The organism is Candidatus Saccharibacteria bacterium oral taxon 488 (assembly GCA_010202845.1).
Classification (GTDB): Bacteria; Patescibacteriota; Saccharimonadia; order Saccharimonadales; family Saccharimonadaceae; genus Nanosynbacter.
On the sequence record CP047921.1, the window covers coordinates 230687 to 287769 of the forward strand.

General features: G+C 52.6%; 59 protein-coding genes (2 of these 59 running past the window's edge). 45 read left to right on the forward strand and 14 right to left on the reverse strand.

Annotated features, from left to right (window positions below; translation table 11 throughout):
* Positions 1-383: the 5' portion of a hypothetical protein gene (locus GWK78_01150; GenBank protein ID QHU93641.1), read on the reverse strand. 247 nt of this gene lie to the left of the window's left edge; 383 of the gene's 630 nt are visible here — the first part of the coding sequence; the start codon lies at positions 381-383; its stop codon lies beyond the left edge, outside the window.
* Positions 384-418: 35 nt separating this feature from the next.
* Between GWK78_01150 and GWK78_01155 the strand changes: the two genes are divergently transcribed.
* On the forward strand, positions 419-1498 hold the full coding sequence (locus tag GWK78_01155) for a peptide chain release factor 2 (protein QHU93642.1): 1080 nt from the start codon (positions 419-421) through the stop codon (positions 1496-1498).
* On the opposite strand, the gene GWK78_01160 is transcribed toward GWK78_01155, so the two are convergent.
* Positions 1474-2304: a hypothetical protein gene (locus tag GWK78_01160; GenBank protein QHU93643.1), complete on the reverse strand. Its 831-nt coding sequence runs from the start codon at positions 2302-2304 to the stop codon at positions 1474-1476. The genes GWK78_01155 and GWK78_01160 overlap by 25 nt on opposite strands.
* Before the next feature lie 62 nt (positions 2305-2366).
* Here GWK78_01160 and ftsE point away from each other — a divergent pair, with 62 nt between their 5' ends.
* From ftsE to GWK78_01185, 5 genes are all read left to right on the forward strand, one after another.
* Entirely contained in the window at positions 2367-3056 is a 690-nt protein-coding gene (gene ftsE, locus GWK78_01165; GenBank protein QHU94255.1) for a cell division ATP-binding protein FtsE, read from the forward strand.
* On the forward strand, positions 3053-4054 hold the full coding sequence (locus GWK78_01170) for an FtsX-like permease family protein (protein ID QHU93644.1): 1002 nt from the start codon (positions 3053-3055) through the stop codon (positions 4052-4054). The genes ftsE and GWK78_01170 overlap by 4 nt, the downstream gene beginning before the upstream one ends.
* Before the next feature lie 82 nt (positions 4055-4136).
* The gene (locus GWK78_01175; GenBank protein QHU93645.1) at positions 4137-5270 is read left to right on the forward strand and encodes a CHAP domain-containing protein; all 1134 of its coding nucleotides are present in this window, start codon (positions 4137-4139) and stop codon (positions 5268-5270) included.
* Positions 5271-5329: 59 nt separating this feature from the next.
* Entirely contained in the window at positions 5330-6508 is a 1179-nt protein-coding gene (locus GWK78_01180) for a PDZ domain-containing protein (GenBank protein ID QHU93646.1), read from the forward strand.
* A gap of 23 nt (positions 6509-6531) precedes the next feature.
* Positions 6532-6912 (forward strand): response regulator, encoded by a 381-nt coding sequence (locus GWK78_01185; GenBank protein QHU93647.1) that lies wholly within the window; start codon positions 6532-6534, stop codon positions 6910-6912.
* A 122-nt stretch (positions 6913-7034) separates the two neighbouring features.
* Here GWK78_01185 and GWK78_01190 read toward each other — a convergent pair whose 3' ends face one another.
* Entirely contained in the window at positions 7035-7307 is a 273-nt protein-coding gene (locus GWK78_01190) for a 50S ribosomal protein L27 (protein ID QHU93648.1), read from the reverse strand.
* A 107-nt stretch (positions 7308-7414) separates the two neighbouring features.
* On the opposite strand from GWK78_01190, the gene GWK78_01195 reads away from it, so the two are divergent.
* Positions 7415-8098, forward strand: a complete 684-nt coding sequence (locus tag GWK78_01195) for a hypothetical protein (GenBank protein ID QHU93649.1) — start codon at positions 7415-7417, stop codon at positions 8096-8098.
* Here the strand turns inward: GWK78_01195 and GWK78_01200 are convergent.
* Positions 8076-9395 (reverse strand): methyltransferase domain-containing protein, encoded by a 1320-nt coding sequence (locus tag GWK78_01200; GenBank protein ID QHU93650.1) that lies wholly within the window; start codon positions 9393-9395, stop codon positions 8076-8078. The genes GWK78_01195 and GWK78_01200 overlap by 23 nt on opposite strands.
* Before the next feature lie 40 nt (positions 9396-9435).
* Between GWK78_01200 and GWK78_01205 the strand changes: the two genes are divergently transcribed.
* The 8 genes from GWK78_01205 (at position 9436) to recO (ending at position 14834) form a co-directional block, all read left to right on the forward strand.
* A complete protein-coding gene (locus GWK78_01205; GenBank protein ID QHU93651.1) occupies positions 9436-10524 on the forward strand; it encodes a flippase-like domain-containing protein in 1089 nt (362 codons plus the stop codon).
* A complete protein-coding gene (gene xseA, locus GWK78_01210; GenBank protein QHU93652.1) occupies positions 10499-11596 on the forward strand; it encodes an exodeoxyribonuclease VII large subunit in 1098 nt (365 codons plus the stop codon). Before GWK78_01205 ends, xseA begins: the two co-directional genes overlap by 26 nt.
* Complete coding sequence (locus GWK78_01215) at positions 11583-11792, forward strand: hypothetical protein (GenBank protein QHU93653.1); 210 nt, start codon at positions 11583-11585, stop codon at positions 11790-11792. Before xseA ends, GWK78_01215 begins: the two co-directional genes overlap by 14 nt.
* Positions 11789-12313 carry a hypothetical protein gene (locus GWK78_01220; GenBank protein ID QHU93654.1) on the forward strand — a complete coding sequence of 175 codons (525 nt, stop codon included), beginning with the start codon at positions 11789-11791 and terminating at the stop codon, positions 12311-12313. The genes GWK78_01215 and GWK78_01220 overlap by 4 nt, the downstream gene beginning before the upstream one ends.
* A 15-nt stretch (positions 12314-12328) precedes the next feature.
* Complete coding sequence (locus GWK78_01225; GenBank protein ID QHU93655.1) at positions 12329-12997, forward strand: hypothetical protein; 669 nt, start codon at positions 12329-12331, stop codon at positions 12995-12997.
* 84 nt (positions 12998-13081) lie between these two features.
* Positions 13082-13795 carry a hypothetical protein gene (locus GWK78_01230; protein QHU93656.1) on the forward strand — a complete coding sequence of 238 codons (714 nt, stop codon included), beginning with the start codon at positions 13082-13084 and terminating at the stop codon, positions 13793-13795.
* On the forward strand, positions 13792-14160 hold the full coding sequence (locus tag GWK78_01235) for a response regulator (GenBank protein QHU93657.1): 369 nt from the start codon (positions 13792-13794) through the stop codon (positions 14158-14160). The genes GWK78_01230 and GWK78_01235 overlap by 4 nt, the downstream gene beginning before the upstream one ends.
* A complete protein-coding gene (gene recO / locus GWK78_01240) occupies positions 14157-14834 on the forward strand; it encodes a DNA repair protein RecO (protein ID QHU93658.1) in 678 nt (225 codons plus the stop codon). Before GWK78_01235 ends, recO begins: the two co-directional genes overlap by 4 nt.
* Here the strand turns inward: recO and GWK78_01245 are convergent.
* On the reverse strand, positions 14812-15666 hold the full coding sequence (locus tag GWK78_01245) for a hypothetical protein (protein ID QHU93659.1): 855 nt from the start codon (positions 15664-15666) through the stop codon (positions 14812-14814). The two genes, recO and GWK78_01245, sit on opposite strands and share 23 nt — an antisense overlap.
* Before the next feature lie 79 nt (positions 15667-15745).
* On the opposite strand from GWK78_01245, the gene GWK78_01250 reads away from it, so the two are divergent.
* The 27 genes from GWK78_01250 to GWK78_01380 all read left to right on the forward strand — a co-directional run bounded on the left by GWK78_01250 (position 15746) and on the right by GWK78_01380 (position 42076).
* Positions 15746-17368, forward strand: coding sequence for a glycine--tRNA ligase (locus tag GWK78_01250; protein QHU93660.1), 1623 nt, complete (start codon positions 15746-15748; stop codon positions 17366-17368).
* Positions 17369-17412: 44 nt separating this feature from the next.
* A complete protein-coding gene (locus GWK78_01255; GenBank protein QHU93661.1) occupies positions 17413-18030 on the forward strand; it encodes a hypothetical protein in 618 nt (205 codons plus the stop codon).
* A 39-nt stretch (positions 18031-18069) separates the two neighbouring features.
* The gene (locus tag GWK78_01260; protein ID QHU93662.1) at positions 18070-18186 is read left to right on the forward strand and encodes a hypothetical protein; all 117 of its coding nucleotides are present in this window, start codon (positions 18070-18072) and stop codon (positions 18184-18186) included.
* Positions 18187-18358: 172 nt separating this feature from the next.
* Entirely contained in the window at positions 18359-18970 is a 612-nt protein-coding gene (locus GWK78_01265) for an NYN domain-containing protein (protein ID QHU93663.1), read from the forward strand.
* 53 nt (positions 18971-19023) lie between these two features.
* Positions 19024-19713 carry a hypothetical protein gene (locus GWK78_01270; GenBank protein ID QHU93664.1) on the forward strand — a complete coding sequence of 230 codons (690 nt, stop codon included), beginning with the start codon at positions 19024-19026 and terminating at the stop codon, positions 19711-19713.
* A gap of 8 nt (positions 19714-19721) precedes the next feature.
* Positions 19722-20207, forward strand: coding sequence for an NUDIX domain-containing protein (locus GWK78_01275; protein ID QHU93665.1), 486 nt, complete (start codon positions 19722-19724; stop codon positions 20205-20207).
* A 58-nt stretch (positions 20208-20265) separates the two neighbouring features.
* Positions 20266-20493 (forward strand): AbrB/MazE/SpoVT family DNA-binding domain-containing protein, encoded by a 228-nt coding sequence (locus GWK78_01280; GenBank protein ID QHU93666.1) that lies wholly within the window; start codon positions 20266-20268, stop codon positions 20491-20493.
* On the forward strand, positions 20490-20885 hold the full coding sequence (locus GWK78_01285; protein ID QHU93667.1) for a type II toxin-antitoxin system death-on-curing family toxin: 396 nt from the start codon (positions 20490-20492) through the stop codon (positions 20883-20885). Before GWK78_01280 ends, GWK78_01285 begins: the two co-directional genes overlap by 4 nt.
* Before the next feature lie 80 nt (positions 20886-20965).
* On the forward strand, positions 20966-21550 hold the full coding sequence (locus tag GWK78_01290) for a histidine phosphatase family protein (protein QHU93668.1): 585 nt from the start codon (positions 20966-20968) through the stop codon (positions 21548-21550).
* A gap of 41 nt (positions 21551-21591) precedes the next feature.
* Positions 21592-22257: an SDR family NAD(P)-dependent oxidoreductase gene (locus GWK78_01295; GenBank protein QHU93669.1), complete on the forward strand. Its 666-nt coding sequence runs from the start codon at positions 21592-21594 to the stop codon at positions 22255-22257.
* 26 nt (positions 22258-22283) lie between these two features.
* Positions 22284-23297, forward strand: coding sequence for a uridine diphosphate-N-acetylglucosamine-binding protein YvcK (gene yvcK, locus GWK78_01300; GenBank protein QHU93670.1), 1014 nt, complete (start codon positions 22284-22286; stop codon positions 23295-23297).
* The gene (locus tag GWK78_01305; GenBank protein ID QHU93671.1) at positions 23294-23908 is read left to right on the forward strand and encodes a hypothetical protein; all 615 of its coding nucleotides are present in this window, start codon (positions 23294-23296) and stop codon (positions 23906-23908) included. Before yvcK ends, GWK78_01305 begins: the two co-directional genes overlap by 4 nt.
* Positions 23889-25049, forward strand: a complete 1161-nt coding sequence (locus GWK78_01310; GenBank protein ID QHU93672.1) for a diaminopimelate decarboxylase — start codon at positions 23889-23891, stop codon at positions 25047-25049. The genes GWK78_01305 and GWK78_01310 overlap by 20 nt, the downstream gene beginning before the upstream one ends.
* 47 nt (positions 25050-25096) lie before the next feature.
* On the forward strand, positions 25097-26761 hold the full coding sequence (locus tag GWK78_01315) for a hypothetical protein (protein ID QHU93673.1): 1665 nt from the start codon (positions 25097-25099) through the stop codon (positions 26759-26761).
* Positions 26762-26788: 27 nt separating this feature from the next.
* The gene (locus tag GWK78_01320) at positions 26789-27208 is read left to right on the forward strand and encodes a ribonuclease HI (protein QHU93674.1); all 420 of its coding nucleotides are present in this window, start codon (positions 26789-26791) and stop codon (positions 27206-27208) included.
* Between the two features lie 45 nt (positions 27209-27253).
* Positions 27254-28231 carry a DUF4868 domain-containing protein gene (locus GWK78_01325; GenBank protein ID QHU93675.1) on the forward strand — a complete coding sequence of 326 codons (978 nt, stop codon included), beginning with the start codon at positions 27254-27256 and terminating at the stop codon, positions 28229-28231.
* Between the two features lie 2 nt (positions 28232-28233).
* Positions 28234-29745: an AAA family ATPase gene (locus GWK78_01330; protein QHU93676.1), complete on the forward strand. Its 1512-nt coding sequence runs from the start codon at positions 28234-28236 to the stop codon at positions 29743-29745.
* Between the two features lie 45 nt (positions 29746-29790).
* Entirely contained in the window at positions 29791-31050 is a 1260-nt protein-coding gene (locus GWK78_01335) for a family 1 glycosylhydrolase (protein ID QHU93677.1), read from the forward strand.
* Positions 31051-31240: 190 nt separating this feature from the next.
* Positions 31241-31693 (forward strand): hypothetical protein, encoded by a 453-nt coding sequence (locus GWK78_01340; GenBank protein ID QHU93678.1) that lies wholly within the window; start codon positions 31241-31243, stop codon positions 31691-31693.
* 416 nt (positions 31694-32109) lie between these two features.
* Positions 32110-33027: a 16S rRNA (cytosine(1402)-N(4))-methyltransferase RsmH gene (gene rsmH, locus GWK78_01345; GenBank protein ID QHU94256.1), complete on the forward strand. Its 918-nt coding sequence runs from the start codon at positions 32110-32112 to the stop codon at positions 33025-33027.
* A gap of 253 nt (positions 33028-33280) precedes the next feature.
* A complete protein-coding gene (locus GWK78_01350; GenBank protein QHU93679.1) occupies positions 33281-33631 on the forward strand; it encodes a hypothetical protein in 351 nt (116 codons plus the stop codon).
* Between the two features lie 33 nt (positions 33632-33664).
* Positions 33665-35413, forward strand: coding sequence for a hypothetical protein (locus GWK78_01355; GenBank protein ID QHU93680.1), 1749 nt, complete (start codon positions 33665-33667; stop codon positions 35411-35413).
* A gap of 2 nt (positions 35414-35415) precedes the next feature.
* The gene (gene mraY, locus GWK78_01360) at positions 35416-36453 is read left to right on the forward strand and encodes a phospho-N-acetylmuramoyl-pentapeptide-transferase (protein QHU93681.1); all 1038 of its coding nucleotides are present in this window, start codon (positions 35416-35418) and stop codon (positions 36451-36453) included.
* Positions 36446-37729: an FtsW/RodA/SpoVE family cell cycle protein gene (locus GWK78_01365; protein ID QHU93682.1), complete on the forward strand. Its 1284-nt coding sequence runs from the start codon at positions 36446-36448 to the stop codon at positions 37727-37729. Before mraY ends, GWK78_01365 begins: the two co-directional genes overlap by 8 nt.
* On the forward strand, positions 37662-38825 hold the full coding sequence (locus tag GWK78_01370) for a hypothetical protein (protein QHU93683.1): 1164 nt from the start codon (positions 37662-37664) through the stop codon (positions 38823-38825). The genes GWK78_01365 and GWK78_01370 overlap by 68 nt, the downstream gene beginning before the upstream one ends.
* On the forward strand, positions 38822-39739 hold the full coding sequence (locus GWK78_01375; GenBank protein QHU93684.1) for a hypothetical protein: 918 nt from the start codon (positions 38822-38824) through the stop codon (positions 39737-39739). Before GWK78_01370 ends, GWK78_01375 begins: the two co-directional genes overlap by 4 nt.
* 1416 nt (positions 39740-41155) lie before the next feature.
* The gene (locus GWK78_01380) at positions 41156-42076 is read left to right on the forward strand and encodes a hypothetical protein (protein QHU93685.1); all 921 of its coding nucleotides are present in this window, start codon (positions 41156-41158) and stop codon (positions 42074-42076) included.
* A gap of 54 nt (positions 42077-42130) precedes the next feature.
* On the opposite strand, the gene GWK78_01385 is transcribed toward GWK78_01380, so the two are convergent.
* The 6 genes from GWK78_01385 to dprA all read right to left on the reverse strand — a co-directional run bounded on the left by GWK78_01385 (position 42131) and on the right by dprA (position 51342).
* Positions 42131-42763: a hypothetical protein gene (locus GWK78_01385; GenBank protein QHU93686.1), complete on the reverse strand. Its 633-nt coding sequence runs from the start codon at positions 42761-42763 to the stop codon at positions 42131-42133.
* A 296-nt stretch (positions 42764-43059) separates the two neighbouring features.
* On the reverse strand, positions 43060-45738 hold the full coding sequence (locus GWK78_01390; protein ID QHU93687.1) for a type IV secretion system DNA-binding domain-containing protein: 2679 nt from the start codon (positions 45736-45738) through the stop codon (positions 43060-43062).
* Between the two features lie 39 nt (positions 45739-45777).
* Positions 45778-46833 (reverse strand): hypothetical protein, encoded by a 1056-nt coding sequence (locus GWK78_01395; GenBank protein ID QHU93688.1) that lies wholly within the window; start codon positions 46831-46833, stop codon positions 45778-45780.
* Between the two features lie 240 nt (positions 46834-47073).
* Complete coding sequence (gene topA, locus GWK78_01400) at positions 47074-49668, reverse strand: type I DNA topoisomerase (GenBank protein ID QHU93689.1); 2595 nt, start codon at positions 49666-49668, stop codon at positions 47074-47076.
* Positions 49669-49734: 66 nt separating this feature from the next.
* Positions 49735-50412, reverse strand: coding sequence for a hypothetical protein (locus tag GWK78_01405; protein ID QHU93690.1), 678 nt, complete (start codon positions 50410-50412; stop codon positions 49735-49737).
* 57 nt (positions 50413-50469) lie between these two features.
* Complete coding sequence (gene dprA, locus GWK78_01410; protein QHU93691.1) at positions 50470-51342, reverse strand: DNA-protecting protein DprA; 873 nt, start codon at positions 51340-51342, stop codon at positions 50470-50472.
* Between the two features lie 517 nt (positions 51343-51859).
* On the opposite strand from dprA, the gene GWK78_01415 reads away from it, so the two are divergent.
* On the forward strand, positions 51860-52843 hold the full coding sequence (locus GWK78_01415; protein QHU93692.1) for a hypothetical protein: 984 nt from the start codon (positions 51860-51862) through the stop codon (positions 52841-52843).
* A gap of 64 nt (positions 52844-52907) precedes the next feature.
* On the opposite strand, the gene GWK78_01420 is transcribed toward GWK78_01415, so the two are convergent.
* Positions 52908-53357 carry a hypothetical protein gene (locus GWK78_01420; protein QHU93693.1) on the reverse strand — a complete coding sequence of 150 codons (450 nt, stop codon included), beginning with the start codon at positions 53355-53357 and terminating at the stop codon, positions 52908-52910.
* A gap of 67 nt (positions 53358-53424) precedes the next feature.
* Between GWK78_01420 and GWK78_01425 the strand changes: the two genes are divergently transcribed.
* Positions 53425-54195, forward strand: coding sequence for a methyltransferase domain-containing protein (locus tag GWK78_01425; protein QHU93694.1), 771 nt, complete (start codon positions 53425-53427; stop codon positions 54193-54195).
* A gap of 52 nt (positions 54196-54247) precedes the next feature.
* On the opposite strand, the gene GWK78_01430 is transcribed toward GWK78_01425, so the two are convergent.
* Both GWK78_01430 and GWK78_01435 read right to left on the reverse strand, forming a co-directional pair.
* Complete coding sequence (locus tag GWK78_01430; protein ID QHU93695.1) at positions 54248-55021, reverse strand: TIGR03943 family protein; 774 nt, start codon at positions 55019-55021, stop codon at positions 54248-54250.
* The gene (locus GWK78_01435) at positions 55011-56054 is read right to left on the reverse strand and encodes a permease (GenBank protein QHU93696.1); all 1044 of its coding nucleotides are present in this window, start codon (positions 56052-56054) and stop codon (positions 55011-55013) included. The genes GWK78_01430 and GWK78_01435 overlap by 11 nt, the downstream gene beginning before the upstream one ends.
* 49 nt (positions 56055-56103) lie before the next feature.
* Here GWK78_01435 and GWK78_01440 point away from each other — a divergent pair, with 49 nt between their 5' ends.
* Positions 56104-57083, forward strand: the 5' portion of a protein-coding gene (locus GWK78_01440) for a DUF475 domain-containing protein (protein ID QHU93697.1). Its footprint extends 142 nt past the window's final position; only the first 980 of its 1122 coding nucleotides appear in the window; its start codon is at positions 56104-56106; its stop codon lies off the right edge, out of view.

Sequence of the window (57083 nt, forward strand, 5' to 3'; positions counted from 1 at the left end):
TATTCACTGATAAGCGCACGCAGACGCTGGCTGTGTTTGGTGGCGTTTGTCGCCAGCATGGTAATATGATGTGATTTGGTCAAGATGACGGCCGATTTGATCATCGGTTCAAAGCCCATAAAGCATACGTCTGTGTAACGTTGCCGCAGCGAGCCAATCGCGTTGGTCGTGGCGGTATTGCATGCTATAACAATAATGTCGCATGATAGCAGCGGCTGAATGGCAGCATCGGTTAGCGTGATAATCTCTTCCGGTAAACGATTGCCGTACGGTGCGTGCTCGCGGTCGATCGCCGTGATGTACGAATGCTGCGGCAGTAATTTTTTCAGCCTCTTTGCTACTAATTTGCCGCCAGTTCCCGTATCAAATATGCCGATCTTCATACAAAAAGTATAGCAAAATTGTTACAATGGTATCCATGCAACCGCTAAAAAAACGTATCCAAACCCTGCAATCAGAAGTAGAACAGGCCAAGGCGGCGCTGGATTTTGCGGCACTGGAGCAGGAGCTGGCGGCGCTGGACGAGCGACTCAATCAGCCGGAGATTTGGCATAATCCGGACGAGGCGCAGGTGCTGGCGAAAAAGGCGGCTAGCTTGCGCCAGACAGTCGAGCCGTGGCAGACGCTCAGCGTGCAACTCATGGATATCGCTGAGTTGATGGAGCTGGGCGATGATGATCTGCTGCCGGAGTTTGAGGCGCAGGTGGCAGCGCTGGAGCAGGAGTTTACTCAGCGCAAGACTGATCTACTGTTCAGCGGCCCGTACGACAACCGCGAGGCGGTAGTGCGAATTTCGGCGGGCGTAGGCGGGCTGGATGCGCAGGATTTTGCGGCGATGTTGGAGCGGATGTATCTACGCTGGGCGGAGAAGTCGGGGATGAAAGCCGACACGCTGGAGCGCTCGACCAATGATGATGCGGGGATAAAGACGGCGGTGTTGGAAATTTCTGGGCCGTTTGCCTATGGAAAACTGCGCTCAGAAAATGGCGTGCATCGGCTGGTGCGCCTCAGTCCGTTTAACGCTGATAATTTGCGCCAGACTAGCTTTGCACTGGTGGAGGTGCTGCCAAAGATCGATACGCCGGATGAAATTTCGATTGACCCGAATGATCTGAGGATTGATGTGTATCGCTCGGGCGGCAAGGGTGGTCAGGGCGTGAACACCACTGACTCGGCGGTGCGGGTGACGCACGTGCCGACGGGAATCACGGTGGCGATTCAGAACGAGCGTTCGCAGATTCAGAACAAAGAAACAGCGCTGAAGATTTTGCGATCCAAGTTGCTGGCGATGAAGCTGGAGCAACACGCCGAAACGCTGTCTGATCTCAGGGCCGGCGAGTCAGCCAACTGGGGCAGCCAGATCAGAAATTACGTCCTGCATCCGTACACGCTGGTCAAGGACACCCGCACCAAGCACGAGAACCGCAACGCCCAGGGCGTGCTGGACGGGGATGTTGATGAGTTTATGACGGCTTATTTGCGTGAATCGCGCGGCTGACGGAAGACAGCAATGGTGATCATCACGGCAAAGGCGATAAGGCTGATGACCATGACGGACAGGAAATGTACGCCAAATGGCCAAGTAGTTTGCCTGACGAGGACGTCGATCGGATATTTTCGGTTGGTGTCATCGCCGATGATGTAATAGAGCCACGCGCATGTACCCACCAGAAAGCACACCATGGCGAGGCCGTACCATACCAATGCTGACGTGTGGCGTGCGAGCCACTTGTTACTATCGGTAATTGCCTTGTTCTGCCAGCGGTTGGTATTGATAAGTGCATAAAGCGGCAAGGCGAGACAGCCGGTAGCCAGAAGCAGTCCAGTCGCAGTGTACATGATATATACGAAGATACCGCTGTGTTGTGCCATGTCTTGTAGTAGCGTGACGTGGGGTGTGAGGAATAGGCATATAAGCGTGGCGCCAAGCGATATGACCATAAGTAGCGCCAATAGTCGCAAACCAATCTCCAGTATCCTGTAGGTGCGCCGGGCAGGTTGCGCTGACTCATCAGGTGATTGCCCCACGAGCTGTCGTAGCCCACGTCCGAGGTAATATATACCCCAGACGATGCTAATAAATAGGAGTAGACCGCCAGTCAGGAAGAGCGGCCAGCGTAGCGCGTTAGCGGTTTTTCGAGGTGCTGCGCAGCATGACCAGGTGTCTTGCGGTCGCGCCGCATCAAACGTATCTGGCAGGAATGGCACGCTGAGATTACTGATAATCATTAACCCGACTCCGATGATACTGAGGGCGATAAACATGATGCTGAGGCGATTGAGCAATGTGGTTGAAGGTTTCATATATCTAGTGTAGCATGGTTCGTCGCGCTAATTCGCACTATCATAAAAAATCTGCTATACTAGTGGAAATGATTTTGTTAGATAGGGTTACCAAAACATATGGCAAGGACAACAAGCCGGCCTTGAATCGGGTGAGTGTTCATGTCAAGCCTGGCGAGTTTGTGATTTTGGTTGGGACATCAGGCGCGGGGAAGTCGACGCTGCTCAAGCTGCTGACCCGCGAGGAAAAGCCGACTGGCGGCAAGATTGTCGTCGGTGGGATTGATTACGACACGCTCAAGGACAAGCATATCCCGCTGCTCAGGCGCAAAATCGGTGTGGTGTTTCAGGATTTCAAGCTGTTGCCGAATCGGACGGTGTTTGAGAACGTGGCCTTCGCGCTGGAGATTGCCGGTATGACCAATCGTGAGATCAAATCAACGGTGCCAAAGGTGATCGAGCTAGTGGGCCTAAAAGGCAAGGAAAAGAATTTCCCGAACCAGCTGTCTGGCGGTGAGCGCCAGCGGGTGGCAATTGCCCGGGCGGTGGTACGCCAGCCAAAGATTTTGATCGCTGACGAGCCGACCGGTAACCTCGATCCCAAGCATAGCTGGGATATTGTGCGCTTGCTGGAAAAGATTAACAAATACGGCACCACGGTGCTACTGACGACGCACAATGTCGATATTGTGAACAAGCTCAAGCGCCGGGTGATCACCATTGATCACGGTAAAATCACCTCTGATCAAGCCAAGGGGAGTTACAAACAATGACCGATATTTCACGTAAAGCCGCCGCCAAGGCGCGCGTCGATCCCAAAGTCCTTAAGCGCACGCGGCAGCGTCGCCGTCGGGTGCTGACGTTCTGGCGAATGTGCCGGTATGGTATCAATAATTTTAGCCGTAACACCTGGCTGACGATTGCAGCGACTGCGGTGATGGCGGTGACGCTGCTGATCATCGCCCTCACTATAGCCGCCCGCCAAGTACTGGTTGACTCGGTCGATACAATTTCACGCAAGGCGGATATGTCAATTTTCCTCAAAGGCTCAACTGAGCAAAAGGTGATTGATGAGTTGATATCGCGCCTGAGTAAGCTCCACAATGTCGAAAAGGTAACGTATATTTCAGCAGAGCAGGCGCGGCAAGAACAGATTGAGCAGCACAAGAATGACCCGGCGTTTCTTGAGGCGATCAAAGAATCAAGCAATGAAATGCCGGCGTCGCTGCGGGCCTCGCTCAAGGATTTAAATGATCAGCGACCACTGATTGAGTTTACCAAGCATGATGAACTGTACAAAAAGCATAAAGACCCGACCAAGGAGCCGTCGTTCATCGGTGATCGGCGTGATGCGATCAATGCCATCGGTGATTGGGTACGATTTGCCAGTATCGCTGGCTCGATCGCTACGGTGGTGTTTGTGGTGATTTCGTCGCTGGTGGTGTTTAACACCATCAGAATGGCAATTTTTAACCGCAAAGACGAGATCCAGATGATGAAACTGATCGGCGCTGATCGCGGGTTTATTCGCGGGCCATTTATCGTCGAGGCGGTTATGTATGGATTTATCGCGGCGCTGGTGGCCTCAGGAGTTGGGTATCTGTTGTTGTTCTCGGCACACGACAAGCTGGCGGTGCGGCTGCCGATGGATAACTTGATGAATATTGGCACCACGTATGCCGGGCTAGTAGTGCTGGCGATGATTATGATCGGTGCGGTGATTGGCATTGTCTCGTCATTGATCGCGACGCGCAAATACTTAAAATTATAAGTTATTTTGTCGCTAACCCCTGAATATTTACTGAGCCAAGGCGCTTGACGTCCATATGTCGCTTGTGCTAAAATAAAAAGCAATGAAGATACGGTCCACCACACCAGTTTCGACATCACGAGCCACACGGGCAGCTCTCGTGGCGGTTAGTGCTGTTGTTTTGGGCGCTGGCGTGTTCCAGCTCGGCCCACACGTATTCGCGCGTGACTATGAAGCGGAAATTAACGCTCTCAACCAACAGGCGCAACAGGCGCAGAACGAGGCCAATCGTCTCGGGACGATGGCAGCGACGCTGGAGGAGGAGCTGGGGCGCATTAACGCGCAGATTGATTCAATCCGAACAGAAATTGCCAAGAGTCAGCAAAAGCACGACGCATTGGTTGCGGAAATTGCTAAGAACAAGCTAGCGATTGAAAAAAACCGCAAGGTCATGGGCAAAATCTTGTCAGATATTTACCTCGATGATCAGATTTCGCCGCTTGAGATGCTGGCTAGCTCCAAGTCGATCGGTGATTATGTCGATAAGCAGGAGCAACGTAGTAGCTTGCGATCGTCGCTGAACGATAAGATCAAGGAAATTAAGGCGCTGCAGGCTAAACTGGAAGAGAATAAAAAGTCAGTTGAGAATGTGCTCAAAGACCAGAAGGCTCAGCAGACACAACTAGCGTCCAAGCAGGCAGAGCAGGCCAAGCTGGTTAACGATACCAAGAATGACCAGAATGCCTATGCAGCCTTGGCAACGCAGCGGAATAACCAAGCAGCGAAACTGCGCGAAGAGCAGGCGGCGGCTAACCGGCGAGCGCTTGGCGGGGTGTCAATCCCGGGTGGTATCCCGGGTGGTGGCGGCTATCCAGGCGTCTGGGCGAATGCACCACTGGATGCTTACGTCGATCCATGGGGCCTATATACGCGCGAATGCGTGAGCTATGTGGCCTGGAAGATCCACAGTACCGGTCGGTTTGTGCCACACTTTGGTGGGGCTGGTAACGCTAATCAGTGGCCATCAACAGCGGCGCGATACGGCATCCAGAGCGGTTCGACACCAAAGGCTGGCGCAGCAGCGGTTATGAATGTTGGCTATTATGGACACGTGATGTACGTCGAGTCGGTTAATGGTGACGGCACAATTACGGTCAGCGACTATAACTTGGCGTGGGACGGTCTGTACCGAAAGTATACGCGTTTAGCCTCGGGCCTAACCTACGTGTATTTTTAATAGCACGATGAGTCAATAAAACCCTCGCATCAGCGGGGGTTTTTGTGTACAATAGATATATGACAGAGCAACGGAGGGTAGGAAGGCGGGCTCGCTTGTTTTTGGGCGGGCTGCTGATTGCGATTGTGAGTTTTGCGGCCGGGACGCGGTCGGATCTGATTATGGCGCAGGTCGGGTCGCTGTTTGGCCTCAGGACGGCGACGGGGTCGCTGGATTTATCAACAGTGCAGCGCGTGTACCGTGAGCTAAAGGCTCATTATGACGGTACGTTGGATGAGCAAGCACTTACACGTGGGGCGGCGCGCGGTATGGTGGCGGCGACGGGCGATCCACACACGGCGTATATGGATCCGGATGAAGCCAAGGAGTTTGAAAAGAGCTTGTCGGGCAATATTGGTGGCGGTATCGGGGCGGAAATTGCCAAGCGGCATAACGTGCCGACGATCATCCGGCCGCTCAAAAATAGCCCAGCTGAAAAGGTGGGCATCAAAGCCGGCGATGTCATCGTCAAGGTTAATGACACGGTGGTGACTGATATGCCGGTTGATCAAGTGGTGCAGCGCATTCGCGGCGATGTTGGCACGACGGTCAAGTTGGTATTGTCGCGTGGTGGCGAACGTAAAGACGTGACAGTGACGCGCGAGAAAGTCGTCGCGCCGGCTGCCGAGTGGAAGATTGATGGTGAGATCGGTATTTTGACAGTGAGCCGTTTCAATGATGACACCGGCAAGCAAGCGCGCCAGGCCGCTGAGGAGTTTCGCTCAGCAGGTGTCAAGAAAGTTATCCTCGACCTCAGGGGAAATCCTGGTGGCACGGTGGCGGCCGCGCAGGCGTTAGCAGGGCTGTGGCTGAATAATCAGGTGGTGATGACCCAACGGCGTGGCGAGCAGGTTATCTCGACGGAGAAATCGACCGGCCAGCCGCTTCTCGGTGATATCAAGACGGTTGTGTTGATTAACGGTGGTAGCGCCAGCGCCAGCGAGATCGTAGCGGGGGCGCTCAAGGATTATGGCAAGGCAACGCTGGTCGGCGAAAAAACCTATGGCAAGGGCAGTGTGCAGCGGCCGATTGATCTGGCGGACGGCTCGGTTCTAAAAGTGACCGAGGCGCACTGGTATACGCCGCATGGCAAGAATATTGACAAGTCGGGTATCGAGCCGGATGTCAAGGTCGAGATGACGACTGGGGCGGCGGATAATGGGCATGACCCACAGTTAGAAAAAGCAAAGAGTGTCTAGACTCAAAAAAGGAGGGCAAGGATATGCAACACAGGAAAAAAATACTATTAGTTGAAGACGATACGGCACTGGCGGCAGTCTATCGGTCACGGCTTGAGCTGGAGGGCTTTGAGATTCGTGAGGTGCATAATGGCGAGGACGCACTGTCGGCAACGGTGGCGTTTCGGCCGGACTTGATCGTACTGGATGCTATGATGCCGAAAATTAGCGGCTTTGACGTACTCGACATCCTGCGCAATACGCCGGAGACGACCAATGTGCGGGTAATCATGCTAACGGCGCTGAGTCAGCAAAAGGACCGAGAGCGGGCAGAGGCGCTCGGAGTAGACGAATATCTCGTCAAGTCACAGGTGGTGATCGGCGACGTGGTAGCGCGAGTAAAGCATCATTTGGGCGTGTCGTAGCTGCCTGGAGAAACTAGCCGCTCAAATACTACTAGCGTAGCGGGATAGGCAGCTAAATGAACGGGTGTAATCAAATGGGTGCAATCTGGACGCCGGGATAGCAGGTCATAGAATAGTGCTGACTAGCCGACGCAAACCTGAGTTCGTCGCTCGGTTTTGCCAGTGAACCTGGTTTTCTTGACTCGCTTAAAGGTGACGACACCAGACTTAGCAGCGTGGATTGTGTAGTTGCGGCTCATGTATGCGCCGTCGCCAGCGACCTTGGTAGCGCCTGTTTGGCGGACGAGTACTTCGCCGGCGTTAACTTTTTGGCCGCCGAAACGCTTGACGCCGAGGCGTTGGCCAGGGTTGTTGTGGATGTTTTTACTTGAGCCACCAGCTTTGACTTTTGACATTGAAACTCCTTAAATTTTCTAAACCTAATCCGTACCAGTATAAGTGACGGCTGATAAAAAGTCAAGGGGCTTTACTTGATTAGGCGGGTGTTATATAACTAGGGGCTATGAACGAGCAGAATATGACGACAATGGAAGCTATTTTCAACAGACGAGTGGATAGAAGAACGGTACTACTGGGTGTCTTGGGTACTGTTGGCGCAGTGGCATTCGGTGGTGCTGTGTACGAATCTCAAGAGAAGCCTCGTGACGGAGAGGCACTCCAAGCATTGCACGCGGTACAGACGGCAGCGGCAGAGGTTGCTGAGCGCGGCGTCAATGGCCAGACAACCTCAGAAGAGACGATCGCAGCGATGATGCAGCGTGAGAGTGGTGCAATGGTAAAGATTGAGGTGGCGCTTTCCGAGCCGCTGGCGCACTATGCTGCGGGCGAGGGGCCGTATGCGTCAATTGGGGCAAATATGGTGGACGGACTATTGAGCCAGATCGGGCGGGAGGTGTTTGCCGATACCGATCAACAGATGACGACGGAAATGGCGAAGCAGGCGCGGCCGGCATTGGCATTTTTGATCATGGCGTTGAATCAGCGGCGGATCGGTCTGGGCGCTAGGGATTTACTAGCAATGTGTCAGCAGTATCATCCGGAGGCGATCACTCCTTCTGCGGCCGAGCAAGCAGCAGAGGCGCGTCAAGCGCAGCTTGATCTTTTGGAAAAGGAGTTGGTGGGTCGTTTGGGACAGCTCGCAGACTATGATCCGGCGTTACGGCTTAACCGTCCGGTGCTCGGGTAGTCCGCAGGATCAGTAATTCGCGGGCGACGACCTGGTCGGGGCGGCGATAGATGAGCGGGATGTGGTTGAGTTGGTGATAGCCAAGTTTTTGGAGATTTTTTATTAGCGGTAAATGAGTGGCCCGGCCGGACGCGTCGTACCACGCTGGCACGGCGATGCATAGCGGCGTGTTTGGGGCTAGCTGCGGACGGATATTAGTGAGGAAGCCGGTGATAATGTGATTACAGTTGCCGGCAACTTCTGCTAGTTTTTGAGGTGCGGGCGGCGCGGAAAAGGGCTGCCCGAGGTAGGTTTCGCAGACGACGGCAGCGAGGTGTGCGCCGTTTAGCCAGCGGTGCGTGGTGGCGTCGGCTTGATGGATATCAATGACGTTGCCAGGCGCGGTGAACGTTGATTGCAGCCACGATAGATTCTCGGCGGTGTAGTCAACCATTTTCTGGCTGAGGTCGGTGCCGACGACGTCGTAACCAGCGAGCAGCGCTTCTTGCAGGACGGTGCCGGTGCCGCAGAAGGGGTCGAGGATTGTCACGGCAGCTCGGCTTCCAGCCGTCTCCTCCACGTCGAATGCATCCGGCAACGCCGTCCGCAGAACCATCGACTTATCGGAGAGGCTGGAATCCGAGCTTGTCACAGAATTGTCGTGTGGTCTTTGACGGGTCAGCGATCCAGCACCCAGCGCTAAATTCAGCATAATCTGCGCCAATTTGGGCGGCAGCATGCCAACGAAGGCGTCGCGCTTGGGGCGATGGCGGTCGCGGCGGGTATAGGCGGTGATATTCTGGACGCCGCGGCTCTCGGCAATGATCAGGCGGCCGCCGGTCGTTTTAACAAGCAGCAGCTCGACTTTATATGGCGAACCACCGAGCTTATTATTGTGTGCGGTGGCAGTGGAGAGAGCGGGCTGATCGTTGGGGATGAGACGGAGGCTGGTCTCAGATTTTTTGAGGGATGATTTGAGGATCAGACCGGTTTTTTGGACATCGCGGGCGCCAACAGCCAGGTTATGGGCGCTGAGACCGAGGGTGATTTTATGCGGCGAGTGCGCCCACTTGGCGTGATAATGCTGGGTGATGAAGCGCGAGGCAGCGAGGAGTGAGGCCTTATCAGTGCGGCTGGCCGGTAGCTCGGTGATCACTTCGGCGCATTTGATGGTGCCGCCCAGGGTAGTGATGTCGAAGTCAGATGTTTGAACTTCGGCAAACTGCTGGCTGATGCGATGAACGCAGTCCGCGCCAAAAACCGCCGCAAGTTCGGCGAGCGAGATCTCTGGCTGGCGACCAAGCAGGGCGATATACATGGTTTGATTATAGCAAAAACTGCGTGATATAATTGACGATATGGTGTCGAAAGGGATACAGCAGTTTTTAGAGGCACTCAAGTCACCGCGGACGATCATGAGTATCGTGACGCTGGCGGTGCTGGTACTGATCATTTTTCTGTCGCGTGCGGAACTGATGCGGGCGTGGGAGCTGCTCGGCCGGGCAAATATCTGGCTATTGATGTTGCTGCTGCCGTTTCAAATTATCGTGTATTTCGCGGGCGGCGAGATGATTTTTGCCTATCTTCGCGACAAAAAACTGATCGGGCATATCTCACGGTTTGAGCAGACGCGGATTGCACTGGAGCTGAATCTGGTTAATCACATTTTTCCGTCAGGCGGCGTCAGCGGTATTTCCTACACGACGTGGCGGATGCACAAGCTCGGCGTCAGCTCGGCGCGCTCGACCTTTGCCCAGGTGATCCGTTACGTGACAGGCTTTCTGTCGTTGATGGTGCTGCTGATTGTGGCGGTGTTAATCTTGTCAATTGACGGGCAGGTGAATCGCTACATCGTGACGTCAAGTTTCTTCTTGGTGCTGGTGGTGCTAGCGCTAACATTTGGGCTGATTTTTATGTTCTCGTCACGAAGGCGTATGCACAACACGGCGGTGCGGATGTCGCGGCTGATCAACGCGGTAGTGCGGTGGGCGACACTGGGCAAGATCAAGCGGCTGCTGGTTTCGACGAAAATCGAAGCGTTTTTTGCTGAGATGCATGATGATTTTGTGGAGCTATCGGAGCACCGGCGCCTACTCATCAAGCCGCTGGTCTGGGGTGCAATATATGCCATTTTCGATGTGTTAATGTTCATCGTAGCCTTTTGGGCGCTGGGCGTGTCGGTCAATCCAGCGGTGCTGATCATCGGCTACGGCGTGGCGGGGCTGGCTAGTCTGGTAGCCTTTACGCCGGGCGGTGCGGGCGTGTACGAAGCGATTATGATCGTTTTCTTGAGTATGACCGGTGTGGCGCCGGACGTTGCCATCGCTGGGATTGTGCTGACGCGGGTGATTTTACTAACGGGGACAATTGTCTTTGGGTATATGTTCTACCAGCACGCGCTGATCAAATATGGGCGGCCGGATGACGACGATGGCGCCGCGGTTTAGCGTTAGTGACTTCGTGGCGGTCGTCAATCAGGTGCTGGAGACCGCTGTCCCGGTTGTTGAGATTGAGGGCGAGGTTGCTGAGTTCACGGTGCGTCAGCAAAAATTTGTCTTTTTTACCCTCAAGGACAGTGAGAGTGCGGTCAATTGTTTCATGATGGCCTGGCAGCTCAGGGCACCAATCGAGGAGGGAATGCGCGTGGTGGTGCGAGCCTCAGCTAAGTTAACTGCCAAGGGTAAGTTTAGCCTAACGGTACAGGAGGTCAAGCCACTGGGTGCGGGTCACCTCAAGCGCAGCGCTGAGTTACTCAGGGCGAAATTAGCGGCCGAAGGGTTGTTTGATACGGAACGGAAGCGTCCCTTGCCGCCATATCCTGCCCGCGTGGCGGTCATTTCCAGCACGCAAGCGGCGGGCTATGCGGATTTTATGAAAATTGCCGGCGAGCGGTGGGGCGGGGTGCAGTTTATCGTTGCTAATATCAAGGTTCAGGGCGACGGCGCGGTTGATCAGGCGGTGCGGGCGATTGCCCACTGTAACCAGCTGGCGGAGCCGCCAGAGGTGATTGTGCTGATTCGCGGCGGCGGTAGCGCGGAGGACCTGGCGAGTTTCAATGATGAATGCTTGGTGCGAGCGGTGGCTGGCAGCCGCGTGCCGGTGCTGACCGGTATTGGGCATGAAATTGACGAAAGTTTGTGCGATCTGGCGGCTGATGTGCGGGCGGCCACGCCGAGTAATGCGGCGCAGTTATTGTTTCCGGATAAGTGTGAGGTGAGGCAGCAATTAGCGCTGCGTCTGGGTAGTGTGGCAGAGGTGATTCAGCGGCAGATTAAGGAGCGGCGTCTATATGCAACAATGTTGCAACAAGCGGCGCTTGAACAGTGGTTACACCGTGTCGAGATTGCCATGAATGCAACATTGTCGCAACAACGAATTATTGCTGAGTACGACCCAGAGATGGCGCTGCGGCGCGGTTACGCGATGATTAGCGGCGACTGCCAGATTGGTAGTATTGTAAAGATTACAACAAAAGATAAGATCATGAAAGCGAGGATTGAGAGTAGTGAAAAACGATAAAACGAATGATAAAACGATTGAGCAAATGATGACAGAACTAAACGAGCGCATCGCGTGGTTTCAGGGCGATGACTTTAACCTGGACGAGGCCAAGCAGCGGTTTATTGAGGCGCGACAGCTGGCGAAAGACATTACGGCAGCGCTGGATAATATGCAGCATGATATCACAGTGCTTGGCGAGGATTTTAGCGCGTGATATGGCTCGCGTGGCTTGGCGGAGCGATTCTGATGATCTTTGCACTGCCAGCACTGATCGGTGCGCCGTATGTGCCGTCACGGTCGCGCGAGGTGCAGCGGCTGTTTGCTGAGGCGCTGCCGCTTGGTAAAGGCGACGTGGTGCTTGATATCGGATCGGGCGACGGTGTGGTGCTGATGGCGGCAGCTCAGCAGGGTGCGCGGGCGATTGGCTATGAGATTAATCCATTCCTGGTGCTAATATCGCGCTGGCGGCTGCGCAAACTACCGGGCGCCCAAGTACACTGGGCGAATATCTGGCGGCAGCCGGTGCTCGACAAGGTGACGGTGATGTATGCCTTTGGTGATGGCCGCGATATCGCAAAAATGTTTCAGCTAGCGGGGCGCCAAGTGGCCGCCCAGACCGAGCCGTTGACTTTCGTGAGCTACGGATTTTCTGTCCCCGGCACGCAACCGACAAAAGAATACCACGGCTATTTTCTCTATCAGCTGCCGGGAGGCTTTACATCGCCCGAAGCATAAGCTATACTGATGCATATGAGTAGAAAAACAGAGATGGAACAGGGATATGTCAATAGCTGGATGATTGTGGCGATTAGCGCGATCGTGCTGTTCGTGGCGGCTGGTAGCGCGGCAATCTGGGCGTACCTGGCATATTCACAGGAGAAAACTGCGGTCGAGAGTCGGATGGCGGTGGCTTCGGCCAAGGCGCGTGAAGAGCAATCAAAGGCTGACCGCGAGAAATTTAATGAAGAAGCCAAAAACCCGCGCATTGAATTCGTCGGCCCCGAGCAGTACGGCCGCGTCTCATTTATGTATCCAAAAACCTGGAGTGTTTACGTAGCGGCTGACGGCAGCGATCGCGGTGATTATAAAGCGTATCTCCACCCGGCTATCGTGCCACCGACGAATACGCATAGTAGCAACCAAAACAAGTTTGCACTGCGCCTCGAGATTCTTAACAGTGACTTCAACAAGACGCTAGATCAGTACGCCAGCCTGCTGAAAAAGGGTGATTTGACCTCAAGTAGCGTCGAATACAACGGTAACACCGCCACGCGCATTGACGGTGCATTTAGTAAGGATCTGCGCGGCTCGGTGGTGCTGATGAAGGTGCGCGACAAGACACTGCGTTTTTCAACCGATGCTGATACGTTCAAGCCAGATTTTGAGGCTATTCTCAAGACAGTGAAATTTGTCCAGTAATTTTCTTGGCTGCGGCTGGTGCGTGAAATGATACGGAGCGGCAGCAGTTCTTTTTGGCGCCTCGGTTTGCTATACTAGAGGTATATGGCGCAGCCACAGTGGAGTGATAAGGAGTTTGCCGCGATGCCGAGCATAGCGGTGGCAGCGCATGAGCTGAAGGCGCCGCTGGCGTTGATTCGGCAGATGAGTTTATTGATCGAGGATGGCCAGCTCAGTCCAGCCGAGGCACAGCAGATGCAGCGGCGGCTGACGCTGACGGCGGAGCGATCGCTGGCTTTGGTACAGGATTTGGCGCATACCGTGAATGTGCAGCCGACGCTGTTTCCACTGGAGCCGGTTAATCCACTGGCGCTGCTAGCCCAATTGGCGCACCAGTCGCGCGACATGCTGCGGCTGTATGACCGGCGGGTGACGTGGCCGCGTACGGGCAAGAAGCGGCTGGTGGTGGCCAACCCATTGCTGCTCGGGCGGATCATGATGAATTTTCTCGATAATGCGATGCGCTATAGCGAGGCTGGGGCCGCAATTCGCGTGACTGTTCGCCAGGCAGGGACGATGGTACGGCTGGGCGTACGGGATTTTGGGCCGATGATGAGCCTGGCTGAGTATCGGCGGCTGGTGGATGAGATGACTACGCGTAAATCAGTCAGAACCCGACCGGACAGTAGTGGCCTCGGCGTGTATATCGCTGCAACGTTCGCGCGGGCGATGGGCGGGCAGATCGGGCTGATACGCCACCGAGACGGACTGACGTTTTATGTTGATGTGCCGCTCAGCGAGCAGATGAGCTTATTATGAAAAAACTCCTGATCATCGAGGATGACCCGCAGTGGGCGGCGGTGCTGGAGCGGTATGCGCTGGAGGCGGGGTATACGGCCCGGACAGTGGTGGCGGCTGGACAGGCGATAGCGATGCTTGATGAGTGGCGGCCGGATGGCTTGGTGCTTGATATGTTGCTGGCGGGTGAGACGGGAATGGCACTACTGAATGAGCTGCAAAGCCATGAGGACCTGGCGCGGCTGCCGGTGGTGGTGTGTAGTAATGTAGTGCTTGAGCTGGATCAGCTGCGGCCGTTTGGGGTGCGGGCGGTGCTTGATAAGGCGCGAATGACGCCTGATGAGGTGCGGGCGGCGCTGGGGGCGCTTCGCGAGGAGGCGGAATGAAAGACGACGAGCGGCTCAAGGCGATTGTGCTACGGCGGACGGATTACGCCGAGGCTGATCGAGTGCTGCAGCTACTAACGCCCCAGGGGCGGCGGGCGGTGATCGCCAAGGGGGTGCGTCGTGAGCGGAGTAAGCTGGCCGGTGGCATTGAACTATTGGCGCTGTGCGATGTGGTGATTCGTTCGGGCCGCGGCGAGCTGGGACTGCTGACCAGTGCTAGGCTCAGCGCGTTTTATCGGCATATCCTCGAGGATTATGAGCGGATGCAGTTCGCTTACCAGGCGCTCAAGCTGGTGGCGCAGGCGACCGAGACCGTTGATGGGCCGGAGTGGTTCGCGGTGCTCAGTCAGGTGTTGGCGTGGCTTGATCGGCCGGCGGTTGATCGACTACTGGTCGAGACGTGGTTTTATATGCAGTACGCCGGGCTGCTGGGCGACGAGCTTAATCTACGCACCGACGTGGCCGGGCGGACGCTCACGAGCGATAAATCATACATGTACGATCCAAGCGAAAAGGTCCTAAGGCCAAGCGAACAGGGTGACCTAACGGCCGATCATATCAAGCTGCTGCGCCTCATCCAAGCCAAGCCGCTAGAAAATCTCACCCACATTGGTGGCCTCGGCCCGGTCATCGCTAGTTGCTGGCTGGTGACTAGGCAGCATGCGGCGGTGTAACTGTGTCTTGTAGAGCATGCTTTACAATTGCTTTCCGTAGGGGGGAGAAGGCAGATTCCATGAAAGTATTAGGGTTTTGCCCGGACTCAATATCCGACTGATTAAGCTTGGTGAGTATGTTATGTGTTGAAATATCGGGGTTCTCTTCGGGGTTAATCTCTATCTCTTCCGAGTATTGGCCACGGAAATATTCAATCTCATGTAAATAGGACTCCTTGCAATATTCCACCTCGAGATCTGGCTTACTTATTTTGATAATCTCATCGGCACATTCCCAGAGCAGGGCAACCGCGCTTCTTTTAGCGTTGTCATCAAATCGACCCATCGCGGCGAGATCGCGTAACGTGCGCGCTAGGAATATTTTATTGAGGACGGAACTAAAAGAAATATCTGTTCTTTTGGTCTGACTGGCGTAAACACTGTGAGCATCTTCTAGTGCTTGATCTAGGAAGGCCACCTTTACTTGGTCGGACACTTTACTGGTGCAGGCAGAGTCAAAATTACGCTTTGCCGAGAGAAAAGTATTGTGTTCATAGGGGGTGATGAGTCCTGAGAGTTGATCTCTGAGTAGCATCCATTGCCCAAAGTATTCTCTAATTTTACCTTGCTCCTGAGCTGTTAGCGGGCTTGTGGAACTAAAAGCAGCGAAACCAGTGACGCGGATCCCTTCGGCGACTATGCTTCTAGCTCTATCATCCGCCCCTTCGTATTTATCAGAAATTTCTAGTAACCTACGGACCTCTTCCAGTGAGTATTCCTGGGGGTGACGTATTACAGGGAAATCTGGAAAAATTTTATCTGTAGACGATGTTCTGTACTGTTCCTGACTCATAACACCATTGATACTCCCTACGTGCGATTGTTGCACAATAAATAGCGACCGTCAAGCATGCTATAATAAGCCTCAGTTAATGAATCGTCGCGTTGCCAACGCGGAGAAAGGGAAGACTGTGAGTACTACAAAAATGGAAGATATTATCAGCCTATGCAAGCGCCGCGGCTTTATTTATCAGGGGTCGGACGTTTATGGTGGTCTTTCTGGCACTTGGGATTACGGTCCGCTGGGTGTGCAGTTGAAGCGTAATATCATGAATTTGTGGTGGCGTCGGTTTGTTGACGAGCGCGACGACATGTACGGCGTCGATGCAGCAATTTTGATGAATCAGAAGGTGTGGCAGGCGAGCGGGCATGTGGATACGTTTTCTGACCCATTGGTGGAGTGTAACCACTGCAAGGCGCGTTTTCGTGAAGACCATCTACTCAAAGATCAACAGGAAAAGCTGGACGAGTACGAAGCCCTCACCGACAAGATCCAATGGTATCGCGAGCATGCCACGGCACCGAATTTTTATGACGAGATCAAGGAAAAAGAGCCCGAGTTGTTCAAGAAAATACTAGACATGGAGCTTGGCCCAAGTGAGATTGACCTCGAGGAGGCCAGCGATTTTGGGCTGAAAGAATGGCCGCATGTGCTAAGAGTGATTAAATGTCCTAACTGTGGTACGCGAGGTGATTTTAGTGAGCCGCGACAGTTTAACATGATGTTCAAGACATTTGTCGGTGCTAGCGGGCAAAATGAGCTGGCGATTGATGAGTTGACGGGGGGCGCCGATGGTAGGCGTAGCCTTAATGGCATGAAGGCGATTACCTACGATCCACAGTCGATTTCTTACCTCCGTCCGGAAACCGCTCAGGGAATTTTTACCAATTTCAAAAACGTCGTCGATAGTTTCTATCCTAATTTGCCGTTTGGCATCGCTCAGCAGGGTAAGGCGTTTCGTAATGAAATTGCGCCGCGTGATTTTGTCTTCCGCTCTCGCGAGTTCGAGCAGATGGAGATTGAATATTTCGTGAATCCTGAGCATTGGCAAGAGGCGTTTGATGAATTGCTGGCGGCGACGCATGCGTTCTTGGCAGAGCTGGGCTTGAAGCCAGAGCACATCCACGAGCTGGACGTGCCAGCGGAGGATCGGGCGCACTACAGCAAAAAGACGATCGACATTGAGTACGATTATCCAATTGGCCGCGAGGAGTTGATGGGCATTGCCTATCGCACCGATTTTGACCTGATGAACATCCAGCGCGCCAGCGGCAAAAGCATGGAGTACACCGTCAAGGGAACGAACACAAAATTTGTTCCGCACGTCATCGAGCCGTCGTTTGGCGTGGAGCGGGCGCTGATGGCGGTGCTATCGAGCGCGTACCGTGAGGACGAGCAGAACGGTGAAAAGCGTGTGTATTTGGCGCTGCCAGAGCACTTGGCACCAGTCAAATTTGCCGTTTCGCCGCTGCTCAAGAACAAGCCAGAATTGGTAGAAAAAGCCCGCGAAGTCTACGCCGCACTTGCCAAAGCCAACCCCGGCCGAGTGATGTGGGACGACAACGGCAACATCGGCAAACGCTACCGCCGCCAAGACGAAATCGGCACGCCGCACTGTGTGGTCATCGACTTCCAGACGCTGGAGGACGGCACCGTCACCGTGCGTGAGCGGGATACGACGGAGCAGCGGCGGGTGAAGGTTGAGGAGCTGTAGATACTAGACATGAAAAAGCAAATTGGGTTTAAGGAGATAAAAGATTGATAAAAAGTAGACCTGAGTTTGATAAAATTACATCGTTTGACGAGTTTAATAAATACTATTGGTATCGTGAAGAAATTTCACAGATATGCAAGTCATTAGGATTAGAGTACAAAGGTACAAAACAGGAACTCAATTATATTATAGAGCAATACTTTAAGGGCAATTTGATTAAAAAATCACCAATAAAAAATGAAAAGAAACAAGTTGAAAATATTACTCTAGATATGCCATTACTTGAATGTGGGTTTTCCTTTAACACAAAATTTAGAGAATATTTCTCCGCCGTAACAGGTATTACACCTTTTAAATTTACTGCTAATATGGCAACAGCTTGGAGAAAAGTAAAAAGAGAAAATGATTTGAGTTTTACAATTCAAGATATGCTAAAAGTTTATTATGGGAAATCAAATTATGCCAAGTATGATAATTCGGTTTGTCAATGGAATCAATTTTTAAAGGATTTCTGTGCAGACGAAAATAGTCGCAACTATTCGAACAAATTAAAAGTAGCTTCTATTCTTTGGAAAGAAGTTAGAAATTCAAAAAGTGAAAAAATTTATTCAAAAAATCTTTTGACTGAATATGTCGGTAAAATAAAAGAGTATCACGAGTAGGTAATTTCCAACTTGTTAACACCCAATAAGCAGTTAATAATGGATATTGGAAAGACAAAATATACTGTAAATCTACATTTCAAACAAGGAACAGGCGAAACCTTCCCAAACTGGGATTTGGCGGGCGGTGGTATGGATTTTGGCGAGACAATATGAATCGTTACTGAAACTCGAGCTACCTGAAGAAGTTGGCTATAAGGGCGATTTGCGTTATCAGCTGTTTGACGCGTCGTAAATATTGATTTATACGCACATCTCTGCTAATATAATACGTACAGCACCTCGACTTGGGTTCGTCCCCGTCGAGGTTTTTGGTATAATAAGGTGTATGAAGAGGGTATATGTCGATGGTCAAAATTTTTTGTATAAAGCTGCCGAGGTTTTGATTGAGCATGGCAAAATATCTTCAAAGGACGAACTAACTAAGATTGATATTAGGTCGCTTGTCGAAAATATCGTTGGCGTCGGTGTGGGAATTGTGTTTTATGGCGCTAAAGTACAGGTTCGCAGAGATCTTGACGATTCAATTCTAGAGAAAACAACGCGTTTTTCGGATGTGGCGCGACGGTTAAGAAATACTTTGAAAAATCAAAACATTACTTTCAACGAAGTCGGTAAATTAAAAGTGCGTGATAGCGATGTGTGTCATAACTGTCAACACAGAGATCTGCGTATGCAAGAAAAGGGTGTTGATGTTGGTATTGCGGTGGATATTGTCGTTGATTCATTAAGCGGACTGGTTGATGAGGTTATACTGGTAAGCTCAGATACTGATTTGCTGCCAGCTATTCGGGTTGCGAAAGCTCGGGGTATAAAAGTTACGTATATTGGCTTTAGTGATAAAATGACAAGAGCTATTATAGCAAGAGCTGATGCTAGCGAAGTAATTCGCAACCAAGAAATTATTAATGCGTTTGATGTATATAATAATATGCAATAAATAGCGCGTATATCGTTGGCAGATTTGTTTTTACAGCGTAGAATAATAGCTATATGACAAAAATACTCGCAATAATCTCCACCCACGGCAACGAATTATTAGGTCCAAATCTGCTGGCGTATATGCTCGCCAAACGGTCTAAACTGTTGGAAAATATGGAGTTCATCATGGCTAATCCGCGCGCTTACGCAAAGAATGTGCGCTATACTGAATCGGATCTAAATAGGAGCTACGGACTTGGTCTGGACACTTATGAGGGTCGGCGTGCGAAGATTATTGAGGAGCGGATTCGGTTACTGAAGCCGGAGTTGGTATTGGATTTTCATACGACCACTGCCGAGCAGCCAGATATTTTGATAACGGCAGATAAAGATAATGAAATAGTGCAGAGGTTTATCAACTCTAGCGCTGTAAAAAACATTCTGGTGGTTGAGCCGCTTAATGACATCACGACGGTGGTGCCGAATTTTGTGGCTTATGAGGTGTCTAATTCACACCTGAATGATGATTTGTACAAGCAGATATGCACTGATATAGAAAGATACTTGGATGGGAAGATGATTGACCAGGAGCGAGTCTTTTATAAGATGGTAGGGAAAATTCTGCCGGAGGAAGAAAAGAGCGTAACTAGTCTTGAAAACTTCGTTTATAACGATGAGCTGCAGGCTATTCCGGCGTTCCTTGGCGAGGAGGCGTATAGACAGGACGGTACTTATGCTGGGTTTAGGCTAAAAGTGTTATAATTGTCCCTATGACAAAACTTACCAACGGGCATCTCGTTACACAAGATTCAGTCGGAATGACTCGCCACGATTACCTATACCGTATCTCGCTCAAAGCGCTAATTTATAACGACGCTGGGCAAATTTTGGTCGTTAAGGAAATCAATCGGACGTATTGGGATTTGCCGGGCGGAGGCATGGATTATGATGAGGATTTTGAATCATCGCTGAAACGCGAGTTGTACGAAGAAGTCGGCTATAAGGGCAATTTGCGTTATCAACTCTTTGACGCGTCGGACGAGATGTACATTGAGCGGATTGATGCCAATCAAATCTGTTTTTATTGCCGTGTCTGGCCGGAGAATTTTGACTTTGTGCCAGGTGAAGAGGGTGACGAAGTAATGTTTATCGACCCTGAGGAGTTGTTGCTCCAGGAAAGTGAGGTTGACGCACCAGCTCGAGCGTATGGGGCGCATATGAAATGGCAGGAGCTGCATAGCGAAATCGTGCGGTAAATATTGATTTGGTTTCGCTAATATTGCAATAAAATTATAATTTTGTTATAATATTTGCATGACAATCACTACAATTCAGAAGGTTATCAAGATTGGTTCGAGCCGCGGCGTGACGTTGCCGGCGCGGGATTTGCGGGCGCTAGGGATTCGCGATGGTGACGAGGTGCGATTAACGGTTGAGCAGGTAAAGTCAATCGAGCAGGCAGATAAGCTGCTACTCAGCCAGGAATACGATGATTTCAAAAAGCAGTACGGCGAAACGCTGAAAAACTTGGCAGACCGATGATTCGCTATCTGGAGATTGACGAAATTCTAGAGCTGCATTTTTGGATAATTGAGGATTTTGGTGGCTCGCATGGCGTACGCGATGAACTGGGGCTAAAGTCGCTGGTGGCTGCGCCGCAAACAGTTGTTTTTGGTGAGGAGCAATATGTGTCAGTTCACGAAAGGGCGGCGGTTTATTTGCGTAATTGTATAGCAGACCATATCTTTACCGATGGCAATAAGCGCACGGCGGTGACGATTGCTGGTATCTTTTTGGCGAGAAATGGCTGGAGAATGACCGCGGCGGCTATTGAACTAGAAAATTTTGCTGTCCGCGTCGCGACTGATCATCTCGATATTGATGCGATTGCTGATTGGCTGGAGCGTCATTCGCGGGACGTATCGATGGTTTGATAACAAGGAATTTTAGTGGTTGGTAAGTAGGGTTTCTATGAGGTTTCTTGCCGCCCGATAGAGATGATATACTAAGGTTCATGACTACTATCTATATCGCTCGCCACGGCCAGAATGAAGACAATGTGCGCGGAATTTTGAACGGCCATCGCGACCTGCCGCTGACTGATTTGGGACGCCAGCAAGCGTGGCAATTGGCGCGGCACATTAAGGATAGGGAACTAATTTTTGACGCGGTGTATGCATCGCCGCTTGGTCGAGCTTTCGAGACGGCAGCGATTGTAGCGGCGGCGCTGGGTCTTGCCGAGCCGATAGTTCACAACGATTTAATCGAGCGTGATTTTGGCGTTATGACTGGTAAGCCGGTCGCTGATATTGAGGAAATTTGTGCGCCGGACATCATCAAAGCAGAAAACGTGACCTATTTTTTACATCCTGACGGCGCTGAGACTTTTCCTGAGTTATTGGCTCGCGGCCAGCGGATGCTTGATTTAGTGGCGCGTCAACACCCAGATCAAACGGTGTTGTTGGCTTGTCATGGCGATATTGGCAAAATGATATATGCTGCGGCAACCAGCACGCCATGGCGGCAGGTCTTAACCGATTTTTACTTTGGCAATACGGATATTATCGGTCCAGTCGAAATAAATGTGCCATTATCTTGAAGATATTTTACACGTGTCAACTATATTGCTATAATAACCACATGCATATTATTCTTGGTGGGACGAGTGGGCTTGGACTGGAGATGGCGCGGCAGCTCAGAGAAAGCGGTAAGCGCGTGCTGGTGCTGGGGAAGACGCATAACGCCCAGGAACACGGCGAGGGTTCCCAATTGGATGTGTATTATCCCGAGCAAGTGGAGGCAGCGCCGGCGCGGATTGAGCAGATGCTGGGTGGCGATGATATTGAACAATTTGTGTGGGCAGCGGGTTATGGCTGGCGTGGTGATTTCGAGGATCAGCCTGATGCGCGCCCCATGGCGGAAGTGAATTTTGCTGGTCCATTGCCACTGGTGCAGTGGGCGTGGCATAGGATGGCGCAGCAGCAGATACGCTCTACGCTGACGGTGATTGGCTCAACCAGCAGCATCAAAGCTCGCGGGGATGAAGCCGTGTATGTAGCGACCAAGCACGCCCAGGCGGGGCTGGCCCGTAGCTTGGCCCTGCAGGCGGACGAGCAGCATTTACCGATTCGTGTAGCGCTGTTCTTGCCCGGGGCGATGAAAACACCGTTTTGGCGGGGACATCAGCCGGATGATTATGCTTTCTTCAATGACCCAGCCAAGGTGGCTGAGCATATATTGACCGCCGTTAACACGCAGTACCAGACATTCCTCGAATGGCCACTACCAAAGGGCACGTTGGTCTAGCCTCGCTGAAGTGCTATAATGCGGGCATGACATACGAATTGAATAGAGAATATTTTGGAGTAAAAATTGTAGTAATCGGCGGCGGAACTGGTAGTTTCACGCTGCTGTCGGGTTTAAAAAAATATACCCATAGTATCACGGCGCTGGTTAACATGGTTGACGACGGTGGCTCGACAGGCATGCTGCGCGACGAGCTGGGCGTGTTGCCGGCGGGTGATGTGCGGCAATGCCTGGTGGCGCTGAGCAGTTCGCCAAAGGTACGCGACCTGTTCAATTACCGGTTCGACGAGGGTAGCATGAAGGGGCATGCATTTGGTAATTTGTTCATGGCAGCGCTGGAAAAGATGACGGGGAGTTTTTCGCAAGCGGTCGAGACAGCCAGCGAGGTGCTCGGTGTGAACGGACGGGTGTTTCCGATTACACTGGACGACACCAAGTTATCGCTGAGGCTGCGTGACGGTACGGTCGTTGAGGGCGAGCATGCTATTGAGGTGACGAATATTCCAGGTGATGAGCGGCCGTGGCTGGAACTCAGCCCACCAGCAACGATTAATCCGCATGCTCGGCAAGCGATTCTGGATGCTGACCTCGTGGTGGTAGCGCCGGGGTTATTGTACGGTAGTTTGGCGCCAGCGCTACTGGTGCGCGGCGTGACGCGGGCTTTGGCTGAGACCAAGGCCAAGAAGGTGTACGTCTGTAATCTGGTGACCAAGCCGACGCAGACTGATGGCTTTACAGTGGCGGACTTTGTCGATGAAATTGAGCGGTTTGCTGGGGTGAGCATGGATTATGTGCTGTATAACAATTATCGTCCGCCACAGGAACTGCTTGATAAATACGCGCACAATGGTGAATATTTGGTGGAATGGGACGAGGCGGAACTCAAGAAAAAGCATTACTACGCCTCGGGCAAGCACCTGATCGCTAATGGCATTCGTCAGCATAATAAAAAGGCCGATCCGCTGGCGGCGCTGCGTAGTCTGATCCGTCACGACAGCGATAAAATCGCGCGAGAACTAATGAGGATTTACTTTTCATGAGTTTGAATCTGTTTCTTGATCTTGATCGCACCTTGTTTCGGACAAGTGATTTGGACGAGGCAGAGTGGGGGCTGCTTGGGCAGCAATTTGGCATTGACAGTAAGGCAGAGCTGGCTCGGCGGACGGACTTTTATGTGTGTGACGAGACGGCGTATTATTATGATTTTGCGGCGCACGTACGGGCGGCAGGACTTGGTGAGGAAGCAGTGTTCGCGTTTCTCCTCCAGTCAGAGCTGGCTGATGGGCGAATGGAGTATGACGGAGTGGCTGAGGTGGTAGCCTGGGCCGGGCAGCGCGGAACGGTACATGTCCTGACGTATGGGCCAGCGAATTACCAGCAGTTCAAGGCGGCGCTGTGTCCGTCGCTTGAAGGGGCGGAGATCATTACCACACTGCAGTCGAAAGGCGAGTATTTCCGCGAGCAGTACCTCACTGGTGAGGTATGGATGGTTGATGATAAGCCAATCGGCAGCGATCTGCCTGATGGCGTGCGGTTTATCCAGACAGTTGAGTACAATGATATTACGGCGCCAGAGCATCCAGCGTGGCCAGTAGCGACAGCATTGAGCCAGATTCCTGGTATAATTGGCAATGATGAACTTTCCAATTGATCAACTGCCTGAGGTGCTTGATACGCCGAGTTTTGTGTACTCGCGGCGGATGCTACGGGAACGGGCTCAGCAGGCGCTGGCGTGCCAGGTGCCGTTCGGCTTGACGGTGCGTTACGCCACCAAGGCAAATTCGCACCCCGAAATTATACGGCTGTTTGATGAGCTGGGGCTGCAATTTGATGCCAGCTCAAGCTACGAGGTGGCGCTGCTGCTCGAGCAGGGGGTGAGCGGCCCAACGATCAGCCTCTCCAGCCAGCAGCCGGCGCATAACCTCGATGAGCTGCTCCGGGCTGGCGTGCGCTACGTGGCGACGTCGCTTCGTCAATTAGAGCTGTTTGCGGCCAGTCCATACTGCCCAAATACGGTGGGCCTGCGGCTCAATCCTGGCATGGGCTCGGGGCATAATAATCGGACGATGACCGGTGGGGTTAATTCTAGCTTTGGGCTGTGGCATGCCTATACCGAGCAGGCAGTGGAGCTAGCGAGGCGTCACGACATAACGATTGATCGGCTGCATATTCACATTGGCTCGGGTGCTGATCCGCGGTTGTGGGGCGAGGCGATGGACGCAGCGCTGGCGCTGGTTGGGCGACTGCCGGAGGTGACTATTCTGGATATTGGCGGTGGCTTTAAGGTGCATCGGTTTGGTGATGAGCAAGAGGCGGATCTGGCGGCAATTTGCGAGGTGTTTTCTCGGAAATTATCTCAGTTCGCTGAGGAAACCGGGCGGCAATTACACCTAGAAATTGAGCCGGGAACGTGGCTGGTGGCGCATACTGGCGTGCTAGTAGCAGAGGTGGTGGATATCGTGGATACTGGTGCGGATGGCCATACGTTTTTGCGCCTCGATACCGGCATGAATGACGTCACCCGGCCGGGGATGTATGGCGCGCAGCACGAGATGATGGTACTCGCGGGTCGCGAGGAGCAGCGAGAGTACATCGTGGTGGGGCATTGCTGTGAGACGGGCGATATCCTGACACCAGCGCCCAGCAACCCAGAGAATCTCGCATCGCGGCAGCTGGCTCGGGCGGAGATCGGCGATAAGCTAGTGATCTTTGACGCCGGGGCGTATTGCCAGAGTATGTCGCTGAAACAGTATAATGCGTATCCTGACGCCGGCACGTATTTTATTGACTAAATATACATCATCTGTTATAATAGCCCAGTTTGATAACGAACTGAATTATGAGTGAATTATGTTCTTCGCGCAGTGAGCAGCTAGAGCTGAGCGCGCCACAAAAGAAATTTGAGATAGATCTTGAACGTCAATCTCTCGAGTTTTCTTTTCAGTTAGCACTCGAGGGGTATTTTGAAGGTGAAGGTGTGAATGAACGCAAGGATCTGGTGGAGCATGCTGAGCGAACGATGAAACTGGCGGAGGAGTTTGCTGGTTTGAAACTACCGCCTGAGGCAATTCATGCCGTGCTGCTGCATGACGTGGCTGATCGCTTTCACAACAGAGACAGCCAGAAGTGCACGCCAGAACGTCGACAGGCTGCCGGCTTGGCTCTGGCCGATGTATTTACGAATCCTAAGATTGATATGACGTGTGCACAGGTTTCATATGTAGCATCGCTCCTAGCGGACCTTATTGAGACGGAAAAGGCTTCTGGCCGGCACCGACTACAGGTGGCTAATACTATTCCTGAAAGCATCAGAGAGATTATCACGGATCGTTATGAAGGTTCGGTGCCAGCTGAAGCATGGCGGCAGATCGAGCCATTTGTTGATGTGGAGCAGATGGCTGAGTTTTTGGATAAGACCAATATCGAGGCGGTGATCATCAAGGCCTGTGAGCTACTCGACAATATGCGCTATCCGTCATCGTCGCGTGAGTCTGCCAAACTGCAGGATGTCTTGGAGGCGGAGTCGTTCTATGCACCGCTGTGTGAAGTGATGGGGTTTGATGGGCTGGCGGCAAGCCTGCGTTCACAGGCGCATATCATTCGGCTGAAGGGGCAGGGTAAACGTAAGCTCATCGAGGAGATCCGCGAGCAGTATGAGACAATTCGCCAGGTTGGTGTCCGCAATTTAGTTAATACAATTTTTGGTACTGAGAAAGTTAAGACCGAAGCAGTGGTCGGTCCGCGTAGCGAAGAATCATGCCCGAATCGGTCGATTCACATTGGAGATTTCTTAGCAAAAAATGGTAAGAAAGTAGAGGGAAAATATCGCCTGAAAACCGTGGGGTCGTGGGCAGCCAAGGTGCATGAAGCGCGCCAGAACGACAAACCGGAGTATACGCCGATGGACGTGCTCGGCCTGACCGTTATATCAGACACGGTAGCGGATCAGGCACGTGATTTTGTGGCGTTTTTGCAGCAGCGAATTGATACGACCCCAGCGTTTCAGCTGAAAAAGGCCAATAGCAAATCCAGTGCAATATATGTGCAGGGTACGGTTGATTATGTTAATGCCGTGCGCTGGGAAATGTGGCAACACGGGTTTGATATAGGACGCTGCGAGTTTGCCATTCAAGATGATGAAAGTGTAAAGCAGCGTGGCCAGAAATATCAGGTTTCTAAAGTGACCTTCCTGATGGATCATCCAGAGCTAGACAATGGCGTACCGGTCGAAGTGCAGTTTGTCACCAAGGCCGAGCGGCAGCGCTCACGAACGGGGGAAGTGGCGCACATTATTTATAAATATATTCGTCAGCTAGAGCGGCAACGCTCAGTCTCTGATGAGGAGAAACTTTTCATTGCTCAAACGATGTCTCGGCTGCTCAAGCAGATCCATCAGCGGCGCGACTATGCCAGCCATGATCTCATGGTGAACGAGCGCTCAACTCCGGCGCGTGATGCATTTTTAGAGGATTTGTGGTATTTCCTGCAGCATGAACTCGCCTAGGTTCGGCAAACTATGTATAATCAGGGTATGACAATCTACTACACTGACGGTTCGGCTAGCCCCAATCCTGGCCCGGGTGGCTTTGCGGTGATTCGTGATCTTCAGCCGTGGATTTTGGGTTCAGAGGACGGCGAGACGACTAACATCCGTATGGAGGGCAAGGCGCTGATTGCGGCGCTTCAGGATGCGGACGACGCGCCATGTGTGATTTATACTGATAGTGAATTTTGGATCAATGTGGTGACCAAGTGGGCATCAGGCTGGCAGCAGCGCGGCTGGACAAAGAAGGGCGGTGAGATCAAGAATCTGGATATCGTGCGTGAACTGTATGAGTTATACTCAAATTCCCAGGCGGAGCTCCGCTGGGTGCGCGGCCACGAGGGCAACGAGGGAAATGAGCTGGCAGATGAGTGGGCTAATCGTGCGCGGCTAGGCGAGCGGATCTAATCAGCCGTCTGGCGATTCAGTACAAAAATTGCTATAATTACCCTCATGGAAGAAGTGAGGGAAACGACTGATATTTTTTTGTGGGCGAATCAAGCTGATGCAAAAAAGAATGATCTACAGATTGAGCTGTTCTTATTTAATAAAAATTACACGCCGTATGTTATGCCCCTTAAGGGCGACGTTGAGCAGCAGCTGCGACCGCTATTTTTGTTTGACTATATCAATCAAGTTAATTTGGGGGCGGGTACTGGCCTTGGCGTGCGCGATTATGAGCTGAGCGAAGCGGAAGACAACGTGCTGCTGCGGACGGATCTCGGCAAGGTTGGCCGGGCGGAAACCTTGATTCATTTGATTGAGAATGAGCGTGGCGATATCGTAGAGTTTTCGGAAACTGAGCATGAGTTTAAGCGAATGAAGGGCGTACTGGCGCGGTTTACTGATCCGAATGATCCAGAAAAAGTCTTTTACACGGTGAAGCTAATCCAGCAGGGACAGACGCTGAAAAGCGCGCTGGCGTGGGAGTTTTCTGACGGCAAGTTTGGCGCATTTAAGGCGGAGGTTGGGTTTAAGGTGCCAGATGATAACCAGGTGCTGATCATCGGTCAGGACATTTTCGCCTTTAATTCTTCGAAGTTCGAGCGGATGTTTGGCTACGAGTACAAGAAGCAGGTGATTGCCGATAAGAAAGTGGCGGAGATTGAAAAAGCGTATAAGCTGAGTTTTCCTGAAGGGTTGGATTTGAACGCGCTGGTCAAGGAGCGCAAAAAGACCATCAATAAACTACAGAAATTAGAGATCGGCGAGGTCAAACAAGAGCAGGTGCTGGACTATGCTGATGAGATGCAGTTGGAGCTGATGAGTGATGATAACGGCGCGATTATCATTATGGATGGCAATGATCTAGATATGTTCGTGAACCTGATCAACGAGGATTACATTGAGAGTAAAATTACCGGCAAACGCTACGAAATTAAGTCGAAAAAACTGTTGGGCGAGCCTGAGGGCGAACCGCCACGAGGTTAAGTATGGATCAAGAATTAGCGCTGGCGATTTTGATGAGCGGTCGGTCGGCGCTGCTGACGGGTGCGGCTGGCACCGGCAAAACGCACCTGTTGAATACTTTTATTGCACAGGCGCGTGCTCAGGGTAAAAAGGTGTCGGTAACAGCGACGACGGGCTTGGCGGCGACGCATTTGGGTGGCAATACCATTCATAGTTGGAGCGGTATTGGCGTTAGCGATCATCTGGCGAACAACTTTTTTGATCGGCTGTCAAAAACGCGGTGTGAGGTGATTTCTAAGACTGATGTGCTGGTGATTGACGAAATTTCCATGCTGCATGATTTTCGGCTGGACATGGTCGATCGGGTGCTGCGTGGTGTCCGGGAAAATGACCAGCCGTTTGGCGGTATTCAGCTAGTGATGAGCGGTGATTTTTTCCAATTGCCGCCAATCAACCGTCCGGGCGAGCAGGGCGGAGGCTTCGTGGTGTATTCGGAGGCGTGGCAGGAGCTGCAGCCGGCGGTGTTGTATTTGGAGCGGCAATATCGGCAAAATGACGAGCAGCTCCTCGAGATTTTGACGGCGCTGAGACATGACGATATCAGGCGGCATCATGCCGAGACGTTGCTGGCGCGGACTGAAGTCGAGTTGCCTGACGGCGATATCACCGAGCTGCATACTGTCAATGTTGATGTCGATGCTATCAACAGCCAGAAGCTGGCGGAGTTGGCGGGCGAGAAGCGAACGTATCAGCAGACAACAACGGGTTCAAAGGTGTATGTCGAGAGTCTGCAGCGGTCGGTGCTGGCGCCGAGTGAACTGGTGTTGAAACCGGGTGCGTTGGTGATGGCGGTGAAAAATTCGCCGCAGAAATTGTACGCCAATGGTAGTATCGGTACGGTGGTGGATTTTGAGCCGCTGACGGACTATCCAATTGTGGAGTTTCGTGACGGTCGGCAGGTGACGATGGTGCCGGATGTGTGGGAATTGCGCGACGGCGAACGCAAGCGGGCCAGTATCTCGCAGGTGCCACTGCGCCTGGCGTGGGCTATCACCGTGCATAAAAGCCAGGGCATGACGCTGGATGCGGCTCGGATTGACCTGAGAAAGGCGTTTGTTGAGGGTATGGGTTATGTAGCGCTCAGTCGGGTACGAGATTTGGATAACTTGTATCTATACGGCATTAATCGCAAGGCGCTGGAAATTTCGCCGGATGCGTTGGCAATTGATGAGGTATTGCAGCGGGCAAGTGATGAAGCAGCCAAGCACTATCGTCCAATGCTGGAGGAAATGAAGCGGAAACAGTCAACGTCGAAAAAATCCGGCAACTCCGGCAACTGGCAGCAAAAAATTGCCAAAATGCGTGAGACACATCCGAAAGCGTATATGCCGTGGGAAAAAGCCGACGATGACATTCTCAAGCAGGAGTTTCTACAGGGCGCAACCATCCAGCAGCTTAGTCAGAAGCTCGGTCGCCACAAAGGCTCGATTAAGATGCGGCTGCAGAAGCATTTTGGAGAGGATGTGGTGCAGTGACGCTTGGCTGGCAGTTTGGTCAATAACTTGGTATAATATACTTTGATGACAACGAAGCAATCTGAACGCATCGTGTTTCCGAAGAAGTTTTTATGGGGTGCAGCGACGTCGGCACATCAGGTCGAGGGTGGCCTGGTGAATCAGTGGACGACGTGGGAGCTTGAGCATGCCAAGCGGCTGTCCGTGCAGGCGCCGCATCAATTTGGTGATATTGACAGCTGGCCGCGCATCAAAAAAGAGGCGATCAGGCCTGACAACTACGTATCGGGGCGGGGCGTCGATCATTACCATCGCTATGAGGAAGATTTCGCGATTCTCAAGAGCCTCAACATGAATGCCTTTCGATTCTGTATTGAATGGGCACGAATTGAGCCGCAAGAGGGCGCGTGGGATGCGGCGGCGATCGCCCACTATCGGACGTATCTGCGGACGCTAAAAAAGATGGGTATAACACCGGTGGTGACGCTGTTTCATTTTACACTACCAGAGTGGTTTGCGGCCAAGGGCGGCTTCGAAAAGCGGCGTAACATCAAATATTTCGTGTATTACGTTGAGAAAGTTTTGAGCGAGTTGGGGCGCGACATTGAGTGGATCGTGACGATTAACGAGCCGACTGTCTATGCTGGCGAGAGTTATCTCGAGGGGCATTGGTCGCCGAATAAAACTCGCAAGCGTGATATGCTGCGTGTGCTCTATAACCTCGTTACGGCGCACAAGAAAGTTTACAAATTGACGCGTGCTCGCAAAAAGTGGAAGGTGTCGATGGCACATCATCTGATCTATTGCTATCCTGGCGATGACGCGATTCTTAGTCGTGCTAGTGCGCGGGTGGCAAATTATCTCCTGAATACGTGGGTGCTACGTCGAGTGCGGCGGTATAGTGATTTCTTGGCGATCAATTATTACTTTGCCCGGCGGATTTATGGCTATCGAGTGCATGACCCGTATCTGAAGGTCAGCGATCTCGGCTGGGATATGCAGCCGGATAAATTGCAGTATCTACTGGAGGACGTGGCCGAACGCTATCGGTTGCCGATTATGATTACCGAGAATGGACTGGCGGATGGCGCTGATAGTCAGCGGCAGTGGTGGCTGACCGAGACGATCAAGGCCATGCATGAGGCGCTAAAGCGTGATATTAAGCTAATCGGTTATTTACACTGGAGTCTGCTTGACAATTTTGAATGGGACAAGGGTTATTGGCCAAAGTTTGGCCTGGTGGCAGTTGATCGGCAAACCATGGCCCGGACGGTACGGCCAAGCGCGCGCTGGTTCGGGGCGGTGATCAAGAAGCTGCGGAAGTAGTGATTAATTCTGTATAACTCGTTAGGCGCAGTGTAGGGCGGTATGCTAGGGAAAGTAGCGCTCCGCTATCATGCCGCACCACTAGACTTTTCCACAGAATCGTGGAAAAGTTTTAGTTTGGTAGGGAAATGGGTAGAAAGTGGGTAAAAGGGCTTGCATGTGGGTAGTTGTGGGTAGTATAGTGGAATCAGTGGAACGAAAGTTGATGGCAACACCAACCAAAACAAACATCCACTGCGAAAAACCAACTAATCTACCACGGAGGAAGGACGACGTGCAGACAGATTACTTTGAGCGAAAGTTGGACGACAAGCGGCGCTTGACGATCCCGGCCGAGCTCAGGGCAGAGTTTGCGTCCGGCGTCGTGTTGACCCGCGGGTTTGGCAACTATCTGCACCTGTATCCACAGCAAGTCTGGGATCGGGAGGTGGAGGGCGCGCTGACCGGAAGTATTCTGGATGAGCGCGTGGCCGACCTGAATGTCAAGTTCCGCCGCGGTAAAACCGCCTCGGCGCTCGACCAGAAACAGGGGCGAGTGACGATTGAGCAGCATTTACTCGACTATGCTGGCATTGACCGGGAAGTCGTGGCGGTGCGGGCGGGCGCGTATTTTCGGCTGATGGCGGCTGAAAATGCGGATTGATTAGCTCGGGTCAGTACTTTAACAATTTGAAAACCTCTCGAGATCAACTATCTGGGTATTTGAAGATGGCAGGTGGCAATTTGCTCCACGGTAAAAACGGCAACGTTCTTTCCTCAAAACACCTCCCAAAAAACTCCACCTCACACATAAGTCTCTTTTGGAAACTATGGTTGTCACTGACAATCATCACATTTCCACTCTTAGACAACAAAAACAAACAAAACACAAATACAAAACAGCCAGAATTAAATATCCAGTTAGGTGATCTCGAGCATTGCTACTGTATCTGGTCGCAAGATTTTCGAGATTTATCTCCGTACAGCGATTGCAGCCCAAGCGACGAATGTTGCCTGGCGCGTAAAGAGGAGTAAATCTCGAAGAATCGCCGCGACCGATGATACAATAATAAAGCAATGATGAGTATTAAAGAACATCCACCACAGTCGGAAGCGCTTCAGACGAGCGAACCGATTCATGTTCCCGTACTCCTTGAGGTGACCTTGGATAGGTTGCGGCCAGCCAGAGGCGAGAGGTATCTCGACCTAACGGCTGGCTACGGCGGCCACGTCAGGGAATTCTTAAGAAGGACGGATAATTACTTGGGCGCAGTGCTGGTTGACCGCGATGATAAAGCGATTAGCACGCTGGGCGATTTGGCCGAAAAAGGCGCGACGCTGATTCACAAGGATTTTGTGAGCGCAGCGCAGGATTTGGTCAAGCAGGGACGTACATTTGACGTGATTTTGGCTGATTTGGGGGTGTCGTCACCGCAGCTTGACAGAGCAGAGAGAGGTTTTTCGTTTCGGTTTGACGGGCCGCTGGATATGCGGATGGATAATCGGACAGAAACGACGGCAGCGGATATCGTCAATTCATATTCGGTTGAGGATTTAACGCAGCTGATAACTCGTTACGGCGAGGAAAGTCCCGGGCGGGCCAGGCGGATTGCGCAGGCAATCGTCAAAGCACGGCCGATTCGGGGAACGACCGAGCTGGCTGATCTGATCAAGCAAACTGTCGGTCGCGGCGGGATGAAACATCATCCGGCGACTCGCACTTTTCAGGCACTACGCATTGAAGTCAATCACGAACTTCGGCTGATTGAGGAATTATTGCCGCTGCTGCCACGCCTTCTTACCAGGGGCGGGCGAGTCGGAATAATTAGCTTTCATAGTCTGGAGGATCGATTGGTCAAGCGATATTTCTGGGAACAAGCGGCTGCTGGCTACGAGGCCGAGCTGATCATCCCAGAGAAAAAACCGGTGTCTGGAACAGAAGATGTTCACAATCCGCGCAGCCGGAGCGCTCAGTTTCGCTACGCCGTGAAAACATAAACAAAAAGAAGGAGGGCGACACCATGCCAATCCACATCAAAGTACAATTCCAGGACGCAGAAGCAGCTGAGACCGTTGCGGTACGCCGCGGCTAATAAGCTCGCTTGATAGTTTTCCCGGAAAAAGTATGCAAGCTCGGCGGCTCGCTCTCCTAAGGTGAGGGCGGGCCGACCGGCTGTGTTTTCCCGTGTCTTTATGACGCGCCACCAAAAGCATTAAACCGTAACAAATTAAACACACACAGAAATTATTTATGCACACACGCTCATCCACCACATTTACTCCGCGTCGTCCTGGGCCGCAGCTTCGCCGTAACCAGAACGCCACCCGTTTTCGATCACAGACCAAGCTCGGGCCAGTGGCACATACGGTGCTGGTGGCGCTGATGATTATGGTGCTGGGGCTGGTGTACTTGACGCAGGCGACCAAGACGACGGCCTATGGCTACGAGGCGGAGGGGCTGGACTCACAGCTGAATGAGCTGGCGACGAAAAAGTCAGAGCTAGAGGTGCAGAATGCACGGCTGACGGCGCTCGAAAAGGTCAAGCACAGCAATGTTGCATCGGCGATGAAAACACCGACGCAGACGAACTATGCTCGCTAGTTCGGGCAAAAGTGGTACAATAGGACAAGCGGTATGAAACGTCACTTAACGCAATCTCGAACCGGCGTACTCGCTATCATTCTGTTGGGGATGATGGCGATTTTTGTGATGCGGCTGTTTTATCTACAGATCATTAAACACAGCGAATACGTGTCGCTGGCTCAGGCCAGTCAGCAGCGTCATTTTGTCATTCCGGCCGAGCGGGGCAAGCTATATATGATGGATGGCGGCGCGCCCGCTCCCGTGGTGCTCAACCAGACGGTCTATACGGTTATCGCTGATCCGCAGACGGTCAAGCAGGAGCAGCGCCAGCAGATTATCGCGGCGCTACAGGAAATTGCCGGTGGCGAGGTAGTGAGTGACGCGGCCAAGCGGCTGGAGCGCACTACCTCTCGTTACGAGGTGCTGGCGCGCAACATCACACGCACCCAGGCCGAGAAGTTAAAGGCCAAGGATTTTGTTGGTATCTTGTATCAAAAGGGGTCGATTCGTAACTATCCGGAGGGGCAACTGGCAGCGCAGGTGCTAGGCTTCGTGAATGCTGAGGGCAAGGGTCAGTACGGGGTTGAAGGGGCGCTGAATGATAAGCTAAAGGGCCGTGATGGCTTGCTCAAAACAGTGGCGGATGTGCGTAATGTACCGCTGACGCTGAGTAAGGACAACGTGCGTGTCGAGGCGAAGTCGGGCGAGAATGTGGCGTTGTCGATTGATCGCAATGTGCAGAGTCACGCCGAAGAAGCGCTCAAACGAGGTATCGACAAGGCTGGCGCGACCGAGGGTAGCGTGATGGTGATGAATCCGAATAATGGCCAGGTGTTAGCGATGGCTAATTATCCGACGTATAATCCGGCCGAGTACGCCAAGCAAAAAGACGCAGCAGTGTTTAGCAACGCGACGACGATGCTGCCGTTCGAGCCGGGCTCCATTGTCAAGACGTTCAGTATGGCGACGGGGATTGATAAGGGTGTGGTGACGCCGCAGTCAACGTACTCGAACACTGATTGTACTGAGGTGGGGGATCGGAAAATTTGTAATGCCCTAAGGGGCCTCGGCGGCACGACGAGTATGCAGAGTGCGTTTAATAATTCGCTCAATGTCGGTATGATCACGATTGCGCGGCGGCTGGGCGATGGATCGACGATCACTCCGGGTGCGCGGCAGACGCTGTATGAGTATTATCACGACAAATTTGGGTTCGGTGAGGCGACGGGGATTGAGCTAGCGGAGGCGCCGGGGCTACTCTATACGCCGAATCGGCCGGGGGCGGAGGTGAATTACGCGAATATTACGTTTGGGCAGGGTATGAATGCGACGATGGTGCAGGCAGCCAGTGCGTTTTGTTCGGTGGTGAATGGCGGGCAGTATTTTCGACCGACGGTGGTAGCTGGAACGGTGGATGCGAATGGCGGTTTGAGGTCTTCGGCTGCTTCACCACTGCGCAGGACTATTTCTGAGCAGTCATCAGCCACCATGCGCGGCATGCTGTCAACAGCGCGGGCGGTTCTCAATCAGCGTATGCCCGATAAAGATAAGCCTGGCTATGATGTCGGCGGCAAGACCGGCACCTCAGAGACGCTGATCAATGGTAGCTATACCATGGACGAAACGGTAGCGACGTATATTGGCTATGGTGGCGCAAATCGCCCCGAGTATGTCATAATGGTACGTGTCGCGGCGCCTGGCAAGCGCAAGAACTTACAGGGTAACATTCACGCTGCACCAATTTTTACTGATATCTCCAACTGGATGATTGATTATATGAAATTAGCACCGAAGGGATAGTCATGGCAACTGCTTTACAAACAATGACCAACGAATTAACGCACGTATTTTTGCTCAGTGTCGGGGCATTTTTACTAGCGATGTTTCTGACGCCGATTTATACGTTTTTTGCCTATCGGTATCGGTTCTGGAAGCGGCAGCGCTCGGAGAGTACCGACGGCAAAGAGTTGAAGGTTTTTGCTAAATTCCAAGCGGCAAAATTGCGGCGAAATATTCCAACGATGGCTGGAGTTATCGGTGTTATTTCGATTTTTGTGGTGACGTTCTCTTGTAATTTAGATCGAGCGCAGACATGGCTGCCACTCGCGGCGTTGATCGGCGGTGCCGCGGTTGGGCTCATTGATGACATTATTAATCTACGCGGGCTGGGCGGTGGTGCGGCCGGCTTACGCAGTCCGGTGAAATTTGCGCTGATTATGCTTATCGGTATCGTCCTTGGCTGGTTTTTCTATACTAAGCTCGGTGTGGCAAGTTTTCACGTGCCGTTCATGGGCGACGTGGCGATTGGATGGCTGATCATCCCGCTGTTTGCATTTGCGGTGGTAGCAACCGGCAATGCGGTCAATATCTCCGATGGCATGGACGGGCTAGCTGGCGGTCTCTTGAGTGCTAGTTTCGGCGCATTTGGGGTGATTGCGCTGTTGCAGCAGCAGGTATTGCTGGCGGGGTTTTGCTTTACGGTGGTTGGTGTGCTACTGAGTTATCTCTGGTTTAATATTTATCCAGCACGGTTTTTCATGGGCGATGTTGGTAGTTTTGCTTACGGGGTAAGTTTGGGGGTGGTGGCGATGTTGACTAATTCGTTGCTATTATTGCCGGTGATTGGGCTGTTGTTTGTGATCGAGGCGGGCTCGAGCTTGATCCAGATTGTGAGCAAAAAACTCTTTAAGCGCAAAATTTTCTTGTCAGCGCCGATCCACCATCATCTAGAGGCCAGTGGTTGGCCGGAGACCAAGGTGACGATGCGGTTTTGGGTGATTGGCTGCGTGATGGCGTTTATCGGCGTGATGCTGGCGCTGGCGGGGGGTCATATTGCGTAACCGCACTGCCACCTCAACCGCCAAGGCGGTGCGTCGACACCGGCCGATGTATCAGATCGTGCTGTATATGGGGTTGTTACTGATGCTCGGGTTGGTGGTGATGTATGCGCTGGGGCCGCAGCGGGCAAATGTGCTGAATCATACCCACGGCGCGAATTATAGCGACACATTCTTTTTCAATAAACAGCTGGCCAGCGTCATCACTGCTGTGGTGGCGTTTGGTGTGGCGGCGATATTGCCGTATCGGTGGTTGACCGAGACGTGGGCCAAGCGGCTGTTCATCGCGGGCTTGGCAGCGTGTTTCTTGTTGGTGGTTTGTGGGGCGTTGCTTCATCTGCCGTTTGCATCGGACACCAACGGTGCGTACCGCTGGTTTTATCTGGGTGGACTGGGTAGTTTTCAGCCGGCGGAGTTATTGAAATTTGGCTTGCTATTGTTTGTGGCCGGGTTTTTGGCCAAGCGAGTGCGCCAAGGCAAACTCAACGATATCAACGAGACGCTGATCCCACTTGGTATTATTATGGCGGTGTCGATGTTTGTGGTGGTGGTACTGCAGAAAGATTTGGGGACGGGTGTGTCGCTCGTAGCGCTGGTGCTGTCGGTGTTAGCGGTATCAGGGATGGACGCTCGGCTGCTGCGGCGCATCGTGTTTATTATCGCGGCTGCGGCGTTAGTGCTGACGTTCTCGTCGCCGCATCGCATTGAGCGCGTGATGACCTTTATCCAGGGTGATACGCATCAATCAGCCAGCCGGGATGAAAATAATTATCACATCCAACAAGCGCGCATCGCCATCGGTTCGGGCGGCCTACTGGGTCTCGGCATCGGTAAAAGTGTGCAGGCGACAGGTTACCTGCCAGAGGCGATTAACGACTCGATTTTTGCGGTAATGGGCGAGACCTTTGGCTTTGTTGGTTTGTTAGTGATCTTGGCGCTGTTTTCGGCGCTGCTGCTGAGTCTGCTCAAGGTGACGTCGCGGCTGGCTGATATGCACTTGCGGCTGGTGGTGGCGGGCGTATTTGGCTGGGTGGCGTCGCATGTGCTGATGAATATTGGCTCGATGACGGGGATTATTCCGATGACTGGTATCTCGCTGCCGCTGCTCAGTTATGGCGGCACCAGCATGTTATTTATCGCAGCGGCGCTGGGTCTGGCATTTCAACTGTCGGCCTATACGGCGCACAAACCGTTAATGGAAGGAGAGGGAAGTGGCAAAGATCTTGGCGGTCGGCGGCGGCTCGGGCGGACACGTTACGCCAGTCGTGGCAGTGTGTAAGGAGTTGCGCTCATCGGGTGATCACGAATTGCGGTTTTGGTGTGATCGGAAGTTTGGTGTTAGCGCCCGCGGTATTTTTGGTAGATTTGATGAGACGATCCCGGTTGAGTTGATTATCGCTGGCAAGATCCGTCGCTATCACGGTAAAAGTATGGCATTTCATCTTCGACCGTCAATTTTACTGCCGAATCTGCGCGATATCTTTTTGGTGGGGGTTGGGTTTATTCAGAGCTTTTGTAAGTTGCTCAGGTGGCGGCCAGATGTGATTTTTATCAAGGGCGGCTACGTCTGTCTGCCGGTTGGCTATGCAGCGCGGCTGCTGAAGATTCCGCTGGTGCTGCATGATTCGGATGCGCATCCGGGACTGACCAATCGACTACTGGCGCCATTTGCTGCCAAGATCGGCACCGGGGCGCCGCTGGAGCACTATAATTATCCTGATGTCAAGGCGGAGTATGTCGGCATTCCGGTGGCTGAGGAATTTCGACCATACAGCGCGGCCGAACGGCGGCAGCTAAAGGCCAAGTTTGGCTTTGATCCAGCGCGGCCGCTGGTGGTGGTGACTGGCGGTGGACTGGGAGCAGCGCGCCTCAACGAGGCGGTGGTAGCCACGCGCGAGCAGCTGCTAGCCGAGGCGTCGGTGTTCTTGATCTCTGGCAAACATCAGTTTGACGAGCTGAAGGAGCGGGCTGACGAGCGAGCGGGCTGGCGCTTAGAGGCGTTCGTCCATCACGGTATGGCCGAAGTACTAGCGGCGGCAGATGTAGTGGTGGCGCGAGCCGGTGCGACGACGCTGCTGGAGCTGGCGGCGCTGCATAAACCAGCGGTGATCGTGCCGAATGGTATGTTGACGGCTGGTCATCAGCTCAAAAATGCCAAGGTGTATCAGGACGCGCTGGCGGCAGTGATCGTTGAGGAGTCGACGCTGGAACAGACGCCAGAGGTGCTGAGCAAGAAGGTCATCGGCCTCGTCAAGTCGCCGCGGATTTTGGCCGGCCTCGGGCGAAACATCGGTACATTTGCCAAGCCCAACGCCGCCAAGGATATGGCAGCGATGCTCCTCACCGTTATCCGCCGGCAGGGGAGGCGTCGGTGAAATTACCCTTTTCTCGGGCAAAATCTACGCCAACCACACGCCGCGAAATTGCGGCTCGTCGTCAAGCGGCGCTGATTAACGAGGATAGCTCATTTGAAACAGCCTATCGCCGTAATCGCAATCTCAACACTCGCCACACCGCCTCGCCAGTCGAGACCTCAGAGCGCACGGTTCAGCATGCGAAATCTCGGCGTCGCCGGACGCGGTGGATTATCCTTCTTAGCAGCGCGCTAGTGCTTATGATCATTGGTCTACTCGCATGGCAATGTACCATCACAGTTTCGGTGCAAACGCCAGATGCGGCGAGCGCCAAAGAGGCCGATCGCTACCACCGCCTCATCGATGAATATCTCAGTGCACGTCCGGTCGAGCGATTCTTGTTTGTACTGAATCACCAGTCGCTGGCTAGTTTTTTCCTCGAGAAAGCCCCGGAGGTCAAGACGGTTCGCCTCGAGGCCGACCAGCTCGCCAGACCGCGCCTCAAACTTACCTTTCGCCAGCCAGTTGTCCAGTGGACTTCTGGTGATAAAAGCTATTTTGTTGACGATGCGGGTGTGACGTTCTCGACCACCTACGCGAGCTCGCCGTCAGTCATCGTCAAAGACCAGAGTGGTGTGCCGACTGCAGCCGGCCAGGAGGTTATCAATCGCCACTTTCTCAGCTTTCTCGGTCAAGCTGTCGCCGGCTTTCGTGAGCACCAGCTAGAGGTTACGGAAATTATCCTGCCACAAAACACCGTCCGCCAGGCGCTTCTGTCAATCAAGGGCCGTCCATACAGTATTAAAATGACCACCGACAGGGAGGCAGCAGCGCAGGTAGCGCAAGCGGTCAAGGCCATGACACTCTTCCAGAGTAGTGGCGCGGCTCCTGCATATATTGATGTGCGTGTCAATCAGCGAGTGTTTTATAAGTAGCGGGCAGGGGTGAATTACTCGTCCGCGTGGGTTGTAGGTCGAGCCACCAATAGGGTAGAGACGGAGCCCATTACTCCGCTAGTTCGCTTTTTGTTCGTTTATCAGAGGATTAAGAAAAACATAATTATAATATCAAAATAGTAAAAAATCAAATAGGGTGCTTGTAGAAAAATAGAGCAGGGGAATAAAATAGGAAAAAGTCAAATGTTTGTAGGCTTAACCAGCGGGATGCTGTGTTTGTCGTGCATGGTCTCGTATAAGCGCATATGCCCATGCTGGGTGGTGCCTTGTGATGTGGAAAAGTCTACGAGTTACGCCTAGATTGTAACAACGTTTAGTTTGGTAAGGCCTAGCTTGATATTTATTTGAGAGACGGAGACGACGCTGGCGCTGGAGGCATCCCAAACTCCCCCGGCTGAAAGTCGAAAGTGGTTAGTGTGGCCCGTTCTGTTTATGGTAGCTTGAACGTGTCCTGGTGTTAGCACTCACCGTAGTACGGTGAAAGCCCGGAGGAGATCCCCCGCCGCAAGAGGTGTTAGGCGAAAAAGTTATAAAGGGTATATTAAGTGTATGTATAACGAAGTTTAGCGTATCAAAATAACCATAATACGTAAAAGCTACCTTGTGCGACATTAAATTATCTACGAAAAGACGTATGCTCTATCGTCTCTTCGCGATAATATTTTTTGTTTTGTATATAATGCCTGGTCTAGTTTTGACTGCCCTTTACTGGACGCCCCGTGCTGTTACCGTGATTGACGGATAAATCTACCAAATGTGGTTTTGCGGAATTTACTGAAAACTTAGATTTGTTTTATTACCTCGGCGTTTTATGTTTTATGGTGATTGAGCGCTTCTGTCTTTGTTCTCGTTTATTGCCAGTAATTAATTGTGTTGCTAATAATTATTATAATAAAGTCTGTGCATGCTTATACATGAATCTTGGGGGCTGAAAGCTCAATATAACAAGTTCGCTTTTTGTTCTATCATTTTCAAGCATTGATTTTTGAATGACAAGGGTAGAGTTTTTTCATTTGATAGTTTCGCTATTCCACTAGCCTGCCTTAAATTGCAGCAGGAGTAGGAGTATACTTGTGCTGCTTATAATTGAGCTAACAAAGAGCAACTGCGCTTTTGGTGGTCAAGGCGATTTATGAGTGGCCATCGTCAAGCTCTATGACAATGGGCGGCTCTACGTTATTTGCTAGCTAGGGGCGGATCACTGGAAACCAAGTTACGTTTAATGTATTTTATGATATATTTATAGGTGAGTTCCCGATGGATTACTAATAGGACTTGTGTCTGTAAGCAGATTCTAGATTGCTAACGCCCCGCAAGTCGTCGTCCATCAGGGGTGTACCAAGCAATAACGGGACAAATGAGTTCCCTGCTATGTTGAATTGATAGGAGATATCAGTGGTCGGAAAAAATTTTAAACAAACAGATCAGGAAAATAAGAGTAAGCCCGCTGTTAAAAAGCGAAAGCGTGGCTGGCTTATCTTTGGCGGAGTTGTCGTTACCCTTGCCGTTATAGGACATATCAGCAATGCAATGGAACAATCTCGCCTCGAGAAGGACAATGTTCCTATCATTATTTCCAATGTGGATGAAAACATTAAGCTTGATTATCATACGAATAAGCGTGAGATATCCGCTAAAATATCGGGCATTAGCTCATTCGCTGAAGTAAAAATATCGGAAAATAAGATTGAGGTTCATGATCGTAAAGACTCAGCTGGTAGTGTCAAGTATGAGATTAAAGACATCAAAGAGGGCGATAGCGATATTTCTATCTCTGTTGTTGACGGTAAGCGTCGCGGCGATAAGACCATTAAGATTCATCGTCAGACAAAAGCTGATTATGATAAGCAAGAGCTAGAAAAAGCTCTCAAGCGCGCCGAGGAATCAGTCAAAAAAGCCGAAGAACAATCGAGTGATGAAAATATATCTAGCGCCAAGTCAGATATTGGTAAATTACCAGACGGCAAACGTACGCCATTCTCTGAACGTATTGCCAAATTAGAAAAAGCCAAGCAGGAAGAAAAAGAGCGCGCCGAGAAAGCCAAGAGAGACGCTGAGGAGAAGAAAAAGCAAGAAGAGGCAGCGGTTGCCGCAGCTAAAGCTCGGCAGCAACAGCAGCAAGGGCGACCGCAGCCTGCACCTCGTCAAACTACCCCTACTCCTGCCGCTCCGCAGCCAGCTCCGGCAGAAATTCATTTCCGTAATTGCAAAGAGGCACGCGCCGCTGGTTATAGCCACATGCGCCGGGGTGAGCCTGGATATGCACTGCACCTTGATAGAGACGGCGACGGCATAGCTTGCGATAAGCATAAATAACTAAGCCAGCTTTTAATCTGGCTTAGTTATTTGTATAGTTTTTATATTTTAACTTTAACTTTGACCAACAGAATAAACCTTGAATGTTGAGGTTTTTAGACTATCTACTTTACCAGCCTCTACATATTTAAATGCTTCGTATGATCCAGACCCATTGCTTTTGAGGTCGTTAGCGTAAATCGTATCTTCTGCAAGTCGTGTGCCGCTAGCATCTACAGCCTCTATTTTAACAGTATATGATTTTGTCTCGGCATTCTTATTTGTAACCTTAACGCTTAACAGGGTTTTATTGATACCATATGCATCAGTAGTCGCTGAAAATTGGCCAACCTCAACACTAACATCGTTTTTGAGCAGCTCATCAGTCTTTTTGCCGCTCGATGTATCCACTGAATCCTGGATGGCTTTACCAGCATCGTTTATTGCTTTACCGTACATCGCTTGACTGGCTAGCACGATGCCAACGCAGACTAAGCCTATGATTAAAACGGCAATTGACATTCCGTGGCCTGCGCCGTCGTGCTTCTTAGCGCGAACAATGCCAACTATGCCAAAAAATATAGCGAGCACGCCAAGTATTGCGGCGAAGTTGTTAATAATCGGGATTGCCGATAACACTAGCCCGATAATACCCATAACTAATCCTGTTATGACTAGCCCAGATTTCTTTTGTTCGTTTTTGCCCATAATCCCCCTCAGGATTTTATTAATAATATAGATTGCCTGCTGAGCTGTCATAAAAAAGGACAGCCATTTGCTGACTGTCTAGATCTGACAAGGGAACGCATACGTCCACTTTATCGCACAATGGTTGCTCATTTGCAAAGTGAACCAGACTATGCGGTACCCAGTCAGATCTAGACGAATTCAGTATATCAATAAAAGATAAAAATTTGAATAGTTACAGTTTTTATACTGTCTTTGACAGTTGTTTTACCGTGTAGAAGTTTTCTATTTTTGTCGAGAGGCTTAATTATTATATATCATGCAGCACTCTTCTTCCGTCGTCGTCGGCGTTTCTTTGGTGTGGTGGTGTCGGTGGCTGCTGATTCAAATGCGCTGTTGCCGCGGATTTGCAAGATGACTTCGCCGCTGTCTGTGACGGGTTCGGGTTGTGGTGCGGGGTGTTGGGTGTTAGTGGCCGTGGTTCCCTGCATCGGTTGACTAGTGGCCGCCTGAACGGGCTGGGCTAGTGCGGCTGCGGCGACGGCTTGCGGGCGCGGCTGGCTGCTGGGCTGCTTTTGCGAGCGCGGCGGCATAATGACGGCGGCAATTTCTCGCTCAACGTCTTCCCGGCTCCGCGAGTACATGCGTCGTGAATGCTCGATGATGTGCGGCGTGTTGTCAGCTTGGCTTGGCGGGAGCTCGAGAGTGCGTGCGGAGAAAGCTGGAGTCTTCTCTCCCCCGATGACCATGTTGATGACGAAGTTGCGATTATGCATCTGCAAGAGGTCGACGGCTTCAAAATTTGGCTCAAATTGCTTGGCGAGAATTGGTGCGTCGTCGGCAGACACGCGGAATGAAATCATAGTGCCGACATTGCCAAAGACTGCATCACGCACGGTTTCGTTCATCTGTGAGATGTACTGGTTGGCGACGGTCAGGTTGAGGCCGTATTTGCGGGCTTCGGACAGGATGGTGGCAAATGAGTCGGTGGCAAAGTTCTGGAACTCGTCGACGTAAAGGTAAAATGGACGGCGGTCGCGGATGTCGGGGATGTCAGAGCGGCTCATAGCAGCCAGCTGAATCTTGGTGACCAGGAATGAGCCGAGGATGGCGGCGTTGTCTTCGCCGATCAAACCCTTGGACAGATTGACGATGAGAATTCTGCCTTCGTCCATGATTTGGCGGATGTTGAAGGTGGATTTGGGCTGACCGATGATGTTGCGGATGATTGGGTTGGCGGTAAAGGCGCCGACTTTGTTGAGGACTGGTGCGACGGCCTCGGCGACGAACTTGTCGTTCCAGCTGGCGAATTCGACGTTCCAGAACTGCAGAACCACAGTGTCGCGACAATAGCTCAGCGTTTCCTTGCGGAAGTTTTTATCAGTCAGCATGCGGGTGATGTCCAGCATGGTCGTCTCTGGCCGGTCGAGCAGCGCCAGGATGGTGTAGCGCAAGATGTACTCCAGCCGCGGGCCCCAACTCTCGCCAAACATACGCTTCAGGACGCCGATGACTTCTGATGAAATGTTGGTTTTTTGGTTCGGGTTGGTGACTTCCAGCGGGTTGAAGCCGAGTGGATAGGCGGTGTCGGCTGGGTTGAAATAGACAACGTCGTTCAGCCGTGAGCCAGGGATGAATTTCATGTTGTTGATGGCGAAGTCGCCGTGCGGGTCGATGATGGCGTAGCCTTGATTGTGAAAAATGTCGCTGAGCGCGAATAATTCGAGCAACCCAGACTTGCCTGCCCCCGTCTGGCCGATGATGTAAACGTGACGCGAGCGATCATAGCGCAGCATGCCGAACTGGTGGTTAATGCCGCGGAAGTTGGTGACGCCAAAGGCGGAAATTTGGTCGTCATTGGCGTCGCTGCCGGTCAGGACAGGCAGCTTGGATGGCGGTTCGGCGGTTTTGGCGCTGGCCCAGACGATGTTTGGCGTCTCGACATTGGTGTGCGGCAAGTGAAAGACAGAGGCCAGCTCTTCGATGTTGAGAATGTAGCCATCACCGTAAAATGCACGCTTGCGGTACTTGTCGAGAAACTCCTTGCCGAACGCACCCTTGACAGCGCGAAAGCCGTTGAGGTTGGTTGAGTTGAATTGCTTAAAAGCACCGACCAGCGCCTGCATATGTAGCTTGGCGCTGGTTTGATCTTCGCCAAGGTACGCCAGGCGGATCTTGACGTCGTAGCCTAATTTAGTGGCCTTCTTCTCTGCCTCAGAGACGCGCGTCTTGTCGCGCTCAGATAGCTCGGGCGCTTTTTTGCCATCACTTCCTTGGCCTGGTGGCTTCCAGAGCGCCTCCAGTAGCGTACCAATCCATTGCAAGCCTCTACCGCCGAGTCCGGGGATAAGCTTATGTCCACTCTTGACGCTGGCGATCCAGCGATCGGCGGACTGTTGCCAGCTGTCGGCGATCGGCCTGATGAGCACCTGCACCCAGAGTTCCTCGCCGGTCAATTCTAGCTTGGCCAGCGTACCAGTAATTCCCGCCAGTGGATCGACTTCAAAGGTCTGAAAGGTGCGAATTGGCAAGAACTCTGGCGCCGTCAAGGTTAGCTCAGTGGTGTACACGGTGGAGTGCTCACGCTCGTGCTCGGTGTAATCTTCGCTGGCGACGTGGATTTGAACGGTTGGGTACTGGGCGTAAATTTGTCCCTCGACGAAACTTTGTAGCGTTCGGGGCACCCAGACGTAAAAACGAATTTGACCGTTGACCGAGGCGATTTCAAAGCTGATATGCTCCTGCCGCCCGCCCGATAATTTGAGCTCGCGTTTGTCGCGCAAGATGCCGTGCAGGCTGGCGAATAATTGCTCGGCGGCCAGCTCTTTCTTGTCGTTGGCTTTGGGAATTTCGAGTACCAATAACACGCTCTCGGTCGGTTCGAATTCGTCGGCCCGCTGATAGTTGCGCCACGTCAAAAATGATAGCACGGCTGTGATGGGTATCCAGACGTACCACTGCGTTAAAAAACTAATCATCGAAGAGATAATTTCCATGCTATTTCATTATCTCACCCCTTATAGATAAATGCAAACCTAGGCTTCGCTGACCAGAATGTAGGTGGCCTTGGCGGAGCGTTGGAATTGCGGTTTGGCTTGCAAGTTGAGCAGAATGGTGGTTTCTTTGACTTGACGCTTGTCGAGGACGCGCTTCACGATTTCATCGCGGTGCAGCGGCTCGCCGGCCTCGCGTAGGACGCTGGCGATGATGTCGGCGACGGTACCGCGAGCGTAGCCCCATGATTCGAGGGCATAAATACCGCGGCCGATCAGAACGAAGCGCTTGTCTTTGATGAGTTCGTTGTGAATGGCTTGGATGGTGACATCTTTGCGTTTGAAATCGCTGTCCTTGATGGCTTTAGCAATGTCCGAGAAGTGCATTGGCTGGCCGTTGCTGTCGAGAATGACGAAAATCTTGTCACGAATGGTTTTTGGGTTGACGAGCGGCCACTTGATCAGGCCCCACAAACCGCGGAGGTGAGCTAGTTTCTTGCTGATTGAGGCGAGCGCGGCAATGTTGGATGGGTGCTCGTAGTTGAGCGTTTTGTGTAGTTCCTCGGCGGTGACTGGCTGGCCGTGCTGTTTGATGGCTTTGATGATTTCTTCGACTTGCTTCTTGATATTCTTCTCGTCGTTTGGTGTGCCGATGATGGCTGAGTGGTAATAGTCATCGTTCTCGGTGATAATGTTGATTGATGGATTGAGCTCGGCGATAAAGGCGACATGGGATCGTTCGCTATCGGTGACATCTCGGCCGAGGACGTGCTTGGCGAGATTATGTAGTGGTGCGGCTCGGCCCATTTCTGACAGGTGTGAAGTGACCATCTTTTCAGCAGCCGAGGCACTTGGTATGCCGCCATCAGCTACCAGTAGACGGAGGCGAACGAGGATAGCCTTCTCCAGCTGGCGGACACGCTCACGAGTGATCCCGAGCATGTCGCCGATCTGCTCCAGCGTCTCTTTGCTGCCGTATAAACCAAAGCGACGGCTAATAATCTCTTTCTCGCGCTCCTGCGGAATTTGCGCCAAAACATCCTCGGCCGCTTGCCGAAGCTGCTTGTCTGGTGCGCTCTGTTCTTGTGTGTCGCTCATGGCTTTATGTTAAATCCTCTCTGCCTCACCTCAGAAGTTATGTTGATATATGACGATATTGCTATTATACAATAAAATATTTTCGTGTCAAGCAAGTCGTATAGTACGCCATAATTATAGCATGTATTTAACAATTTTTGCAATGAAATGGTGTGATAGTTTTTAATTTTGTGAATTATGGGAATGTGGTCTATACAGCACTAATAAAATGTGGCTTGATTGAGTTATTTTGCGGGTCAATTACTTCTTTGAGCGCCTGCTTTTTCTCGGGGATTTGGATGATTTGGCCGAGGCGCGGCCGCGGCGAGCTGGTTTCGCGGGTGCGGCTTTTAGGAGTTCCAAGGCCTGCTCGTGAGTGATGGTTTTTGGGTCGGTGTCTTTGGGGATTTTGGCGTTTTTCGTGCCGTCGGTGATATATGGGCCGAAGCGGCCGTTGAGGACTTTGACGCCATCGCCAAAGTCAGCGATATTTTTCTCGGCCTCGGCTTGGAGTTTGGCGGTGTAGAGCTCGCGGGCTTTTTCTAGGGTGATGGTGTGCGGATCTTCAGGCTTGATAGAGACGAAAAGCTTGCCGACTTGGATGTACGGGCCGAAGCGGCCGATGTTGGCTTTGATGTCTTGCCCGTCTTCGGTTTGACCAACGACGTGCGGCAATTTGAACATTTCTAGCGCCTGCTCCAGAGTGACGGTCTCAATTTTCGCGCCTTTTGGTAGCGGTGCAAAGCGCGGTTTGTCCTCGTCGTTAGTGGCGCCCAGCTGCAACATTGGGCCAAAACGGCCAAAGCGCGCCAGGATTGGCTTGCCAGATTTTGGATCGATGCCGACTTCACGGTTAGCGCCAACTTTACTGCGGTCGATGCCGCCTGACTGTTCGATTAATTTGTGAAATGGCGTGTAAAATCCGTTGAGCATGGCGCTTTTAGCCAGCTCGGCGGCGGCGATTTTATCAAATTCAGTTTCGACATTGGCGGTGAAATCATAGTCAACGATTTGCGTGAAATGGTCGGTCAAAAAGTCAGCGATCAGTTCCCCGCTCGGCGTTGGGATGAGTTTACCGCGAGTGGAGCCGGTTTTTTCTTGGACGACGTCGCGGCTGACTTCTTCGCCGTTATAATTCAAGACGATGACGTCGCGCGGGCTCCCTTCGCTGTCGCCTTTTTCGACGTAGCCGCGGGTCTGCACGGTGTCGATGATGGTGGCGTAGGTGCTTGGCCGGCCAATACCGAGATCTTCGAGTTTCTTAACCAGTGAACCTTCGGTATAGCGGGCTGGCGGTCGGGCGAAGATTTGGCGGGCGGTGATGTCGTGGGTTTTAAGTGTGTCGCCGGTGTGGAGTTTTGGTAAGAGTTCATCTTTGCCGCCGCCGTAGACGCGTAGGAAGCCGTCAAAGGTGATGACTTCGCCTTTGGCTTCGAAGTGTAAGTCTGCAGTAGCCGCCTCTCGGACACCATCAGCAAAGTCAGCATCACCAGCGCCACGCTCCCGCACTGGAGTACTCTTTTCGCTTGTATCTCCACTGGAGATACTACGCGAGCGTTCGGCTGAAACGTTCGCTTCTCGCGAACGTTTCACAGCCTCCAGCGCAGAAGGTGCCGCTGTTGCTGGCGCATCTGGCGCGAGCGGCGTCTCGGAAAAAATCTGGGATTGTCTCGGGTCCCGGATTGTTTTATGAGACGTCTGAGTGCCGTCGATAGCAATTACCACCGTGGTCTTCTCTAATTTTGCTGCCGACATTTGCGATGCTAGGGTGCGGCGGCGAATGAGGTCGTAGAGTTTCTGGTCGTACTCGTTGGAGGTGACGGTTTCGCGGGTAATGTCGGTCGGGCGGATGGCTTCGTGGGCTTCTTGGGCGGAGGCGGATTTGGTTTTGAATTTGCGCACAGTCGAATAATCCGGGCCGTACAACCGCTTGATAAAGTCGGTGGCGCTAGCGATGGCCTGCCCGCTCAAATTGACCGAGTCGGTACGCATGTAGGTGATTTTACCGTCTTGGTACAGCCGCTGGGCTGAGGCCATGGTAGCTTTGGAGCTGAAACCAAGCTTGGCGTTGGCCTCCTGTTGCAGAGTTGACGTCGTAAACGGCGCGGCTGGGTTGCGGGTGCCAGGCGTCTTTGAGATGTCGCTGACGGTGAACGTGGCTGGCTTGAGGCTGTTCAAGAATTCGTGAGCAGCTGCTTCGGAATCAAATTTTTGATTGAGCTCGGCTTTGAATTCTTGATTGTCGTGGATGAATATGGCGGTCACCTTGAACTGCGAGCTGCCTTCAAATTTCATGATTTCTCGTTCGCGTTCGACCAGTAATCGCACCGCTGGGCTCTGGACGCGGCCAGCCGACTTGCCTCCCGGCACTTTTTGCCAGACTACGGGGCTGAGCTCAAAACCAACCAATCGGTCGAGAATTTGCCGTGCCTGCTGCGCTTGCACCAGGTTCATGTCGACGGTGCGCGGGTTTTTGATGGCATTGGTGATAGCATCTTTGGTAATCTCGTGAAAGACGATGCGTTTGGTCGTCTCAATCGGCAAATCCAATACTTTACAGAGGTGCCAGGCAATGGCCTCCCCTTCGCGGTCTTCATCGGTGGCCAGCCAGACATTGTCTTTGCCAACAGCCTTGACATTTTTCTTCAGCTCGCTGATGACTTTCTTTTTCTCTGGGTCAACTTCGTAGATAGCAAAAAAATCATTCGCCACATCAATTGGCGGCGTGCCATCTTTGGTTTTTTTGACAATTGAGCGGATGTGTCCCACGCTTGACAGGACATGAAAATCCTTGCCTAAGTATTTCTCAATGGTTTTAGCTTTGGCTGGTGACTCGACGATGACGAGATTTTTCATAACTCTATATTATATCAAATCACCTCGCAACCACAACCGCCGAGGATGTTTGGGTGCGAGAGCCTCTTATTGCTGTTGGCGTATTTCTTCCTTGACTTGCTTACTGAGTTTGGCGGCACGTATTATATATTGAGCGGCTGCTAGGCCAGCAACTGGTAAGTATATTTTAGATACTCCGTCACCGAGGCTACGGAGTACCTTTGCTGTTTTCTCGTGGCCAAACGACTCTGCCGAGCCGCTGAGTATGTATAATGATGTCGCGGTCGACACGAGGGCGCCACTGATGCGGCCAACCTGTGTTGGTCGGAGCGGTTCGGCCTGGCTGGGGAGTTGGCGGTGCTTTTGTTCCGCTATGAGCGTGGCTATTGCTTTGGTCGCCTCGAGGCTGGTCATAGATGCAACGACAGTCTTTGAGGCGAGACCATCTTCTACTATCTTTAGGAGTGCAGTGGCGGCGACCACTTTATCTCTGATGGGGTCAAGCTTGATACCGAGTTTTGATTGCTGATGGAGGCGTCTCGCTAGTGTTCCATCAGCCTTGTCTGACAGTTCGCCAATGACCAAGGCAGCGATACCCTTAACGGTGCCGGCGTTTCGGATGCCGTATATGCTGCATAGTCCACCTATCGTAGTAACGATATTGGGTAGCGTGAGTATGTCGTCTGATACCTCTTGGTCGATAGGGGTGTCTGGATTATGGCACGTTTCAATGGTTGTATTGGGCCTTGATAATTCTCTCCTCATTGGGACTAGCATAGCATCGTAGTAGATAATGTTACAAGCATAGACGCATTGTTGACACTAGTTAAGCGTCCAGTTATTCGCCCCAAGCGGCTTGATCACGCCGTTGATCTCTAACATGGTTAGTGCCGTGGCGAAGTCGGCTGGGTTGAGACCGGATTGTTGCTGTAGTTGGTCGCCGTCTCTGAGGCCGGTTCGGAGTAAGTCGATGATAGTGTTTTCGGCTGGGGTTTCACCGAGGGGGGTGACGGCTTGGTCGGTGGCAGATTGAGTGGTTGACGGGGCGATGACATCGAGGATGTCCGTGGCAGTGGTGGCGACGAGGGCGCCTTGTTTGAGCAGCGCGTTGCAGCCAGCAGACAGCGGGCTGGTGATGTTGCCCGGCACGGCAAAGACGTCGCGGCCTTGGGATAAGGCGTGAGCGGCGGTGTTCAGTGTGCCGCTGCGCTCGGCGGCCTCGGTGATGATGACGGCGTCAGCTAGGCCGGAGACCAAGCGGTTGCGCTCCAAGAAACTCCAGCGATTGACGACTTTACCGTCGCCTTTTTGCCACTCAGAGAGGATAGCGCCGCCGTTTTTTATGATATTCATGGCTAATTTGTAATTGGTTTGCGGCGAGATGTCGGGCAGTTCATTAGGGATGACGCCGATGACTGTGCCGCCAGCCTCCAGGGCGGCTTTTTGGGCAATGCCGTCGATGCCGAGCGCCAGGCCGCTAACGATGATGCAGCCGGCTTTTGCCAGGTCGCTCGCCAGCTGCTCGGTCACTTCCCGGCCGTACGCCGAGGGTTTGCGTGAGCCAACGATTGCCACGACCGGTGCACCGCTCGTCGGCAATGTTCCCATGAAACACAAGCTTTTCGGTGGATTGGCAATACTTGCCAACCTCTGGGTAAAATTATGCTCATCTGGACGGATTCTATTGATTTCCATGACTTTTGTGATAAAAAGTATTGACATGTTGTCAAATGCTTGCTATAATCAGGAGCGATTGGTTAGCCGAAGTGCTAATCAAAAGCACCTTATACCCCCTATTCTAACTAATATGTTAGGTTGCGCGCAATGGCATTAAGTATTCTTACCCTCCACTTTTTGCGATTCAACGTTACGCGCATACTAACCCCTTTAACTGCCCTTTTTTGAAGGCGACCTCTGTTAAGGTGAGCACTGGATGGTGTTGATATTATAATCAGGCGCGGACTTTTGGAGTTTTAGTCACGACGCTTCACTGAGACGGGAGCTCGGGTGGGTTGAAGGGTAACAAAGCGCCAGGTGATGCCCACCCTTACCTGGCGCTTTTTTAGTTGGGTTTTTGATGTGATCTTGCACCGTGTAAATGGAGGTTGGGTGTGAATTGGTGTGGGATGGTTTGCTAGAAAGTGAATTTTTGGGTGGATATGCGTGAGCATAATATTGACTTTTTGTCTCTAAAATAGTATAGTGAATACATATGACGCAGATAATTGAGCACGATACCTTAGTCAAGTTAAGCCAAGAGCGCCCGTTGGTGTTTCGAGCCCAAGCGGCCGCCGTCTTGGCGCGCGTGCCGCGACGATTTCGACGAGATGCGCGGATGCTGAATCGTAGCAAGCGCACGATGCACGATATGCTGACGGCGTGGCGGGACGAATGGTTGCCGAGGCTAGAGACGATCACCTCGGCGCATAATGCGACAACGTTGCAACAAGCCTTGCAGGAGGATTTGCTGGCCGAGACGTCGTCGCAGCAACGGCTGATCGCCATGATGATACCGGTGCGGCTTGAGGAGGAGCGACTGGCCTTTGCGGGGTCGCAGTTTACGTCAAAGCGAGAGAAAAAGCCGTATCAGCGAACGCTGGCGTTCGCCCAGCAGCCAATTGAGGTCTGTCGACAGCAGGTTGAAGATTTTATGAGGTACGAACTGTACCGGGCGGTGCTCGGTGAGGTCGGTGTGACCGTGGTGGACAAGCAGGCGCGGCCTTTGGTGCGGTGCTGGCAGCGGCTACGGGCCGGTCGTCAGGTTAAGAAACTGCGACGTGAGGTAACGAGGCGCTTGGCGGCGATTGAGCGAGAAATGACGGCGATTGAGCAGGAGCGCGGCGGCTTGGCGGCCCGGCTGTTCGGGCTGAATATTGATTATGTGACGGTGTTGGCAGCGCGACAGGAGTACGAAAAGGCGCTGGGCCGGCTGAGTAAAAAAGCGGCCGAGAGCCCGGCCAAGCGGCTGGCACTATACGAGAAAAAGACCGAAGCGATTCGCGAGGAATACCTCGACACAGTACCGGGCGTGGCGAATTTGTCAGAAGCGCAGCGGGCGGTCAAGGAAATTGATTCGGTGCTGCTCGCGATTTTTGACCTAGACGCGACCGCGCGCAACGAACTGATGAGCGCGTTTAAGCGCTACCGGACGCTGACGCGTGAGCGCGACATGCTACGGGCAAAGCTTGAGGTGTAGTTTGTAAGAGAGATATCGGGCCGTGTGGTTCGTTGGAATTGAGATAGCTGCTGCCGGCGGCTGATTAGGCTTGGCTCGTCGTCTTGGTTGAGCCAGGCTGCGTATCACCAGCTGCCATGCAGGTCTGGCACACTCCTTCGAGTTCAAAGTGGTGGCGCTCGACACGGAAGTGATGGCGCTGGCCGATCAAGGCGATGAGCCGTTCTAGCTCTGGTGTCTCCAGCGGTTCGGCGTTATGACAGCGTGTGCAGTAGAGGTGGTGATGATGTTTGATGAATGGCTCGGCGAGCTCATAACGGACTTTCCAGCCGATGTGGATGGTGTTAATGACGTGAAGCTCGTGAAAGGTTTCGAGAATGCGATAGATGCTGGTGCGGTTAGTGTTCGGGCAACGCTTGGCGATTTCGGCGATGGTCAGTGGTACGTCGATAGATTCGAGTGCCGTAAAGACTTCGCAGCGTGATTTGGTCAGGCGAAGGTCGGCTTGGCGAAAGATGTCGCGTAAGGTATCCATGTCGCAATTGTAGCACTTATTGCGACAAAATTGCAATAAGCTACACAATACGCCATACTGATGAGCTATGAAAGAATGTATTGAGCGAGTGCTGAGCTTGCCGCAGCTCACACCTTCTGAGGAAGTTAATGCGGCGTTTACCGAATTAGTTGATGCGGTGGTGGCGCACGGTAAAGAGCCACTGCTGCGTGACGAGGATATTCGCCGTCAGGTGCAGCAGCGCTGCGCGGTAGCCGAAGGAGAGTTGGAACGACACTGGTCGGGGCGCATCACAGAGGCGGATAACCCGTGGGCAGAGTTAGAAGCGTTTCCGTATCATGAGAATTATAAAGAGTTGACGCGGCGTGAGATTGGGCTGCTGGGACGGACTGGGCTGCAGCTATGTGGTTGTTCGTCGGAAGTGGCGATGATTGGTAGTGGGCCGTTGCCGCTGACGGGATGGTGGCTACATCGGCTAACGGGAGCGCGGATTACGCATGTTGATGCGTCGGACGAGGCAATTGAGTTATCGCGCGGCCTTGCCACGGCGCTTGATTGGCCGGGTAAATTTGTGACTGGTCTGGGTCAGTCGGTGGCGCTGGATGAGGGGCGATATGATGTGATATATGTAGCGGGACTGGCTGGCGAAACGCTGGCGGAAAAGCAAGCGATCGTTGATCATGTACGACCAGCACTTACACCAGACGGGCGACTGATCGCGCGCGGGGCGTACGGGGCGCGCACCCTGCTCTATCCAGGATTTGATGCTCACGCTTTTGAGGGTGTGCGGCTGATGGAGGAATACCATCCGACAGATGGGGTGATTAATTCGGTCTTTGTGTACAAGCAGGCCGCTTAGGCGTGAGAGCGTTGAAAACTAATTGAGACATTGTCGCAATAATGATACATAGCTAGACGCCGAGGAATTCGTATGGATTGGCTGGTTCGGTGGTTGGGGTGATGGTGGGGTTGGTGAGGACGTAGACAGCTCGGCCGCCGGATAGTTCACGTTTAACCTGGCCGCTTAGGCGTAGCCATTGGTTGTTGCGGTAACGCTCGGCGTCTGGGGATTTAACGAGAATGCTGATCGGGGTGCTGTCGACAGCGCAGCAGCTGATAACGAAGCGTGATAGTTCGAAGTAGCGGTTGTCGTAAAAGCCACTCGGGTCGCGCGCCACGAAGCCAGTGACGTCGATGGTTACGCCGTCAAAAAAGCTGTCATTCGGGCAGTCATCAAACGCGCTACGCCAGCGGTTCATGGAAACGGGTTTGCCGTCAAGCGGCTCTGGTTTGTCGCAGCGGCCGGTCGTGCTGGTTGGCCCGGACGTGGCGCGGTTGGCAGCGCTGGACGAGGACAGTGGACGCGGCGGCAGGACGATGGCCAGAGCGAGGATGCCGGCGGTGATGATTGAGAGTATGGGGATGGTGCGTCGCGGCTTTTTTGGATGCTTGGTGGGTGCCGGGCGGGCGGAGGCTCGTCGCTTCCCTGCTAGGTTATGGCGCAGCTGTAGAACAATATCGATAAGGAGTAACATGCCACCAGCCACGGTCGCCACGACGGCGAGCAAATGGTAGCGCGGATGAATGTAAAAGCCGAGCTGGCCGCGGACGGCGATGAGGATGATGTAGCTACAGGCAAGTAGCCCGCCGCCAGCGCGCAGTAGTGGGCCGAGTTTAGCGCGCATAGAGATTGACTCCGATCCCTGCCGCGAGCGACAGACTGAAAATAATGAGCATAACCAGCAGGATAAATCGCGGACGAAAGGTGCTTCGCATGAGGAGAATCAGTTTGATGTCGATCATCGGGCCAGTCAGCAGAAAAGCGAGGACGGAGCCATTGGTGAAGATACGGGCGTAAGCCAGCGCAAAAAAGGCATCGACGCTGGAGCAGATAGAGACGACGAAGCCGAGGCCGATCATGGCGATGACCGACAGGATGGTGTCGCCGCCGACGGCGTTGATGATGGAGCGCGGAACGAAGACTTGGGTGGCGGCAGCGATCATGGCGCCGAGGACCAGCATGGTGGTGAGCTGCCAGAATTCGTTGCGGGAATCAGCGAGGATGTGGCGAAAGGTCGTTGGATGACGGTCGGTGCAGGAGGCAGCAAATGACGGCTGGAGGACGTGTTTGGGGTGAATAAAGCTGACGATCAGGGCGGTCAGCTGGACGATTAGAAAGCCAAAGCCGATGCGCCACCAGACCATGCGCGGTTCAAAACTAAAGGCGGTCATAGTGGCGATGATGGTGATCGGATTGAGGATCGGCGCGGCTAAGAGAAAGCTGATGACGTCGGCGGGCTTGAGGCCGTGTGCTAGGAGGCTGCGGGCGACTGGCACATTGCCGCACTCGCAGACTGGCAGCGCGATACCGACGAGCGAGAGGAGAATGCGGCGGATGAATGTGTGTTTGGGTAGGATTTTAAGCAGTCGGTCTGGCGGCAGGAAGCGGCGAATGAGAGCAGAAACGATGATGCCGATGATGAGAAACGGCGTGGCCTCAACGATGACGCTGCAGGTTAGCGTCAGGAAATCTTGTGCCAGCGGTGCTAGCGTCTCGGCCCACGTGTGCGGCGGATGGGCGATCAGCCAGAGGTCAATTTGTAAACCATACTGCATCACAACGATGCCAAACAAGCCGACGATAGTCCATCGGATCGCGTCGCTGTGGTTTTTGAACCAGGCGCCAGCGCGCTGATATATTGTCTGTAGTGACGGCATAGTTTCTATTATACTACTCCCCGCCTAGCATGCTATACTAAAACTCAGTATGAAACATTGGCTCCACTCGCATCACCCATTTCGGATTTTTTGGTTTTCGGCGTTGTTGACGCTGGCGTTGGGCGGGTTGATTTTCGGTCATTTCGGCGCGAGCGGCTTGTGGTTGTTTGCAATTTTGGTGGTGCTGGAAGTGACGTTTAGCTTTGATAACGCGGTGATTAACAGCAAGGTGCTGGCTGGCATGAGCCAGGTTTGGCAAAAGGTGTTTTTGACAGTTGGGATTTTCGTGGCGGTGTTCGTGGTGCGGTTCGTGCTGCCGATTATCATCGTGATGGTGGCGAGCGGCCATGGCTTCATGGAAGTGGTTGATTTGGCGCTGAATAGGCCGGCGGAATACGGTCATATTTTGCATGAAGCCTCGCCGATGATCGATGCCTTTGGCGGCGCGTTTCTGATTATGATTGGCCTCAGTTATTTCATTGATTATAACAAGCGCGTGCATTGGATGCGGCATGTCGAGCCGTGGCTGGCCAAGGCTGGGCGGTTCGAGAATTTCAAGGTGTGTTTGATGCTGGGCGTGGCGGCGGTGCTGTATTTTACGGTCGAGCCGCCGCATCGAGCGCTGGTACTGATCTCGTCGGTGTTGGGGATTATACTGCATATCGGGCTGGAATTGTTCGGCTCATTCTTCCATGAGGATGATGCTAAATCAGTCAAGGTCAAGGTTGGTTGGGCGGCGTTCGCTAGCCTGCTCTATCTGGAAGTGTTGGATGCTAGTTTTAGCTTTGACGGCGTCATCGGCGCGTTTGCTATCACCAGCAGCGTGCTGCTGATTGTGGCGGGCCTGGGTGCTGGAGCGATTTGGGTGCGGTCGCTGACGGTGTATTTGCTGCGGACGGGCATGCTCAGTAAGTATAAATATCTGGAAAATGGCGCGCACTGGGCGATCATGGCGCTGGGTATGATGATGATTGCTAAGTTGTTTCATCTGGAGCTGCCGGAATGGGCGACGGGAGGCTTGGGGCTGCT

What these genes read in the sequence shown, in the direction of transcription:
- GWK78_01250 (QHU93660.1), top strand. Translation starts at nt 15,746, where the DNA reads ATGAATCGTCGCGTTGCCAACGCGGAGAAAGGGAAGACTGTGAGTACT.
- GWK78_01200 (QHU93650.1), bottom strand. Translation starts at nt 9,395, where the DNA reads ATGTATATCGCCCTGCTTGGTCGCCAGCCAGAGATCTCGCTCGCCGAA.
- GWK78_01395 (QHU93688.1), bottom strand. Translation starts at nt 46,833, where the DNA reads ATGAGCGACACACAAGAACAGAGCGCACCAGACAAGCAGCTTCGGCAA.
- GWK78_01350 (QHU93679.1), top strand. Translation starts at nt 33,281, where the DNA reads ATGCACACACGCTCATCCACCACATTTACTCCGCGTCGTCCTGGGCCG.
- mraY (QHU93681.1), top strand. Translation starts at nt 35,416, where the DNA reads ATGGCAACTGCTTTACAAACAATGACCAACGAATTAACGCACGTATTT.
- GWK78_01320 (QHU93674.1), top strand. Translation starts at nt 26,789, where the DNA reads ATGACAATCTACTACACTGACGGTTCGGCTAGCCCCAATCCTGGCCCG.
- GWK78_01430 (QHU93695.1), bottom strand. Translation starts at nt 55,021, where the DNA reads ATGCGCGCTAAACTCGGCCCACTACTGCGCGCTGGCGGCGGGCTACTT.
- GWK78_01275 (QHU93665.1), top strand. Translation starts at nt 19,722, where the DNA reads ATGACAAAACTTACCAACGGGCATCTCGTTACACAAGATTCAGTCGGA.
- GWK78_01180 (QHU93646.1), top strand. Translation starts at nt 5,330, where the DNA reads ATGACAGAGCAACGGAGGGTAGGAAGGCGGGCTCGCTTGTTTTTGGGC.
- GWK78_01280 (QHU93666.1), top strand. Translation starts at nt 20,266, where the DNA reads ATGACAATCACTACAATTCAGAAGGTTATCAAGATTGGTTCGAGCCGC.
- recO (QHU93658.1), top strand. Translation starts at nt 14,157, where the DNA reads ATGAAAGACGACGAGCGGCTCAAGGCGATTGTGCTACGGCGGACGGAT.
- GWK78_01315 (QHU93673.1), top strand. Translation starts at nt 25,097, where the DNA reads ATGAGTGAATTATGTTCTTCGCGCAGTGAGCAGCTAGAGCTGAGCGCG.
- GWK78_01160 (QHU93643.1), bottom strand. Translation starts at nt 2,304, where the DNA reads ATGAAACCTTCAACCACATTGCTCAATCGCCTCAGCATCATGTTTATC.
- GWK78_01435 (QHU93696.1), bottom strand. Translation starts at nt 56,054, where the DNA reads ATGCCGTCACTACAGACAATATATCAGCGCGCTGGCGCCTGGTTCAAA.
- topA (QHU93689.1), bottom strand. Translation starts at nt 49,668, where the DNA reads ATGAAAAATCTCGTCATCGTCGAGTCACCAGCCAAAGCTAAAACCATT.
- GWK78_01285 (QHU93667.1), top strand. Translation starts at nt 20,490, where the DNA reads ATGATTCGCTATCTGGAGATTGACGAAATTCTAGAGCTGCATTTTTGG.
- GWK78_01355 (QHU93680.1), top strand. Translation starts at nt 33,665, where the DNA reads ATGAAACGTCACTTAACGCAATCTCGAACCGGCGTACTCGCTATCATT.
- GWK78_01290 (QHU93668.1), top strand. Translation starts at nt 20,966, where the DNA reads ATGACTACTATCTATATCGCTCGCCACGGCCAGAATGAAGACAATGTG.
- GWK78_01405 (QHU93690.1), bottom strand. Translation starts at nt 50,412, where the DNA reads ATGAGGAGAGAATTATCAAGGCCCAATACAACCATTGAAACGTGCCAT.
- GWK78_01235 (QHU93657.1), top strand. Translation starts at nt 13,792, where the DNA reads ATGAAAAAACTCCTGATCATCGAGGATGACCCGCAGTGGGCGGCGGTG.
- GWK78_01185 (QHU93647.1), top strand. Translation starts at nt 6,532, where the DNA reads ATGCAACACAGGAAAAAAATACTATTAGTTGAAGACGATACGGCACTG.
- GWK78_01170 (QHU93644.1), top strand. Translation starts at nt 3,053, where the DNA reads ATGACCGATATTTCACGTAAAGCCGCCGCCAAGGCGCGCGTCGATCCC.
- GWK78_01305 (QHU93671.1), top strand. Translation starts at nt 23,294, where the DNA reads ATGAGTTTGAATCTGTTTCTTGATCTTGATCGCACCTTGTTTCGGACA.
- GWK78_01425 (QHU93694.1), top strand. Translation starts at nt 53,425, where the DNA reads ATGAAAGAATGTATTGAGCGAGTGCTGAGCTTGCCGCAGCTCACACCT.
- GWK78_01190 (QHU93648.1), bottom strand. Translation starts at nt 7,307, where the DNA reads ATGTCAAAAGTCAAAGCTGGTGGCTCAAGTAAAAACATCCACAACAAC.
- GWK78_01245 (QHU93659.1), bottom strand. Translation starts at nt 15,666, where the DNA reads ATGAGTCAGGAACAGTACAGAACATCGTCTACAGATAAAATTTTTCCA.
- GWK78_01205 (QHU93651.1), top strand. Translation starts at nt 9,436, where the DNA reads ATGGTGTCGAAAGGGATACAGCAGTTTTTAGAGGCACTCAAGTCACCG.
- GWK78_01230 (QHU93656.1), top strand. Translation starts at nt 13,082, where the DNA reads ATGGCGCAGCCACAGTGGAGTGATAAGGAGTTTGCCGCGATGCCGAGC.
- rsmH (QHU94256.1), top strand. Translation starts at nt 32,110, where the DNA reads ATGAGTATTAAAGAACATCCACCACAGTCGGAAGCGCTTCAGACGAGC.
- GWK78_01390 (QHU93687.1), bottom strand. Translation starts at nt 45,738, where the DNA reads ATGGAAATTATCTCTTCGATGATTAGTTTTTTAACGCAGTGGTACGTC.
- GWK78_01175 (QHU93645.1), top strand. Translation starts at nt 4,137, where the DNA reads ATGAAGATACGGTCCACCACACCAGTTTCGACATCACGAGCCACACGG.
- GWK78_01335 (QHU93677.1), top strand. Translation starts at nt 29,791, where the DNA reads ATGACAACGAAGCAATCTGAACGCATCGTGTTTCCGAAGAAGTTTTTA.
- GWK78_01195 (QHU93649.1), top strand. Translation starts at nt 7,415, where the DNA reads ATGAACGAGCAGAATATGACGACAATGGAAGCTATTTTCAACAGACGA.
- GWK78_01310 (QHU93672.1), top strand. Translation starts at nt 23,889, where the DNA reads ATGATGAACTTTCCAATTGATCAACTGCCTGAGGTGCTTGATACGCCG.
- GWK78_01295 (QHU93669.1), top strand. Translation starts at nt 21,592, where the DNA reads ATGCATATTATTCTTGGTGGGACGAGTGGGCTTGGACTGGAGATGGCG.
- GWK78_01260 (QHU93662.1), top strand. Translation starts at nt 18,070, where the DNA reads ATGGATATTGGAAAGACAAAATATACTGTAAATCTACATTTCAAACAA.
- GWK78_01265 (QHU93663.1), top strand. Translation starts at nt 18,359, where the DNA reads ATGAAGAGGGTATATGTCGATGGTCAAAATTTTTTGTATAAAGCTGCC.
- GWK78_01225 (QHU93655.1), top strand. Translation starts at nt 12,329, where the DNA reads ATGAGTAGAAAAACAGAGATGGAACAGGGATATGTCAATAGCTGGATG.
- GWK78_01420 (QHU93693.1), bottom strand. Translation starts at nt 53,357, where the DNA reads ATGGATACCTTACGCGACATCTTTCGCCAAGCCGACCTTCGCCTGACC.
- GWK78_01155 (QHU93642.1), top strand. Translation starts at nt 419, where the DNA reads ATGCAACCGCTAAAAAAACGTATCCAAACCCTGCAATCAGAAGTAGAA.
- GWK78_01415 (QHU93692.1), top strand. Translation starts at nt 51,860, where the DNA reads ATGACGCAGATAATTGAGCACGATACCTTAGTCAAGTTAAGCCAAGAG.
- dprA (QHU93691.1), bottom strand. Translation starts at nt 51,342, where the DNA reads ATGGAAATCAATAGAATCCGTCCAGATGAGCATAATTTTACCCAGAGG.
- GWK78_01330 (QHU93676.1), top strand. Translation starts at nt 28,234, where the DNA reads ATGGATCAAGAATTAGCGCTGGCGATTTTGATGAGCGGTCGGTCGGCG.
- GWK78_01385 (QHU93686.1), bottom strand. Translation starts at nt 42,763, where the DNA reads ATGGGCAAAAACGAACAAAAGAAATCTGGGCTAGTCATAACAGGATTA.
- xseA (QHU93652.1), top strand. Translation starts at nt 10,499, where the DNA reads ATGACGACGATGGCGCCGCGGTTTAGCGTTAGTGACTTCGTGGCGGTC.
- GWK78_01325 (QHU93675.1), top strand. Translation starts at nt 27,254, where the DNA reads ATGGAAGAAGTGAGGGAAACGACTGATATTTTTTTGTGGGCGAATCAA.
- yvcK (QHU93670.1), top strand. Translation starts at nt 22,284, where the DNA reads ATGACATACGAATTGAATAGAGAATATTTTGGAGTAAAAATTGTAGTA.
- GWK78_01270 (QHU93664.1), top strand. Translation starts at nt 19,024, where the DNA reads ATGACAAAAATACTCGCAATAATCTCCACCCACGGCAACGAATTATTA.